General features: G+C 73.9%; 51 protein-coding genes and 1 pseudogene. 24 read left to right on the top strand and 28 right to left on the bottom strand.

The window, feature by feature from the left end; translation table 11 throughout:
• Nucleotides 1-311: 311 nt before the first annotated feature.
• On the bottom strand, nucleotides 312-1,031 hold the full coding sequence (locus AB0J08_RS30925; RefSeq protein WP_360641155.1) for an SDR family oxidoreductase: 720 nt from the start codon (nucleotides 1,029-1,031) through the stop codon (nucleotides 312-314).
• A gap of 48 nt (nucleotides 1,032-1,079) precedes the next feature.
• Here AB0J08_RS30925 and AB0J08_RS30920 point away from each other — a divergent pair, with 48 nt between their 5' ends.
• Nucleotides 1,080-1,718, top strand: coding sequence for a TetR/AcrR family transcriptional regulator (locus AB0J08_RS30920; RefSeq protein WP_360641154.1), 639 nt, complete (start codon nucleotides 1,080-1,082; stop codon nucleotides 1,716-1,718).
• A complete protein-coding gene (locus tag AB0J08_RS30915) occupies nucleotides 1,715-2,548 on the top strand; it encodes an SDR family NAD(P)-dependent oxidoreductase (protein ID WP_360641153.1) in 834 nt (277 codons plus the stop codon). The genes AB0J08_RS30920 and AB0J08_RS30915 overlap by 4 nt, the downstream gene beginning before the upstream one ends.
• Nucleotides 2,549-2,730: 182 nt before the next feature.
• Here AB0J08_RS30915 and AB0J08_RS30910 read toward each other — a convergent pair whose 3' ends face one another.
• The 5 genes from AB0J08_RS30910 to AB0J08_RS30890 all read right to left on the bottom strand — a co-directional run bounded on the left by AB0J08_RS30910 (nucleotide 2,731) and on the right by AB0J08_RS30890 (nucleotide 8,640).
• Nucleotides 2,731-2,895, bottom strand: a complete 165-nt coding sequence (locus AB0J08_RS30910; RefSeq protein ID WP_360641152.1) for a hypothetical protein — start codon at nucleotides 2,893-2,895, stop codon at nucleotides 2,731-2,733.
• A gap of 17 nt (nucleotides 2,896-2,912) precedes the next feature.
• Nucleotides 2,913-3,257: a hypothetical protein gene (locus AB0J08_RS30905; protein ID WP_360641151.1), complete on the bottom strand. Its 345-nt coding sequence runs from the start codon at nucleotides 3,255-3,257 to the stop codon at nucleotides 2,913-2,915.
• A gap of 217 nt (nucleotides 3,258-3,474) precedes the next feature.
• Nucleotides 3,475-3,681, bottom strand: coding sequence for a hypothetical protein (locus AB0J08_RS30900; RefSeq protein ID WP_360641150.1), 207 nt, complete (start codon nucleotides 3,679-3,681; stop codon nucleotides 3,475-3,477).
• A gap of 82 nt (nucleotides 3,682-3,763) precedes the next feature.
• Nucleotides 3,764-8,260: a trypsin-like peptidase domain-containing protein gene (locus AB0J08_RS30895; RefSeq protein ID WP_360641149.1), complete on the bottom strand. Its 4,497-nt coding sequence runs from the start codon at nucleotides 8,258-8,260 to the stop codon at nucleotides 3,764-3,766.
• Nucleotides 8,257-8,640 (bottom strand): CU044_2847 family protein, encoded by a 384-nt coding sequence (locus AB0J08_RS30890; RefSeq protein ID WP_360641148.1) that lies wholly within the window; start codon nucleotides 8,638-8,640, stop codon nucleotides 8,257-8,259. The genes AB0J08_RS30895 and AB0J08_RS30890 overlap by 4 nt, the downstream gene beginning before the upstream one ends.
• Nucleotides 8,641-8,892: 252 nt before the next feature.
• Between AB0J08_RS30890 and AB0J08_RS30885 the strand changes: the two genes are divergently transcribed.
• Complete coding sequence (locus AB0J08_RS30885; RefSeq protein ID WP_360641147.1) at nucleotides 8,893-9,426, top strand: GNAT family N-acetyltransferase; 534 nt, start codon at nucleotides 8,893-8,895, stop codon at nucleotides 9,424-9,426.
• A 146-nt stretch (nucleotides 9,427-9,572) separates the two neighbouring features.
• On the opposite strand, the gene AB0J08_RS30880 is transcribed toward AB0J08_RS30885, so the two are convergent.
• A complete protein-coding gene (locus AB0J08_RS30880) occupies nucleotides 9,573-10,922 on the bottom strand; it encodes a tetratricopeptide repeat protein (protein WP_360641146.1) in 1,350 nt (449 codons plus the stop codon).
• A 207-nt stretch (nucleotides 10,923-11,129) separates the two neighbouring features.
• Between AB0J08_RS30880 and AB0J08_RS30875 the strand changes: the two genes are divergently transcribed.
• Nucleotides 11,130-12,503, top strand: coding sequence for a M64 family metallopeptidase (locus tag AB0J08_RS30875; protein WP_360641145.1), 1,374 nt, complete (start codon nucleotides 11,130-11,132; stop codon nucleotides 12,501-12,503).
• A gap of 155 nt (nucleotides 12,504-12,658) precedes the next feature.
• Here the strand turns inward: AB0J08_RS30875 and AB0J08_RS30870 are convergent, their stop codons facing one another.
• Entirely contained in the window at nucleotides 12,659-13,180 is a 522-nt protein-coding gene (locus tag AB0J08_RS30870; protein WP_360641162.1) for an HAD domain-containing protein, read from the bottom strand.
• 174 nt (nucleotides 13,181-13,354) lie between these two features.
• Here AB0J08_RS30870 and AB0J08_RS30865 point away from each other — a divergent pair, with 174 nt between their 5' ends.
• Nucleotides 13,355-14,125, top strand: a complete 771-nt coding sequence (locus AB0J08_RS30865) for a hypothetical protein (RefSeq protein ID WP_360641161.1) — start codon at nucleotides 13,355-13,357, stop codon at nucleotides 14,123-14,125.
• 121 nt (nucleotides 14,126-14,246) lie between these two features.
• Here AB0J08_RS30865 and AB0J08_RS30860 read toward each other — a convergent pair whose 3' ends face one another.
• From AB0J08_RS30860 to AB0J08_RS30850, 3 genes are all read right to left on the bottom strand, one after another.
• Entirely contained in the window at nucleotides 14,247-14,567 is a 321-nt protein-coding gene (locus AB0J08_RS30860) for a hypothetical protein (RefSeq protein WP_360641144.1), read from the bottom strand.
• A gap of 290 nt (nucleotides 14,568-14,857) precedes the next feature.
• The gene (locus AB0J08_RS30855) at nucleotides 14,858-15,208 is read right to left on the bottom strand and encodes a nuclear transport factor 2 family protein (protein WP_360641143.1); all 351 of its coding nucleotides are present in this window, start codon (nucleotides 15,206-15,208) and stop codon (nucleotides 14,858-14,860) included.
• A complete protein-coding gene (locus tag AB0J08_RS30850; protein WP_360641142.1) occupies nucleotides 15,201-15,812 on the bottom strand; it encodes a TetR/AcrR family transcriptional regulator in 612 nt (203 codons plus the stop codon). Before AB0J08_RS30850 ends, AB0J08_RS30855 begins: the two co-directional genes overlap by 8 nt.
• A 543-nt stretch (nucleotides 15,813-16,355) precedes the next feature.
• On the opposite strand from AB0J08_RS30850, the gene AB0J08_RS30845 reads away from it, so the two are divergent.
• A complete protein-coding gene (locus AB0J08_RS30845; RefSeq protein ID WP_360641141.1) occupies nucleotides 16,356-17,000 on the top strand; it encodes a dihydrofolate reductase family protein in 645 nt (214 codons plus the stop codon).
• Nucleotides 17,001-17,287: 287 nt separating this feature from the next.
• Nucleotides 17,288-17,449, top strand: a complete 162-nt coding sequence (locus tag AB0J08_RS30840; RefSeq protein ID WP_360641140.1) for a hypothetical protein — start codon at nucleotides 17,288-17,290, stop codon at nucleotides 17,447-17,449.
• A 166-nt stretch (nucleotides 17,450-17,615) separates the two neighbouring features.
• On the opposite strand, the gene AB0J08_RS30835 is transcribed toward AB0J08_RS30840, so the two are convergent.
• The gene (locus AB0J08_RS30835; protein ID WP_360641139.1) at nucleotides 17,616-18,368 is read right to left on the bottom strand and encodes a hypothetical protein; all 753 of its coding nucleotides are present in this window, start codon (nucleotides 18,366-18,368) and stop codon (nucleotides 17,616-17,618) included.
• Nucleotides 18,369-19,484: 1,116 nt separating this feature from the next.
• Between AB0J08_RS30835 and AB0J08_RS30830 the strand changes: the two genes are divergently transcribed.
• From AB0J08_RS30830 to AB0J08_RS30820, 3 genes are read left to right on the top strand one after another with little or no spacing between them, the layout of a single operon-like run.
• Entirely contained in the window at nucleotides 19,485-21,554 is a 2,070-nt protein-coding gene (locus AB0J08_RS30830; protein WP_360641138.1) for a hypothetical protein, read from the top strand.
• Complete coding sequence (locus AB0J08_RS30825; protein WP_360641137.1) at nucleotides 21,551-22,639, top strand: hypothetical protein; 1,089 nt, start codon at nucleotides 21,551-21,553, stop codon at nucleotides 22,637-22,639. The genes AB0J08_RS30830 and AB0J08_RS30825 overlap by 4 nt, the downstream gene beginning before the upstream one ends.
• Before the next feature lie 2 nt (nucleotides 22,640-22,641).
• Nucleotides 22,642-23,121 carry a hypothetical protein gene (locus AB0J08_RS30820; protein WP_360641136.1) on the top strand — a complete coding sequence of 160 codons (480 nt, stop codon included), beginning with the start codon at nucleotides 22,642-22,644 and terminating at the stop codon, nucleotides 23,119-23,121.
• Nucleotides 23,122-23,219: 98 nt separating this feature from the next.
• Here the strand turns inward: AB0J08_RS30820 and AB0J08_RS30815 are convergent, their stop codons facing one another.
• Nucleotides 23,220-24,125 (bottom strand): LysR family transcriptional regulator, encoded by a 906-nt coding sequence (locus AB0J08_RS30815; RefSeq protein ID WP_360641135.1) that lies wholly within the window; start codon nucleotides 24,123-24,125, stop codon nucleotides 23,220-23,222.
• A gap of 391 nt (nucleotides 24,126-24,516) precedes the next feature.
• Between AB0J08_RS30815 and AB0J08_RS30810 the strand changes: the two genes are divergently transcribed.
• Both AB0J08_RS30810 and AB0J08_RS30805 read left to right on the top strand, forming a co-directional pair.
• Complete coding sequence (locus AB0J08_RS30810; protein WP_360641134.1) at nucleotides 24,517-25,773, top strand: hemerythrin domain-containing protein; 1,257 nt, start codon at nucleotides 24,517-24,519, stop codon at nucleotides 25,771-25,773.
• A 150-nt stretch (nucleotides 25,774-25,923) separates the two neighbouring features.
• Nucleotides 25,924-26,391, top strand: a complete 468-nt coding sequence (locus AB0J08_RS30805) for a MarR family winged helix-turn-helix transcriptional regulator (protein WP_360641160.1) — start codon at nucleotides 25,924-25,926, stop codon at nucleotides 26,389-26,391.
• A 70-nt stretch (nucleotides 26,392-26,461) separates the two neighbouring features.
• On the opposite strand, the gene AB0J08_RS30800 is transcribed toward AB0J08_RS30805, so the two are convergent.
• The 7 genes from AB0J08_RS30800 to AB0J08_RS30770 form a co-directional block, all read right to left on the bottom strand.
• Nucleotides 26,462-29,158, bottom strand: a complete 2,697-nt coding sequence (locus tag AB0J08_RS30800; RefSeq protein WP_360641133.1) for a M4 family metallopeptidase — start codon at nucleotides 29,156-29,158, stop codon at nucleotides 26,462-26,464.
• Nucleotides 29,159-29,466: 308 nt separating this feature from the next.
• Nucleotides 29,467-29,976 carry a DinB family protein gene (locus tag AB0J08_RS30795; RefSeq protein ID WP_360641132.1) on the bottom strand — a complete coding sequence of 170 codons (510 nt, stop codon included), beginning with the start codon at nucleotides 29,974-29,976 and terminating at the stop codon, nucleotides 29,467-29,469.
• A gap of 171 nt (nucleotides 29,977-30,147) precedes the next feature.
• Nucleotides 30,148-30,858: a 2OG-Fe(II) oxygenase gene (locus AB0J08_RS30790; RefSeq protein ID WP_360641131.1), complete on the bottom strand. Its 711-nt coding sequence runs from the start codon at nucleotides 30,856-30,858 to the stop codon at nucleotides 30,148-30,150.
• Nucleotides 30,855-31,262 carry a tail fiber domain-containing protein gene (locus tag AB0J08_RS30785; RefSeq protein WP_360641130.1) on the bottom strand — a complete coding sequence of 136 codons (408 nt, stop codon included), beginning with the start codon at nucleotides 31,260-31,262 and terminating at the stop codon, nucleotides 30,855-30,857. Before AB0J08_RS30785 ends, AB0J08_RS30790 begins: the two co-directional genes overlap by 4 nt.
• Nucleotides 31,259-31,798, bottom strand: a complete 540-nt coding sequence (locus AB0J08_RS30780; protein WP_360641129.1) for a hypothetical protein — start codon at nucleotides 31,796-31,798, stop codon at nucleotides 31,259-31,261. Before AB0J08_RS30780 ends, AB0J08_RS30785 begins: the two co-directional genes overlap by 4 nt.
• Nucleotides 31,799-32,084: 286 nt before the next feature.
• Nucleotides 32,085-33,062, bottom strand: coding sequence for a hypothetical protein (locus AB0J08_RS30775; protein WP_360641128.1), 978 nt, complete (start codon nucleotides 33,060-33,062; stop codon nucleotides 32,085-32,087).
• A 128-nt stretch (nucleotides 33,063-33,190) separates the two neighbouring features.
• Nucleotides 33,191-34,507 (bottom strand): YncE family protein, encoded by a 1,317-nt coding sequence (locus AB0J08_RS30770; protein WP_360641127.1) that lies wholly within the window; start codon nucleotides 34,505-34,507, stop codon nucleotides 33,191-33,193.
• A 149-nt stretch (nucleotides 34,508-34,656) separates the two neighbouring features.
• Here AB0J08_RS30770 and AB0J08_RS30765 point away from each other — a divergent pair, with 149 nt between their 5' ends.
• From AB0J08_RS30765 to AB0J08_RS30745, 5 genes are all read left to right on the top strand, one after another.
• Complete coding sequence (locus tag AB0J08_RS30765; protein ID WP_360641126.1) at nucleotides 34,657-35,295, top strand: TetR/AcrR family transcriptional regulator; 639 nt, start codon at nucleotides 34,657-34,659, stop codon at nucleotides 35,293-35,295.
• Between the two features lie 346 nt (nucleotides 35,296-35,641).
• A complete protein-coding gene (cseB, locus tag AB0J08_RS30760; RefSeq protein WP_360641125.1) occupies nucleotides 35,642-36,382 on the top strand; it encodes a two-component system response regulator CseB in 741 nt (246 codons plus the stop codon).
• 5 nt (nucleotides 36,383-36,387) lie between these two features.
• The gene (locus AB0J08_RS30755; RefSeq protein ID WP_360641124.1) at nucleotides 36,388-37,713 is read left to right on the top strand and encodes a HAMP domain-containing sensor histidine kinase; all 1,326 of its coding nucleotides are present in this window, start codon (nucleotides 36,388-36,390) and stop codon (nucleotides 37,711-37,713) included.
• A 177-nt stretch (nucleotides 37,714-37,890) separates the two neighbouring features.
• Nucleotides 37,891-38,640, top strand: a complete 750-nt coding sequence (locus tag AB0J08_RS30750; RefSeq protein WP_360641159.1) for an ABC transporter ATP-binding protein — start codon at nucleotides 37,891-37,893, stop codon at nucleotides 38,638-38,640.
• 50 nt (nucleotides 38,641-38,690) lie between these two features.
• Nucleotides 38,691-41,270 carry an FtsX-like permease family protein gene (locus AB0J08_RS30745; protein ID WP_360641123.1) on the top strand — a complete coding sequence of 860 codons (2,580 nt, stop codon included), beginning with the start codon at nucleotides 38,691-38,693 and terminating at the stop codon, nucleotides 41,268-41,270.
• 142 nt (nucleotides 41,271-41,412) lie between these two features.
• On the opposite strand, the gene AB0J08_RS30740 is transcribed toward AB0J08_RS30745, so the two are convergent.
• Entirely contained in the window at nucleotides 41,413-42,435 is a 1,023-nt protein-coding gene (locus AB0J08_RS30740) for a YihY/virulence factor BrkB family protein (RefSeq protein WP_360641122.1), read from the bottom strand.
• 169 nt (nucleotides 42,436-42,604) lie between these two features.
• On the opposite strand from AB0J08_RS30740, the gene AB0J08_RS30735 reads away from it, so the two are divergent.
• Complete coding sequence (locus tag AB0J08_RS30735) at nucleotides 42,605-43,522, top strand: oxygenase MpaB family protein (protein ID WP_360641121.1); 918 nt, start codon at nucleotides 42,605-42,607, stop codon at nucleotides 43,520-43,522.
• 57 nt (nucleotides 43,523-43,579) lie between these two features.
• On the opposite strand, the gene AB0J08_RS30730 is transcribed toward AB0J08_RS30735, so the two are convergent.
• On the bottom strand, nucleotides 43,580-44,527 hold the full coding sequence (locus tag AB0J08_RS30730; protein ID WP_360641120.1) for a hypothetical protein: 948 nt from the start codon (nucleotides 44,525-44,527) through the stop codon (nucleotides 43,580-43,582).
• A 479-nt stretch (nucleotides 44,528-45,006) separates the two neighbouring features.
• Here AB0J08_RS30730 and AB0J08_RS30725 point away from each other — a divergent pair, with 479 nt between their 5' ends.
• The gene (locus AB0J08_RS30725) at nucleotides 45,007-46,062 is read left to right on the top strand and encodes an NAD-dependent epimerase/dehydratase family protein (protein ID WP_360641119.1); all 1,056 of its coding nucleotides are present in this window, start codon (nucleotides 45,007-45,009) and stop codon (nucleotides 46,060-46,062) included.
• Nucleotides 46,063-46,065: 3 nt separating this feature from the next.
• On the opposite strand, the gene AB0J08_RS30720 is transcribed toward AB0J08_RS30725, so the two are convergent.
• Both AB0J08_RS30720 and AB0J08_RS30715 read right to left on the bottom strand, forming a co-directional pair.
• Nucleotides 46,066-47,199, bottom strand: coding sequence for a HAMP domain-containing sensor histidine kinase (locus AB0J08_RS30720; RefSeq protein WP_360641118.1), 1,134 nt, complete (start codon nucleotides 47,197-47,199; stop codon nucleotides 46,066-46,068).
• Nucleotides 47,196-47,906, bottom strand: a complete 711-nt coding sequence (locus AB0J08_RS30715; protein ID WP_360641158.1) for a response regulator transcription factor — start codon at nucleotides 47,904-47,906, stop codon at nucleotides 47,196-47,198. Before AB0J08_RS30715 ends, AB0J08_RS30720 begins: the two co-directional genes overlap by 4 nt.
• Nucleotides 47,907-48,118: 212 nt before the next feature.
• Between AB0J08_RS30715 and AB0J08_RS30710 the strand changes: the two are divergent.
• From AB0J08_RS30710 to AB0J08_RS30700, 3 genes and pseudogenes are all read left to right on the top strand, one after another.
• Nucleotides 48,119-48,796: pseudogene (locus AB0J08_RS30710) on the top strand (glycosyltransferase family 2 protein); the annotation flags it as partial.
• Nucleotides 48,770-49,459, top strand: a complete 690-nt coding sequence (locus AB0J08_RS30705; protein WP_360641157.1) for a DUF2064 domain-containing protein — start codon at nucleotides 48,770-48,772, stop codon at nucleotides 49,457-49,459. The pseudogene AB0J08_RS30710 and the gene AB0J08_RS30705, both read left to right, overlap by 27 nt.
• Nucleotides 49,456-50,124: an SAM-dependent methyltransferase gene (locus tag AB0J08_RS30700; RefSeq protein WP_360641117.1), complete on the top strand. Its 669-nt coding sequence runs from the start codon at nucleotides 49,456-49,458 to the stop codon at nucleotides 50,122-50,124. The genes AB0J08_RS30705 and AB0J08_RS30700 overlap by 4 nt, the downstream gene beginning before the upstream one ends.
• Here the strand turns inward: AB0J08_RS30700 and AB0J08_RS30695 are convergent.
• From AB0J08_RS30695 to AB0J08_RS30685, 3 genes are all read right to left on the bottom strand, one after another.
• On the bottom strand, nucleotides 50,099-50,797 hold the full coding sequence (locus tag AB0J08_RS30695) for a cytochrome b/b6 domain-containing protein (RefSeq protein ID WP_360641116.1): 699 nt from the start codon (nucleotides 50,795-50,797) through the stop codon (nucleotides 50,099-50,101). The two genes, AB0J08_RS30700 and AB0J08_RS30695, sit on opposite strands and share 26 nt — an antisense overlap.
• Nucleotides 50,781-51,494, bottom strand: coding sequence for a molybdopterin-dependent oxidoreductase (locus AB0J08_RS30690; RefSeq protein ID WP_360641115.1), 714 nt, complete (start codon nucleotides 51,492-51,494; stop codon nucleotides 50,781-50,783). Before AB0J08_RS30690 ends, AB0J08_RS30695 begins: the two co-directional genes overlap by 17 nt.
• Nucleotides 51,495-51,621: 127 nt before the next feature.
• Nucleotides 51,622-53,016, bottom strand: coding sequence for a hypothetical protein (locus AB0J08_RS30685; protein ID WP_360641114.1), 1,395 nt, complete (start codon nucleotides 53,014-53,016; stop codon nucleotides 51,622-51,624).
• A 179-nt stretch (nucleotides 53,017-53,195) separates the two neighbouring features.
• On the opposite strand from AB0J08_RS30685, the gene AB0J08_RS30680 reads away from it, so the two are divergent.
• Nucleotides 53,196-54,308 carry a molybdopterin-dependent oxidoreductase gene (locus tag AB0J08_RS30680; RefSeq protein ID WP_360641156.1) on the top strand — a complete coding sequence of 371 codons (1,113 nt, stop codon included), beginning with the start codon at nucleotides 53,196-53,198 and terminating at the stop codon, nucleotides 54,306-54,308.
• Nucleotides 54,305-54,739, top strand: coding sequence for a hypothetical protein (locus tag AB0J08_RS30675; protein ID WP_360641113.1), 435 nt, complete (start codon nucleotides 54,305-54,307; stop codon nucleotides 54,737-54,739). Before AB0J08_RS30680 ends, AB0J08_RS30675 begins: the two co-directional genes overlap by 4 nt.
• Here the strand turns inward: AB0J08_RS30675 and AB0J08_RS30670 are convergent.
• Nucleotides 54,714-55,562 (bottom strand): S-methyl-5'-thioadenosine phosphorylase, encoded by an 849-nt coding sequence (locus tag AB0J08_RS30670; protein ID WP_360641112.1) that lies wholly within the window; start codon nucleotides 55,560-55,562, stop codon nucleotides 54,714-54,716. The two genes, AB0J08_RS30675 and AB0J08_RS30670, sit on opposite strands and share 26 nt — an antisense overlap.
• Between the last annotated feature and the right edge of the window lie 286 nt (nucleotides 55,563-55,848).

The following is a 55,848-nucleotide window of genomic DNA, read 5'->3' as shown; positions in this document are numbered from 1 at the left end:
CGGGAGGTGGAGCGGCTCTGACCGCGGCTCCGGCTGGGGCCGGGGTGGAGAGCGGGGTCGTTGGCGCGCCGCCCCACGTGGTCTCGCCTGGAAGTCCCTCGGGGATGGATCATTCGGCCGTGCCGGTGGCGACGGCTGCTGCGCGATGCCACGGTCCATCAACGCCACGCTCGTCGCCGAGAAGGTCTTCGCCGAGCGTGAACCGCCCCCGGGGCCACCCCGGTGTTGGGCTTCGAGAGCCGGTGTTCCGCTCCGTCGAGGCCAGTGCCGCGGCAGGGGCAGGGGCAGGACACCACGGCGCGGTGAGCGGGTCAGCCGAGCGAGACCAGACGCGCCCCTCCGTCGGTCTCGATGATGGTGCCGGTGAGGTTGGCATTGGTGGCGGCCAGGGCCACCACCTCGGCGATCTCCTGTGCCGAGGCGATGTGGCGGACCGGCAGAGCGGCGGCCGTCTGTGCGAAGTACTCGTGCTTGGCGTCTTCCGGCAGGCCGTTCCACCAGGGCGTGTCGACGAGCCCGGGAGAGACGGCGTTCACCCGTATCGGAGCGAGTTCCGCGGCCAGCGGCTTGACCAGGGCCTCAACGGCACCGTTGAGGGCGGCGATGCCGGCGGTTCCCGGCATGCCGGTCCGCGCGGTGACGGCACTGAGCAGGGTGATGGACCCGTCCGGTGTGAGGTGCGGCAGGACCGCCTGGATCGTGGTGACGTGGGGCCAGAACTTGGCCTCGAACGCGCGTCGCAGCATCGTCAGGTCGAGATCGGCTACCGGCCCCGGCCCTTCGCTTCCGCCGGCCGCCAGGACCAGCCAGTCGATGCTGCCGGTCGCTTCGGCGAGTGCGCTCATCTCGTCGGGGCTACCGGCGTCGGCCCGGTGCCCGACCAGGTCGGCGTCGGTGACGGCAAGGGCGTCGAGGCGCTCCTTGCTGCGGCCGGCGATGTGCACCATGGCGCCACGTGCCTGGAGCAGGCGGGCCGTTGCGAGCCCGATGCCGGAGGTTCCCCCGACCACGAGGGCAGTGCGCCGGGACATGGCGTCCCCTTATTTCGAACCGCTGCGTCTCGCATTAAGCTAGCCTCCATGGTCATGGACAAGCAACCCCCGTCGGAGTCACGCCCGGGACGCAAGCGCAGCGAGGAGAGCCGGATCGCGATCCTGGTCGCGGCGTTCGAACTGGTCGGCGAGGTCGGCTACGCGGGCCTGACGATCGAGGGAATCGCCAACCGCGCCGGATGCGGCAAACAGACGATCTACCGTTGGTGGCCCTCCAAGGCCCACGTGCTCCTCGAAGCACTCGCCGTGAAAGCCGATCTGTACGTCACGAACGCCGACCACTGCTCCTACACCGACGACCTACGGGCTTTCCTCGGGGACACGTTCCGGCTCGGCCGCCAACAGCGTGTCGTCGACATCCTGCGCGTCCTGATGGCGGAGGCCCAGATCAACGAGGAGTTCGGCGAACTCTTCCGCAGTGCCTTTCTGCAGCGTCGGCGCGACGCGCTCCAGGTGGTCCTCGATCGGGCCCGGACCCGGGGCGACCTGCCGCCCCGTCCTGCCGAGTCCGGCGTCCTGGACATCGTGTTCGGCACCTTGTGGTACCGCCTCCTGGCCACGCGCCAGCCCATGGGCGACGACCTCGTCGAGGACCTCACGGCCACCCTCACGGGGGCTGCGCCACCCCCGAGCAACACAGCGATCGACCTGGGAGACCAGCAATGACCCTTCCCCGCACCATCCTCGTCACCGGCGCCACCGACGGCCTCGGCCTGGCCCTGGCCGAACGCCTGGCAGCCGACGGCGCCGACCTGATCCTGCACGGCCGCAGCCAGGCCAAACTCGACCGCATCGCGGACCGGTTCGCGGCCCGCGGCGCATCCAGGCCCCGGACCGTGACCGCGGACCTCGCCGACCTCGGCCAGGTCCGCCGCATGGCCGCTGAGGTTCGCGCTTCGGTGGACCGGCTCGACGTCCTGGTGAACAACGCCGGCATCGGCGGCGGCCAACCGGACGGCCGCACCCGCCGCACCAGCGCCGACGGCTACGAACTGCGCTTCGCGGTCAACTACCTCGCCGGCTTCCTGCTCACCCTCGAACTCCTGCCGCTGCTGCGCGCGTCAGCGCCGGCCCGCATCGTCAACGTCGCCTCCCTCGGCCAGCACCCACTCGACTTCGAGAATCTGATGCTGGAGCGCGACTACGACGGCATCCGAGCCTACGGCCAGAGCAAGCTCGCCCAGATCGCGTCCGGCTTCGAACTTGCCGCACGCCTGCCCGCCGACGAGGTCACGGTCAACAGTCTGCACCCCGCAACCTACATGCCGACCAAGATCGTCCTTGCCGAGACCGGACACAGCATCGACACGCTGGAAGAAGGAGTGACCGCCACCCACCGGCTCGTCACCGATCCGGCACTCGCCGGTATCACCGGACGCTTCTACGACCACACCCGCAACGCACGCGCACATTCCCAGGCATATGACAACGAGGCCCGACTTCTCCTGTGGCAGGCGAGCCTGCGGCTCACCGAAACCGAGGACCCCGTGTGGTGAGTGCCGCTGGGGTGGAGGCCGTCGGGGCCGCCGTCCTGCCCGATGCTCGCAGGACCACAAGGCCACCGGCTACGGCCCGTCGTGATCCACTTCTCGTGACCGGCCTGTCTGTATGACCGTTGCCGCCGCCCGCCCGATCGTCCTGACGCTTCCGAGCGGGCCGGCCGGCCCCAACGGCCTTGTCACACCACGGCGTCCCACAACTGGGTGGCGATGCGGGCGCACGCCCACTGCTGCGCCCGGGCGCCGTCCGCGAGGCTGGAGTCCGCGATCTCCAGGCAGCGCAGCGTCTCCTCGTTGGAGCGCGAGCCCCCTCGCGCTCCGGCCGGGGCGGCCCGGGGCGCCACGCCGCTCCCGGCCCGGGTCAGCTCAGCCAGAAGCCGGCCAGCACGGCGCCCGTCAGGACCAGCGCGGTCAGCACCGGCGCCCCCATCCGGCCCCTCGGCCCGGACGTGACGGCGACCATCGACACGGTCGGCACCGTGAGGGTCAGGCCCACCATCAGCACGGCCACCGTGCCGGACGGCGCACCGGCAACGAGCGCGCCCCACACCACCGTGAACATCAGCACCAGCAAGGCCGACGCGGTCACCAGCAGCCAGGCCGCCCGCGCGGTCCACCGGGCCGCCTGGTCATCGGCATAGAAGTTGGCGCGGGTCGTCGTCCAGAACCGCAGCAGAGGCCGGTCACGCCGGGCAGAGATCAGCATGGCGTCAGTCTGGCGTGCCCCGAGCCGTCGTGGCACCCCCCGAGCGCCCGGATCTCCCGGCGCGGGCGGTGTGCGGGCCGGCGCGGTCCGGAAGGGCTGGAGCACACGTGTCGGGTCGGCTCGGACATGTTCCGGCCTGCCCCGCGCTCCGGCCACGAAGCACTCGACCAGTGCGAGCACCGTGGCATGAGGAGGGCACGGGGATTTCCACCGGCCGTCAGGACACCAGCCCGACGGTCAGGGCGGCCGCGCCGAGTGCGGCGTGAACCGCTCCGATGAGCTTCACCGTCCGCAACGTCACATCGCTGCGGCGGTACTGGTGGTTGATCAGCTGCCACCACTTGGCGGTATGACGGATGTCGAAGGCGGTGGCGAGCCCGTTGAGGGCGAGCCCCGCCCCAGGGACGATCAACTCGGTAGTCACAGCGCGAGCATAGGACTGCGGCCGGCGGTCCACCAGATCGGGTGTTCGCCGGACGTGAGGACGGCCTTGGGCCGTTGCGCACCTACCGCTTCGGGCACGGGTCCCGGTAGGCGATGGCGGGGGCGTAGCGCTGCCACTGCGAGGGGCTGATGGCCCCCGTGCTGTAGGCGCACAGCCGGTCGGCGAGCCTGGCGGGGTCGGCGTCGACCAGCGAGACGGTTCGGCTGGAGGCCACCAGCAGCGTGGGACCGGTCGCCACGAGCGCGACGGCCCGGATCGCGTTGCCGCTCGGGTTGGCGACGGAGGCCACCCGGGCGGGGGCGGTGGGGTTGCGGACCTCCCAGAGTTCCAGCGTGGTGCTGTTCCAGATGGCCATGAGCGTGCCGTTCTGGGCGAATTCGATGCCCTTGACGTCCTGCACCGTCTGGATGGTCGTCTGGGGGCGGGGGTGCTGCGGGTCGGCGATGTCCCAGAGGGAGACCGTGTTCCCGCTGTTGCCACCGGCGGCGAGCAGCCGGTTGTCGCCGCTCAGTCCCAGGGCGTCGTTGAAGGCCCCGGGCACGGTCACCCGCGAGGTCGGCTCGCCGCCGCCGGCGAAGTGGAACAGCTCCAGGGCCGCGCACTTGCACGTGGTGTCCGGTGTACTCGTGACGGCCAGGACCGTGCCGGCCGGGGTGCCCCGGGAGAGCGCGGAGCCCAGGTTCAGCGCGTCACCGGGGTCGGTGACACCGTCCGGGGGCTTGATCGCCGAGGAGCCGGTGCGCCTCGGCTTCGCCGGGTCGCTGACGTCCCACCAGTCGAAGCCGCTCTTGGTCGCCAGGTAGGCCGTGCGGCCGTGGCCGAGCACACCGGCGTCGTGGCCGCCGGCGTCGGGGGCCGGGATCGAGCCCACCTCCGCCGCGTCGAGCGTGTCGCTGACCCGCCACAGGTGGAGTGCCCCGCCACGGATCACCGCCATCAGGTGGCCACCGTCGTCCCAGGTCACCCCGAAGGTGATGATCAGGTCACCGACCCCTGACGGGGCGGCGGGGAAGTCGGCGGTGCCCAGGGAGGCGGCCCTGGCCGGGTGGTTCGGATCGCTCACGTTCCAGAGCTGGACCTCGCCGTCCCAGCCGATGGTCAGCAGCGCGCCCGCACGGATGAACGCGGTGCTCCGCACCGAGACCGGCAGGGTCGCCAGGAGGACGGGGCCCGTGGCCGGGGAGAGGTCCCAGAGCCCGACGGACTGAGTCCGCGGGGTCGGCGACGCTGCCGCCACCTGCTGCGGCGCGGCCATCAGGTGTCCGTCCGGGCTGAACGACCAGGACGGGAGCCCACCCGGCAACCGGGCCTCGTCGACCTGCCGCGCCGGGGAGCGCCACCGGCGCACCACGCCGTCGGCGCCCGCGGTCACCAGCCCGCCGGCCCCGGTCGCGGCCATGGCCTGGATGCCGGCGGCCGTCTTGATGCAGGTCGACTCCGCGGACCCCAGGACGCTCAGGGCATCCGGGGCCACGGAGGCGACGCACAGATCACCCTTCGGGTCCTTCACGTCCGTCCCGCCGTAGGCGAGTCGGCGGCCGTCCTGGCTGAAGGCCACCGCGCTCACGTTCGCGGAGCCCTCCATCGCGACCCTGACGGCGTCGGGGTGGGCCGGATCCCCGACGCGCCAGAGACCCACCTCCCGCTGGCTGCCGGCGGCCAGCATGCTGCCGTCGGGGCTGAACGCGATCGACTTGTACCCGGTCTCCAGGGCGGCCGGGTTGGCCGGATCCGCCGGGTTCGCGACGTCCCACAGCTGGGTCTTGCCGCCCAGAACGGTGGTGGCGAGCAGGCCTCCCCGGGACGAGAAGGCGACGGCGCCGAGGCTCTTCGGCCCGAGGCCGGTCGGGTTGCGCAGCCGGGCGAGCTGCTCGGGGGCGGTGGGCCGGGCGATCGACCACAGGCGGGTGTCGCCGTTTCCCGAGGCGGCCGCGAGCAGCGTGCCGTCCGTGCTGACGGCCACGGAGGTGACGCTCGTCTCCTCCTCCCCCGGGTCGGTCGGAAACGGCAGCCGGGCCGCAACCACGGGCTTCCCGGGGTCGGCGAGGCTCCACAGGCACAGGCCGCCCTCCTGACCGCACGAGGCCGCCAGGTGGGACCCGTCCGGGGTGAGGGCGATGCCCGTCGGAGCGACCTCGACCGTCGAACGGAGGACCGGGGCGGCCGGGTCGGTGAGGTCCCAGACCCGCACCGCCCCGTCCTCGTTCACGGCCGCGGCCAGGGGCGCCCGGGCGGAGGTCGCGACGACGAGGACCCCGCTCCCGGCCTCGCCGACGACGCTGTTCATCAGCGAGCCGCCCAGGTCGTACAGCTGGGCGGCGGCCTCCTGGGTCGGGGACGTCCGGTGGGCGGCGATCGCGAGCCGGGTGGCCAGGCCGGGATCGGTACTGCCGAGGGCCTGCGCCCGCGCGGCCAGATCCTTGGAGTCGACGACCGAGGTCTGCCGGGCGGTGGCGTCCCGCTCCCGCTCGGTGGCGTCCATCTGTCGTACGGTGAGCCCGATTCCGGACATGGCGCCCAGCACCGCCACGCAGAGCGCCGCGGCCACCGCCCGCCGCCTCCGTCGGCGCGAGCGCCGGTGGACGCGGCCGCGTTCCAGGTAGTCCCGTTCGGCCTCGTTCAGATACCCGACCGGGCCGTGCAACCAGGGCTGGGCGCCCGCCAGCGTGGTCTCGTCCGGCAGGAGATCACGGTGGCGCCCACCGCGCTCCCAGCGGTCCCGGTCGTGCCGCAGGACCTCCCTCCAGGCCAGGAACGCACGGTCCTCCTCGACCCAGGCCCGCAGTTTGTCCCAGGCGTTGATCAGCGCCTCGTGCGCGAGCTCCACCGTCTCCACGCCCTCGGCGCTGCGGCCGGTGACCAGCAGCCGCTCGTCGGCGAGCAGCCGGGCGACGCGCCACTCGTCCTCGCCGAGGTCGGTGCGCAGGGCCGTCCGGCGGGTGGCCGACAGCGAGCCCAGCGGCACCCGGGCGAGCTGGGTGAAGAGGCGGCGGGCCACCGTCCCCTCCTCCGGCGAGACCTTCCGTTGCAGCGCGTCGTCGGCGTAGCCGCCCAGTGCGCCCTTCACGCCGCCGAGCGCCTCGTAGGCCTGGTGGGTCAGCAGGCCACCGTCCTGGCGCTTCCAGAGCAGGTCGAGGGTGAAGCCCAGCAGCGGCAGCGCGCCCGGCTCGGCGCCGGTGTCGTCCAGCAGACGCTCGGCCAGGTTGGGCGCGTAGCGCACCCCCGCGATGGCGTCGACCGGCGCGGTGACGACCTGGTGCAGCTGCTCGCGGCTCATCGGGCCGAGCGCGTAGACCTGCCGGCCGATGACCGGGCCGAGGCGCGGGTGGGAGAGCGCCGCCTCCAAGAAGTCGGCCCGCAGGGTGGTCAGGACGCGGACGGTGTTCGGCAGGGCGTCGGTGAACAGCGCCGCGGCAAGCTCGTCGACGGCGGACCGGCCGCGCGCCAGGAACTCCTCGAACTGGTCCAGCACCAGCAGCAGTTGGCTCGCGCCGTGGCGTTCCAGGAGCCGGGGTGCGAGGTCCGCCATGCCCTGGGGCCCGGCCAGCACGGCGGCCAGGACGGGGGCCCGCTCAAGGCGCTGCGTCGCCGACAGCTCCGGCTCCAGCAGCGGCAGCAACGCGGCGGCCAGCGCCGACAGCGGCCTGCTGCCGGAGTCCGGCCGCAGGGTCACCGTCAGCGCCCCGGCCGCCCGGCGCCGGGGCACCACCCCGGCCATGGCCAGCGAGGACTTCCCCGAGCCGGAGGGGCCGACCACGGTGACCCAGCGCTCGCGGGCCGTCAGGACGGCGACCTCCTCGCTCTCGGCGTCCCGGCCGTGGAAGACCGGTGCGTCCGACTCCTGGAACGAGGTCAGACTGCGGAACGGCGACGGCGGCAGCGCGACGGCCCGCAGCTCGGGCCAGGCCGCCATCAGACCGTCGGTGGGGATCAGGTAGCTCACCGGGGGATCGGTCGCCTCGGCGATCGTCACCATGCCGACCACCCCGCCGAGGTCGGCGTCCCACACCGGGCTCCCGCTGAACCCCCCGGAGACCCGGTAGCCCCCGGCGGCGAGGTCGACCTGCAGCAACCCACCGCCCTGGCGATCCCGCAGCACACCAGCGTGCCAGACCCCGTCCGACCGTCCGACCGGGAACCCGAACACCCGCACGGGATGGTCCCAGACGTTCTCGGTCCGGGTCTCGACGGGCCGGACCGGGCGGGCGCCGGCCAGCGGGGCGGCCAGCCGCAGCACCGCGACGTCCCCACCGCGCTCCGACGTCCGCGGCGCCCAGTGCTCGACGACCGCCATCACACCCGTCACGGCCGGCTCGCCCGCCCCCGACGACGCCGGCAGCAACGGCAGGTCCACGAACACCCAGGACCCGACCCCCGGCTCGACGCCCTGGCCGGCGAGCGCCGCCGAGACCACGTGCGCGCAGGTGAGGGCCAGGTCGGGCGCGACCAGGAAGCCCGCACCGACCGGCCTGCTCAGCGCATCGCGGACCCGCAGCACCGCCGCGTCCAGCGACCTCGCCCCGGCGCCCTCGACGGGCCCGGTGCCCGGCGGTGTCACGGCGCGGGCTCCGCCGGTACCGGCCGAACGCCCCCGCCCGCGTCGTCGTCCGGGGCCCGGTGCCAGGTCAGCGAGACCTTGAAGTTGGCCTGCGCCGAGGTACTGGAGATCACCACGTCCGCTTCCGCGGACAGCGACAGCCCGAACTCGACACCGATCTCGTCCGGCGCGTCGACCATGTCGCGGAAGCCGTCCACGAAGTCCTGGGCCACCGGCCTCACCCCGGCCAGCATCTCGCCCAGCGACCGGGTGGCACGCGCCACCACCTGGCCCGGCCGGGCGACCTGCACCAGACCCTCCGCCGTCTGCTCGATCTCGACCTTCACGACATCCGGCCGGCCGTCCGCCGCGCCGACCGGCAGCTCGACGAGATACGCCATGTCTCCCCCTCGGGACCTCACCGACACCTGCGTGGGGCCCCCTGACCCGTGCGTGGGTGCCCCCTGACCCGTGCGTGGCTGTCCCATGCCCCGTACCGCCCGCGCCAACCCCGGCCGACGCCGGACCCGCGCGGCCGACGCAGGATCTGCACGGGCCGCGAACTGCTCGCGCACAGGGCCGCGGGCTCCTCGCGCACACACCGGCGGGCAGGGGGATGATGTGCATCAGGAAGCGCGAGGAGGTTCCGGCCCATGGACATCTCGCTGGCCACCGATCGGCTGATCGTCCGGGACTGGTCCCCCGACGACGCCGAGGCCGCTCTGGCGATCTACGGCTCGCCGGATGTCGCACGCTGGCTGACCCCGGCGATGGATCGCGTCGTCGACGTGGCGGCGATGCGCTCGGTACTCCAGGCCTGGCAGGAGGCCCAGCCGAACCTGCCGCCCCCTCGGGGCCGGTGGGCCGTGCAGCGCAAGGAGGACGGGGCGGTCGTCGGCGGCCTCGGCATCCGGCTGCTGCCGCCGTACGAGGACGACCTGGAGATGAGCTGGCAGCTGGCCCCCGACGCCTGGGGGAAGGGCTACGCCACCGAGGCCGGCCGGGCCCTGATCGCCTGGGCGTTCACCCAGGAGGCCGAGGAGCTGTTCGCGGTCGCCCGGCCGAACAACACCCGCGCCATCGCGATGGCGAAGCGGCTCGGGATGGAGTGGGTGGGCGAGACCACCAAGTACTACGGCCTCAACCTGCAGGTCTACCGCGTCCGGCCGAGCGACTTCCACGACTGACCGGGCAGCCCCCGCGCCCGCGGCGACCGCCCTTCGTGGCGGCGGCCGCGGCGCGGGTGCCTGTCGGCCGCCCTACGCCCCCGCCACCTGCCTACCGGCCGCCGGGATCAGCGGGGTGGCCGGGACCAGGGGGATCAGCTCCGGGATCAGCGGGGGATCGGCGGCGCCGCGGGCGCCGGGCCGAGGGTCGTCGTCCCCGGGGCGGCGCGGTGGCCGAGACCGGTCCGGTAGACGTCCAGGGCGCGCTCGACCCGGCCGGTGCGGCGCAGCAGATCGCCCAGGAGCCGGCAGAGGTCCGCGAGGTCGCCCGCCGCTCCGGCCCGTTCGAGCAGGGCGAGGGCGCTGCCGTAGTGCTCCTCGGCGGCGTCCGGTTCGCCCCGCTCCTCGGCGATGAGTCCGAGCAGCCGGTGCGCCCCGGCGGCGTGGACGGCGCCGCGGTCCGGACCGATCCGGTCGAGGAGGCTCCGGAGCAGGTCGTCGGCCTGCGCGTGGTGGCCACGGCGGCGCAGTACGTCGGCGAGTTCGACGTCCACCTGGTGCGTGAACAGCTCCGCCTGCCGGGAGGCCAGCATGGCGCGGGCGGTGCGCAGTTCGTCCTCCGCCCGGGCGAGGTCGCCGGCCTGGGCGTGGACGTAGCCGCGCATCCAGTGGCACTTGGCGAGGTCGGAGGTGAGGCGTAGGCGCTGGTAGAGCGCCTGCGCCTTGGCCAGCGAGGCGTCCGCCTCGGCCGCCCGGCCGTCGGCGATCAACGTACGGGCGACGCTCCGGTGCAGCCCGGCGACCAGCGCGGGGTCGGTGGCACCGGGCGCCAGAGCGAGGGCGAGCTCGGCGGCCTGGGCGGCCCGGGCGTGGGCGCCCATGTCCATGTAGGGGCCGATGGCGGCCGAGTACAGCAGAAGCAGCGCGTCGGGGTCGTGTAGTCCGCCGCCGTTGAGGCGGTCGATGGCCGTCTCCAACAGGTAACAGGCGTACCGAAGTTCGCCCGCCAGCAGGTGCGCCACGGCCCGCCCCCGGATCGCGGCGGCGCGGCGCGGCAGGGGCTCGTCGGCCAGCAGGCGTTCCGCCTCCTCGAAGTGCTCCCTGGCCTCGTCGAGGCGGCCGGCCTCCAGCGCGCAGTCGCCGAGGCCGAGCAGGGCGGTGGGCCGGACGGACTCGACCCCGTAGTGCTCGGCGCGGTCCCGGACGGCGGCGAAGCGGCGGGCCGCCTCGGTGATGTCGCCGTCGGCGAGTGCGCTCTGCGCCTCGGTCAGCGCGAGCCCCAGCTCGGTGGCCAGGTGGGCCGGTCGGCCGGTGGCGAGCTCGTCGAAGGTGACGCCGAGACGTTCGGCGAGGTGGCGCAGCGCGGCCTCGGAAGGGTGTACCCGGCCGGCCTCGACGGTCGAGACGTAGGCGGCGGTGTAGGCCGGTTCGGCGAGCATGCGCTGGGTCAAGTGGCGTTCCCTGCGCAGCCGTCGGACGCGCTGCCCGATGCCGGCCGGATCCTGCTCCGAGGTCATGACCGCCCCTTCCGTCGGGTTTCTGCCGTTCCTGCCGCACCCATTGTCGTGGACTCGACAGTGTTCTACATTAACTCCTCACTTGAGTCTGATTATCCATCGACTTAACACCCAGCGCCATGCCTCGCTCCGCCCTTGCCTGTCGGGCCGTCACCGGCCCTGCCGGTTCACCCCCGCCCCTGTCGGTCCACCCCCGGAGGTCCCCTCGTGCGTCACGGCAGATTCCTCACCACCACCCTGGCCGGCGTCACGGCCCTGGCAGCCCTCTGCTCCTGCCCCGTGCCCGCCGCCGCCGCGGCCGCCGGCGGCGAACCGCCACGTCCGGCCACGTCCGCCAGCGCCACCCCCAGCGCCAGCGCCAGCGCCGATGCTGCGCGCCGGGGCGCCGGCCACCAGGTCGAGGCGTTCGCCGAGGACGGCAGCATCAGCCGCGCCCGGGTGCCCGCGGCCTCCCCGTTCGCCTCCCCGCAGCCCCTCGCCGGGCCCGCGGCGGGCGACGGCACCGTCACCCCGGTCATCCGCAACGGCAGCACCGACAGCAAGCTCGACGTGGTGGTGATCGGCGACGGCTACACGGCCGCCGAACAGGAGAAGTTCCTCACCGACGCCGCCACGAAGTGGCAGGAGATCACCGCCGTCGAGCCCTACACGACCTACCGCTCACTCTTCAACGTCTGGGCCGTCCAGGCCGTCTCCACCGAGTCCGGCGTCTCCGGCGACCCGGACCGCGCCACCGTCCGGCAGACCGCCCTCGGCTCCTACTTCTGGTGCGAGGACGTCGAGCGCCTGCTCTGCGTGGACACCGCCGCCGTCGACCGCTACGCCGCCAAGGCCCCGCAGGCGGACCTCGTCCTCGTGGTCGCCAACAGCGCCAAGTACGGCGGCGCCGGCTACAACGACGTCGTCTCACCGCTCGGGTACTCCGGCATCGCCACCGTGTCGGGCGGCAACGACCGCTCCGGACAGGTGGCCGTCCACGAGACCGGCCACTCCCTCGGCCTCCTCGCCGACGAGTACTCCTACGACGGCCAGGGCACCTACAACGGCGACGAACCCGCCGAGGCGAACATCACCACGCTGACCGCCGACCAGCTGCGCCGCACCCGCAGCAAGTGGTACCGCTGGCTCGGCCGGACCTCCCCCGACGGCGGGACGGTCGGGGTGTACGAGGGCGGCGGCTACTACCCGACCGGCCTCTACCGGCCCACCGACAACTCGATCATGCGATCGCTCGGCCGCGAGTTCAACCTCCCCGGCCGCGAAGCCATGATCGCCGGCTTCTACCGCTACGCCGCCGCCCTCGCCAGCCCGACCCCCACCACCACCCTCCTCACCCCGGCCGACCGGCTCACCATCGAGCTGCCCGCCCCCGGCACCCGGCTGCGCTGGTACCTCGACGACCACGAGGTGACGGCCTGGCGCGACCGGGCGGCGGTCGCCGTCTCCGAGCTGCACCTCATCGGCCCGAAGAGCCTTCGCCACCGGCTCACCGCCGTCGCCACCGACCCGACGTCCGCGGTGATCGACCCCGAACTGCGCACCTCCCTGACGGACACCCTGTCGTGGAGCGTGCGGCGCTGACCCGACCGCCACCGACCGAGGCGGTGCGCGTGGTGAGGGACTCCCGACCACCGGTACGCCACCACCACCGGCCCGCCGCCCCGAGGGCGGCGGGCCGTCCCCACACACTGCCGCCGGGGCCTTCCCACAGGCCCTTCACGTTGCTCCGGCGGGCATCAGAGCAGTTGCCGCAGCCACGACTCGATCGCCGCGAAGTCGCCATCGGTCAGACCGAGGCGGGGATCGACACGATGGAGCAGGGCGGGCCCCTGGTGGTTCGCGGCGACCCAGGCCCGATCGACGGCGGTGACCTCGTCGTCGACCCAGACGAACGGGCGTCCCGCCGCCCATGCGACCAGGGCACGGGTCTTCCAGTGCAGTCCGCGCCGTTCGTCCTGGTCATCGCTGTCGGACGGCTCCGGCCAGGCGACCACGGCCAGCTGCGGCAGGCCGATCCGGGGAGCGATGCACTCGTTCGCGTCGGCCATCCAGGTCGTGGCCCAGACCAACTCGCACGGGAGCGCGGCCAGTCGGCGCCCGTGCTCCGGATTGATCCTGGCCAGCAGCGGATTCGCCGCCGCATCGAGCGGTTCAGGGTCCGTCGCACCCGTCGGATACTCCTGGGCCGCCCCGCCGAACGGGATGAGTGGTCCATCGACATCGAGAAACAGCAGCGGACGCCGCACAGAGCCGGTCACGGGAGCACGGTAGCCGCAGATCCCGACGGGCACCGCCTCATTGACACGAACCCGGTGTCACCGGCGGTCCCTGCCGCCGAGGAAGGCGCTTTCAAACAGTGTTTGAAAATGCCTCCGGTCGCGCTATTGTCATGATCAGCAAGATCGCACACGGCTCGGAGGGGGGTGGTGACGATGGACATCGTGCTGTTCAACGTGACCACGGCGGCACTGATGGTACTGATGTTCAACGGCGGCCTGGCCCTGGTCGGCCAGAGCACGCTGGGCGGGCGACGGATCCCCTGGACGGCCGTCGGCCTGACCGGGATCGCGCTCGGCGCGGTGGCCCTCCAGCTCTGCTGGTCGGGGGCGATGGGGGCACTCGACGCGGATCCGGCCAAGTCCGGCTGGTGGCGCGTGGTCACCTCGGTCTTCATGCAGAACGGCGGCTTCGGCGGGTCGGCCTGGAACATCGCCACCCTCGCCGCCGTCGCGGCCTTCGCCGACTGGTTCTGGGGCGCGCCGCTGACCCTCGGTCTGTTCGCCGCGGGAATCCTGCTGCCGGAGCAGATCGACAAACTGTGGGGCCAGACCTCCCACAGCACCGACCCCCGCAACTTCGCCGGCAGCTCCGGCGCCACGTACTTCCTGGGCGCGACGCTGGCCGCCGCGCTGCTGCTGCACGGCAGTGCCGCCCAGCGCTTCGACGACGAGGGTGCGCGCAGCAAGGCCGTCCGCAAGAACCGGCTGCTCGCGCTCGGTGTGCCGGTGCTCGGGCTGGCGATGTGGTTCGCCCAGGAGAACGGGCACGGGCTGGTCTCCGCCTACGGCTTCGTCCTCGGCGCACTCACCTGGGCCGCGTTCCGCACCGTCCTGCGTCCGGACCGCGACCTGCGCCGGCCACCGCGCACGACCGTAGCCGCACTGACCGGGCTCGTCGGCCGGCAGGCCCGGAACACCGGCTGACCGCGCGGGCCGCCGACCTCCCCACGAGAGCGGCGGCCGACCCCCGATCCAGGGGCAGCCGACCGACGCTCGAAGACCTCACCCCGTCAGGTTCTGGCAGGTCAGCGGGGCCATCTCCGGCTCACGCATCCTCGAAGGGCTCATCGCTCCACCGGAACCAGGCCCGGTCGTCCTGGATGTGGAGCAGGAACTCGGGAACCGGCCCCGATGGCCCGGCGAGCGAAAGAGACCGGGCGATCCGGTCGTACGCCTCCTCGAACCGCTCGTAGTCCTCCGCTTCCAACAGAGCGAGCGATGTGTCGAACCACGGCTTCACATCCATGAACGCCGGCCCCGGAAGGAACTGCCCGTGCAGCCACGGGAAGTCGGCCTCGTCGATCACGATCTCGCCGACCGACCCCTCCTGGCGCACCAACCGCCAGACCTCACCTTCGAACCCCACGTCACCGACTCCCCTCGTCACCCACCGTCCCGTGCCGAACGGCAGCTTCTCAGACCCTCACGACGGCGGGCCGGGAAACGACAGCGAGGACGAGACGACCGCCGCGGGGACAAGGCCGACAGGTATCCACCGAGGCAGTCCGGACCGGTTTCCGATCAGCGGTGATTCGGTCCTCGGGAGACGATCACTCGCCGCGCGGGAGCGATCTTCGGCTGCCCTCTCCGCACCCCGGTCAGCCCCACTCGTGAACACCCCGTGATCCGAACCCCAGGAGTTCCCGGGCGGGTTCGTCAGGCCGGGAGGAAGAAGCCGGTGATGTCGGCGAGGCGTCCGTCCTCGTGGTGGCGGGCGGTGCTGATGCCGGTCGACGCGCTCCCGCCCTCACCGTCCAGCTGGGTCCAGCGGGCGAGGGAGCGGTCGTGGTGCTCCAGCACCTCGTCGATGCGGAACCGGTGACCGGGGAAGGCTCCGGCGAAACCGGTCATGTAGGCGGCGAGTTCGGCCAGGCTGCCGACCTCGGTCCCGGGGTCGCGGTAGGCGACCCCGTCGACCGCGACCGCACCGAGGGCGGCGAGCCGGTCGGCGGGGGCGGCCGACCAGCAGGCGGCGTAGTCGTTCCAGAGCCGCTGGGTGTCACTCATGGTCGTCCTGCTTTCGTGAGGTCCTCAAGGAGCCGATCGACGCCATCGCGCCGTCGGTGACGCCGTGCAGTGTGGTGCGGGGCAGGCCGGCCCGGACGAGCACCAGCAGGCCCTGGTAGAGCGCGAGCAGGTGGGCGGCCGTGGTTGCGACGTCGAGGTCCGGCGGTGTGCCGCCGCAGCGCCGCGCGCGGGTCAGCGCGTCGGCGAAGCCGCCTTCGATCGCCGCCAGTCCGTGGTGCACGCCGGTGGCGGTCTGCGGGAGGGTGAAGGACTCGACGGCGGTGTTGGTGAGCAGGCAGCCCGGGTCGGGCTCGGCGCCGGTCTCGATCGCCGAGGTGAAGAACGACCGGATCCCGGCCAGGGGGTCGGCCGGCTCCAGCAGGTGGGCCCGGACCCGGCCCCGCACCACCCGCTCGTTGTAGGCGTCGAGAGCGGCGCGGAACAGGCCGTCCTTGCTCTGGAAGGTCCGGTACAGGCTCCCCGGGTGCACCCCGGTGGCCTCCTCGATGTCCCGCAGCGAGGCTCCGAGGTAACCCCGGTGACGGAAGAGCCGCATGGCCGAGGCCAGCACCTCGTCCTGGTCCCAGAGCTGCTTGCGTCCCATCCCCACCCCTCCGTAGTTGAACGATTGCTCACAAAAAACTTAGCACAGCATGGCACTCCAGTGCGATTCCGTGGGCCGGTGGGCCTCGGAGCGGGCGGCGATGGGCCGCCGTCTCGTCGACGGACAGCACGACGGACTCCTCACGGCGGGTGACAGTTCGACGCGGTGAAGCACTGCACACGGGCCTCCGCCGAACCGAAAGGCGCGTCACTCCGGTGTCCAACGCCGTCACGGCCGGCCGGGGTCAACTTTCGGAGAGCGGCAAAAGGGCGATCTCCAGGAGTCGTTGACACGCCTGAGCCCATCGCGTCGGCCCCGATGCGCCGTCCGCGACTGCTCATTCAAGCCTCCTCAAATGACCGAACAGGTTGTGAAAGGCTCTGCAGGGGCGGACGCCCCACCCACAGGTGCCTGCCCCGGACGCGCGAATCCCGCTACCCGGTGGACCAGTTGGCAGACTTCCGACCGGTCACCGGGGCGGCGATGAGTTTGCCCGGTCCGGGCGGTCCCATCACTGCTGTCGCCCCATCACAGGAGGAAAACGTGGCTCAGCTCTTGAGAGTCCAGAACTTCAACGTCTCGAGTGACGGCATCGGCGCCGGGGAGGACCAGACCTTCGAGAGGCCGTTCGGCCATGTCGATCCCGAGAGGCTGTTCGCCTGGGCCGGCGCCACGGCGAGCTGGCCCATGCGCACCGCCCCCGGGGGGAGCCGGGGTCTGGACGACCACCTCACGCGGGACTACGCGCGCAACATCGGCGCCGAGATCATGGGCCGCAACAAGTTCGGCCCCCAGCGCGGACCCTGGCAGGACCACGAGTGGCAGGGCTGGTGGGGCGACGAGCCCCCGTTCCGCACCCCGGTGTTCGTCCTGACCCACCACAAGCGTCCTTCGCTCACGTTGTCCGACACCACGTTCCACTTCGTCGACGGCGACCCTGCCACGGTCCTCGAACAGGCCCGGGAGGCGGCACAGGGCAAGGACGTCCGACTCGGCGGCGGGGCCACGACCATCCGGGAGTTCCTCGACGCCGACCTCGTCGACACCCTGCACGTGGCGGTCTCGCCGGTGAAGCTCGGGTCCGGAGTACGGCTCTGGGAGTCCCCCGACGAACTGCTCGACCGGTTCCACCTGGACGTCGTTCCGAGCCCGAGCGGGGTGACGCACCACCTGTTCTGGCGGAAGTGACCGACCCTCAGGGCAGCCTCGGGCAGGCGTTCGGCCTCCCGGGGCTGCGTTGAGGCACCGAGGCGACCGGGCCGCGGGCCCGATCACCAGACGACGCTCGGCACGACGCCGTGCCGAGCTGGGAGCCAACTGGCCTCTTCCCCTTCAATCAGTAGGCGATTGTCTGAACAGACCACAAAATGCAAGGCTCCAGACTGTATTTGGGTATAGAGTCTGAAGCACAGAGGGTGGTCCGAGGGGTTGGCATCACGGCGATGTCAACGGATCACCCCAGACAGGGGGCCACCATGACCTACCACCTCGAACTGGCACGGGCGACGATCGACAACCGCCTGCGTGAGGCCGAGAAGCACCGCCTCATGCGCGCGCTCCGACTCAAGAGCCGCGCCGAACGCACCACCCGCCGCGCACACCAGGCCCTCACGAGCCTGGCCGACCCTCCTGCGTGAGCACGCCACCCGCAACGGGCCGTCACCGAAACGCCGGTGACGGCCCGTCTGCTTGCTGATCAACAGTGTCCAGCCGGTGCCGGCAGGGCGAGCCGGGTGGCCCGCCCTGCCGGCACCGTCCCCGATGGGGTCAGGTCAGTGCTGGCCCGACCCCGAAGGGGTCAGGTCAGTGCTGGCCCGCCTTGCGGCGGCGCATGACCAGGACGGTGCCCGCCCCGACCAGCCCGAGGGCGGCGAGCAGAGTCATGCCGACGTTCGCGCCGGTCGAGGCCAGGCTGCCCGAATCGCTCCCCACCGCAGCCGCGGAGGGTGACGGCGAACCGCCCGCAGCCGCGTCGACCGCCGAACCGGTCGAGGGGGTGGACGTCGCCGTGGCGCTGGAGGACGCCCCGGCGGTGACCGACGCCGAGATGGACGCCGTCGCGGTGACGCTCGGCGTGGTGGAAGCGCTCGGAGAGACGGAGGCGCTCGGCGTCGCGGAGGCGCTCGGAGAGACGGAGGCACTCGGCGTGGTGGGGGTCGACGGCGCCGACGTGGACGGCGTCGGACGCGGGGAGGTGCTCACCGCCGGGCAGGTGTGCGAGAGGTTGAACCACTTCACCTCGCCGCCCGTGACCTCGGCGCTGGCCGAGGTCAGCTTGGCGCCCGGCGCCGACGCGACGTAGGCGTGCTTGGTGGTGGGCGGCCCGAACACGGTGACCACCTGCGGTGCGCCGTTGTCGAAGGCGACCGTGAGCTTGACGAAGTCCGTCGAGTTGCCGGGGAGGACGAAGTGCCAGCCGTCCTGGTCGGTACCGATCGACCCGCACTTCGCCTCGTGCTCACCGAAGCCGGCAGCCGTGAGGGGAAGGTCCTGGTGGACCGGGACGGTGTAGGTGCCGGCGGTGGCGAAGGCCGAGGGCGCCGCAGGCAGGAGCATGAGGCCGGCAGCCGCTGCCGTGAAAACGGCGCGGGTGGTGAGAGAAGCGTGCATGGTCACCGTTCGCTATCAGGGGTGGGAGCTGTAAGAGGTCGGCCGGTCCGATCGAACCGGCCGTGGCCGTCTCATGTCCCTCAGCGCCAACACCGCCCGAGGTGTCACACCCCCGGAGGTAACCTTTCGGCATCGATCCGCGGAACTCCCCCCGCATCGCCTCCCGGCCGGCCCGGTGGTCCGGTGATCCGGCGAAACCCAGCCGCCTCCGCCGGGCGCGCCGCACGGGCGAGCAGGACGCGCAACCGCGAACGGGCCCTCGCCGCCGCGCGACCACGCACAAGGGCCGGGCAGCCTCAACTGCTCGACGGTTCAACGTTTGACGGCTCAGTCCTTGCCCCCGGCCGGCACCCCGCGCCGACCTCCCGACCTGTGGCAGGGTGGAAGGGTGGGGAGACCGGCCTGAGTCGCGGGTGGTCTCCCTTCGGAGCCGGTGACGAGGTCTCGCCATGACTGAGCTGCACCACATCCTCTCCATCGCCCCGGAAGCCCTGGCTGCTGCGGGCCTGGTGGACCAGGAGGACACGGCCCCGGTGAGCGCCCTCGAAGCACTGCCGCAGGAGCAGCCGTGGACGTGGCGGCTCCCCCGCGAGGCCGGCACCCGGGTCGTCGGGGACGTCAAACTGCAGCAGGACCTAGCCCTCGCCTGGCACGATGCCGTCGACGACGCCACCCCCGTCCGGCTCGCCCTGCACGACGTGCCGCCCACCCACCGGCTCGCGCTCGTCGCGCGGTTAGGGACCTTACGCCCCGCCGTCGAGTCGGTGTTCGTCGCGGACCAGACCCTGGAGCCGGCGCCCCACTGGCACCGGCCGCTGCGGGTCGGCGCCGTGACGGCCGGCGCCCGGTGGCTCCTCGACGGGCTGCGGTCCGACCGGAGCATCGCACCGCTCGTCGACACGGACAGCCCCGGTGAACGGGGCGGTGGCTGGGACCTCCTGGTGGTCTCCGACCCGGACGAACTGGCCCCGCCCGCGTTCGCCGGGTCTCCGCGCGACCTGCCTGCTGTGGTGCGTCCCGCGGCCTCCCGGGAGTGGCGAACTGGCCCGGCTCGATGCCGCGGTGCGCACGCTGGGCGCCTCCGGCTGGATCGTCGCCGACTTCTCCGGGACCGACGCCGCCGGCTGGCTCGACCGGCTCGTCCGCGCGCTGTCCGACGGCCTCCCCCTGGACGAGGCGGCGGCACGTGCGGGCTCCCGGCTGACCGTGGCCCACACCGAACTGGTCGAGCGCCCCGAGCTGTCCGACCCCCTCCAGCTTCTGGACGAGCCGGAACGTGCTCCCGGCCCGCCCACGGGACCGTTGGCACCGGAACCGGAGCCCGCCTTCCCACCCGCACCGGCGATGCCGTACGGCGCCGATGCCGGGCGGGAGGCCGTTCCGGCCGGCGCGGCGACCGCCCGGCCCGGCGCCCGTTTCCTCCAGGCGCTCGTCACCGTGCAGGCGACGGGCGAGCAGCGTCGCCAGGCGTTCCGTCCCGGCGCCGTCCACGACGTCCACCTCCGGGTCGGCCCGGGCAGCGCCGAGTGGCACGCGCTGGCCGCGGAGTTCCCCGAGGAGAACCTCACCTACCGGGGAGCGGGGGCGCGTCTCCTGGTCGAGTTCTACGAGGACCGGGCCACCGCGAGCCGGCATGCGCCCAGGAAGATCGTCCTGCCGGACCGCGGTGCCTCCAGCGAGGCCGTCTTCCCGGTCTCCGTGGGGCCGGGCGAGCAGGAGATCCGCTGCGGCGCAAGGGTCTACCACGAGAACCGGCTGTTGCAGCGGCTGGAGCTCGTCGGCCCGGTCGGGCCGGCGGACCGGCCCGTCGCCGGACAGGAGATCACCGTCCACGGCGAGCTGTTCAGCTCCCTCGTCACCGCCCCCGGTACTGCGCCCCGCCACGACGGCGACCGCCGGGCGGTCATCCGCGTCGAGAGCGGCGAGAGCGCCGACATCCGTCTGGGAGGGAAGAGCACGCCGGTGCGTCTCGACGGGCTCGACGACTTCAGGGCCCGGATCCGGGAGCACCTCGGCGATGTCCTCGCCCGGGACGTCGATGCGCAGGAGCCCGGCGACCACGCGCCGGACGACCTGTTGCGCGGCCTCGCCCAGCAGGGCAGCACCCTGTTCGACCAGTTGGTGAGGCTGGGTCTGGGCACGCTGAAGGACGTCACGTTCCTCCAGGTCGTCTCGGCGGAGGCGGCGGAGCTGTGGCCGGTGGAGTTCGTCTACGACTACGGGTACCCGCGGGACGGTGCCAGGCTCTGTGCCCACTGGCGGGAGGCCCTCGCGACCGGTACGTGCTCCTGCGGCCGCGCCGCCACCGCGGCCGGCCCCGGCCGCCGGACGGTCTGCCCGCTCGGGTTCTGGGGGATCCGCATGGAGATCGAGCGACGGGTGGAGCGGGACAGGCTCGCGGGGACGGTCGTCGAACCGGACGCGACGGACGAGGGCAGGCCCTTGCGTCCGGTCGACAGCGTGCTCTTCGCGGCGAGCAACAAGGTCCGCGCGGCGGACCGCACGGCCACGACCCGGGCTCTCCAGGCCTCGTTCGGGGTGAACGGACTTCACACGGCGGCCAGTTGGCGGGCGTGGCGGAAGGTGGTCCGCACCCAGGGCCCGCCGCTGCTGTTGGCCCTTCCGCACCACGGGCGCGACGAGGGAAACACCATCGTGCTGGAGATCGGCAACAGGATGAGGCCGAGCAGGCTGCCGTCCGTCCTGATCGGCCGCCAGGACATCCTGTCCGACCTGCGAGAGGGCGACACGGGCCCGATCGTCATGCTCCTCGGCTGCACCATGGCGGAGGCCGACGTCAGCTGGCAGAACGTGGCGGCGAAGTTCCTCCAGGAGAGTGCCCCCGTCGTGGTGGGGACACTCGTGCCGACGCTGGGCCGGCAGGCCGCCGTCATGGCGACCATCGCCGCGACGATGCTCGCCGACCGGGCGAACGACGGAAAGAGCATCGGCGCACTGGTGCGGGACATCCGCCGCCGGCTGCTCGCCCTGGGGTTCACGCTCGCCATGTCGATCGTGGCCTTCGGCGACGCCCGCTGGCTCGTCGAGAGCCCCGCGGGAGCGGGCCCTGCGGGAGCGGGCCCCGCACACAGCGGCCCCACCGACGAACGCCCCGCCGGAGGTGGACCGTGATCACCGTGGAGATGCTGCCCGCCGCGCACGGCGACGCGCTGTGGATCGAGTGGCCCGGGCCCGGCGGCGAGGTCCACCGCATGCTCGTCGACGGCGGGCCGAGCACCACCTACCGGGCCGTCCTCGGCCGGGTGGAGTCACTGCCGAAGCGGGACCGGCGCCTGGACGTCCTGGTCGTGACGCATGTGGACGCCGACCACATCGAGGGCGTCGTACGCCTCCTCCAGGACCGCGCCCGGCTCGGGCTGTCGATCGGCGACGTCTGGTTCAACGGCTGGCCACAGCTCACCCAGGACGCCGACCTGCTCGGCGCGGACCAGGGCGAGATGCTCCAGGCCCTGATCGGCAGCCAGCGCCTCGCCTGGAACACCGCCTTCCGCACCGGCCGGCAGGACGCGCCCGCCGTCCGGGTCGCGGACCGGCGGGCGGTGCCCTCGACCGAGCTGCCGGGCGGTGCCCGCGCCACCGTGGTGTCCCCCGGCGGACCGGAACTGGCCGCCCTGCGACGGGAATGGGCCAAGGTCCTCAAGGGCCTCGGGGTGACCCCCGGCCACCCCGAGGAGGCCCTGGAACGGCTGGCCCGGCGCAAGGACCTGCGCGGCCTCGCCGACGACCTCCTCGGCGGCGAGCGGGTGGACGGCTCGGTGCCCAACGGATCGAGCATCGCGTTCCTGCTGGAGCTCGGCGAGCACCGCGTCCTGCTCACCGGTGACGGCCACGGCGACGTCCTCGCGCGCGGCCTGGACCGGCTCCTGACCGAGCGCGGTGCGGACCGGCTGGCCGTGGACGCCCTCAAGGTGCCCCACCACGGCAGCGCCGCCAACACGACGGACGACCTGCTGGCACGGCTCACCACCCGCCGCTTCCTGATCTCCACGAACGGTGACAAGTTCAAGCACCCGGACGAGGCGGCCGTGCTGCGCATGATCGGCGCGGCGGACCGCACGGCCGGGCCACCCGAGCTGGTGTTCAACTACCTCAGCGACACGACGGAGCCGTGGGCCGGCCCCGAGCAGCAGCGGACGCTCGGCTACACCGCCGTCTACCCGGCCCACTCCGAAGCGGGCACGACCGTGGAGGTCTGACCATGACGAAGATCGGTGTGGCACTCTCCGGCGGTGGCTACCGCGCCACCATGTGGGGCATCGGAGCCCTGATCTACCTGGCCGACACCGGCCGGAACCGCGAGGTGGTGGCGATCTCCTCGGTGTCCGGCGGCTCGGTCGCCAACGGTGTGGTCGCCCACGAGGGCGACTACCGCGACAGTCCCGGACCGGAGTTCGCCGATCGCGTCCGCCCGCTGATCCGCCACTGCGCCCACACCGGCCTGTTCTTCTGGGGGCCGTCCACCAACGCGTACGTGCGCTCGCTCTTCGCGCTCACCGGCCTGGCCGTCACGGTCACGCTCGCCGGGGTGGCCGCCACCGCGGTCGACGGGATCCGCCTCCTCTCCGGCGCCCTGCTGGCGGCGGGTCTGCTGCACGTCCTGCTCGGCCACCCGCTGCCCCCGACCTTGCGGGACCGCCAGTACTTCGCCGACCTCGTCGGGCGCCGCGGCGGGACCTGAAGCGGGGCGGCGCCGCCGCCCGGCCCCGGCTCGCCGTGGCGCCGTGCCGCCGGGTTCGCCCTCGCCGGGGAGAGTCGACCGATCGTCAGGTACGCGTCTCAGCCGACGCGGTCGCTGACCGGACGGGGGCCGACGTCGGTGGCGGTCTGGACGAAGGCGCGGAGCCGGGCGTTCTCGGCCGCGGTGGGCCAGACCAGCGCCCACTGGGTGGCGGGCGCGTCGTGGATCGGCAGGAACGTGATGCCGGGCGGTGTGTAGTAGCGGCGGACATGGGCGTTGAGCGGGCAGATCAGCTGCCCGGCGGCCAGCTGGGCGAGGAGTTCGTGGAAGGTCCGCACCACCTGCCCGCGCGGGACGGGGCGTCCGCTCTCGGTGACCTTGGGGACCATGGCCTCGAACCAGTAGTCCGGGGTCAGCGGGCCCGGGTCGAGGACTGTCCGGCCGGCGAGGTCCTCCATCGAGACCGACTCCCGGCCGGCCAGCTCGGAGCCCGTCGCGACCGCGAGGACGCGGCCCTCGGTCAGCACGGTGGGACCGACGGTGAGGTCCGGTTCGTGCACGGGCCGCCAGAGCAACTGCACGTCCGCCCCGCCGGTGCGCAGCAGGGCGAAGGGGTCACTGAAGTGGATCTCCACGATGTCGACGTCACAGTCGGGGTAGCGGGCCCGGAACCTGTCGATCAACGGCCGCAGCTCGCTGCCCAGCACGCCCATGACGCCCAGCCGCAGCGTGCCCCGCACGCCCAGCGCTGCCTCGGTCGCCCGGGCCAGACCGCCGTGGATCAGGTCGTAGGCCTGCTGGAGCTCCACCCGCAGGACCTCGCCCACAGGGGTGAGGGTCACGCTGCGGCTGGTGCGGTCGAACAGGGCGGCGCCGATCCGCCGTTCCTGCTTCTTGATCGCCTGGCTGACGCGTGCCTGGGAGATGTGCAGCCGTTCGGCGGTGCGGCCGAAGTGCAGTTCCTCGGCGAGGGCCAGGAAGATCTCGATGTCCCGCAGTTCCATGGCACCCCTCCCCCGCAATAACCCCCGGGTTATCGATCAGCTCGCAAAGTCTACGTTGATCGCGAAGCGGCCCGGGTGGAAGGTGGAGGTACCCGGAGGACACCCCGACGGACCCCTCGACCACCCGCCCAACCCACGTGCACACAGGCTCGGTTGAGCTCAAAGGCGGCCGGGCGGGCGACGGGGTCGGCCGGGCCGCGGACCGGGCTGCCGGACCGCGGGCCGGCCGGAGCCGGGAGTCCGAGCCGGTCGGCACCCGCCAACTCTTCGAAGGGAACCGATCATGCGGACACCGATGAACCACCCGGCCCCGGGCGCGACCGCACCGCCGCGCGGTCGCCCGACCCCGTCCGGCACCTGACCGGCGCCCGGCACCAGGAGATCGACGGCCTTGAGCGACCGACTCCCGATGGAAACGACGTACCTCGTGCACGACGCGCTGCGCCGGGAGCTGCGGCACCTCGCCGCGGTCACCACCCTCGGCGACGGCACCCTCCGGGCCGTCCTGCGCGGCGCGGCCGGCTGGGAGCTCCTCCGGCGGGCCCTGCGCGTGCACCACGGCGCCGAGGACACGGCGCTCTGGCCCGTGCTGCGCCACGCCCTGACCGGCCGGCCCTACGACCTGGCGCTGCTGGAGGCGATGGAGGCCGAACATGCCGCGATCGGCTCGCTGATCGGTGCCGTCGACGAGGCGCTCGCCGAGCCGAGCACCGATCCGGTCCTGCTCGGTGACCTCGTCGACGCGCTGGTCACGGGTGTCGGCGGACACCTCCGCCATGCGGAGGAGAGCACGTTCCCGCTGGTCCAGGCCGTGGTGACGGCGCAGCAGTGGGAGCGGTTCCAGCAGGTGCACGCCCGGCGGATCGCGGCGGACGCCGACCGGCTGCTGCCCTGGCTCCTGGACGGCGCCGACGAGCGAACGGTCACGGCGGTGCTCGCGCCGCTGCCCGAACCGGTCCGGCGGGCGTACCGGGAGCAGTGGCGGCCCGCGTACGCCGCGCTCGACCGGTGGGGCCCCGGGACCCCGACCGGGCTTCGGCTCAGGCTCCAACCCCAACCCCGGCCCCGGCTTCGGCTCCGGCTTCGGCTTCGGCTCCGGCTTCGGCTCCGACCTGAAGCGAACGCCGACGCGTCACGACTCGAACCACCCGACTACAGAACAGGACCCACTCCGTTGAACGACCTCCAGCGGGAGAACGACCTCGCAGCCATCCGGCGACTCGTCGAACTGGCCGAGGAACACCAGAGCGACCCCGCGCGCTTCATCCCGCTCCACACCCCCGACGCGAGCGTCGTCAACTTCGGCGGCCGGTACGTCGGCGACCGGGCGACGCTGGCCCAGGTGATGGCACAGGCCCTGGCCTCACCCCTGGCGAGCGTGGCCACCAGGACCGAGATCCACGGCATCCGCTTCCTCGGCGCCGACGTCGCGATCGTGGCGTGCGTGAAGCACGTCTTCGACAACCGGGACTCGGAACTGCGCGACGGTTCCGACAGCCGGCTGCCCGCCCGGACCGGGCGACTGACCTACGTCGTCGTCCGGCGGTCGGACACCGAGGAGGACGGCACCCCTGCCGGGACGGGCGACGCGACGCCCGGGCCGATCTGGCTGATCAGCAGCGCACAGACCACCCCGGTGCTGGCCTGAGCCCACCGGGCCCGCACCTCCGTCCCCCCTTCCACCGGCGGCAGGCGGCCGACGGCCGACCGGCACGCCCGGCGGTGGCGGACCGCAGTACCGGAACAGTTCCGGCCTACCGACCGGACACCCTCGAACCTCGTGAAGGAGCCCACCACCGTGGAGATCAAGGAGTACTCGCAGGAGGAGCTGGCCGCCCAGCCCGTCGCGTACTGGACCGGCGTCGCCTACCAGGAGATCATCGGGTTCATCCGGCGCCGGCAGGCCGAACTCGGCTTCACCCAGCCCCAGTACTGGATGCTCCGGCACCTGTCGAAGCAAGACATCTCGCCGGACGGGCACGGCATGACCGTGCCCGAGCTGGCCGAGGCCATGAAGTCCTACCTGCGCCCGGAGGACGATCCGGCCGACGAGGCCGAGGCGTTGCTGGAACTCGGCTGGGTCACTCAGGACGGGGCCGGGCGGCTGTGGATCACCGAGAGCGGCGACGCGGCCCGCGCCGCCCTCAAGACCCACGCACCCGCCTGGCGCGACCTGATCCACGAGGGCGTCGACGACGCCGACTACGCGACCACCCTGCGGGTCCTGCGGCGGATGATGCGCAACGTCGGCAGCGACCTGGTGTGAGGACGGGCGGGCGGCGGGCCCGCACGAGGAGTCGTGCGGGCCCGCCACCGGGCGTGGAGTGCGCGCGGGATCAGCAGGTGCCGGCCGGACGGTCGCGGACCACCAGGTCGCTGCGGCCGGCGGTGGCGTCCACCCAGACCACCCGGGTGCCGTGCTCGGCGGCGGGCAGGTACTGGCCGCCACGGTTGCAGGAGAGCCGCTCGGGCGTGCCGCCGGTGAGCGGGACCTGCCAGAGCTTGGGCAGCGCGGCGTTGTTCCAGCCGCCGACCGGGTCGTCGCTGCCGACCTGGTAGGTGACGGCGCGGTCGGAGGCGGTGAGGGTGGCGTTCGACGGGGCGTTCGGCGAGTCGCCGGACACGATCTCGCTCACGCCGGAGCCGTCCGGCGCGCCGGACCGGATCGACCGCCGCTTGGTGGCGTCGCCGGAGGTCTCCACCCAGAGCAGCCGCCCGCCCGCGAGCACGGTGGTGCCGGTCCACGCCTTCGGTCCGTTCGCCACGTACTGGGCGGTGACCTTGCCGAGCGCGGTCGAGTAGACCGTCGGAGCGTAGACGTCGCCCTGGTCACCCGCCCAGTGCTCGGACCAGCCGAGGACGCCGTCCTTGAGCGACAGGCCCGACACGTCGTGACCGTCGGGCGCCGGGATCGCCACCGCCGGGCCGCCGTCGCGGGAGAGGTACGCCCGGCTCCTCCCGGCGGCCGGGTCGAAGGCCGTGAAGGCGACGTCGCCGCCGGACACCCGGACGTCGCCGGGCAGGCTCGACGGGGAGGAGAACAGGGTGCGGACCGGGCCCCCGGCCAGCGAGCGGGTCAGCACGTCCATCGACCACTTGCCCTGGGCGTCGGAACCGAGCGCCACCCACACGGCGGAGGTGCCGTCGGTGGCGGGCCAGCTGTGCGAGCGCTTGTCCGCCGGGCTGAGCCGGGTCGGGGTACCGCCTCCGGTGAGGGAGCCCGTGTACAGGGGGGTGCCGGCGCCCCGCTCCGCGTTGGCCATCACCCAGCGGCCGTCGGCGACCGCGGGGACGGCCGGGCCGGAGACCTCGCGCAGCAGCACGCGGCTGTCCACGCCGACCCGGCTCTGCCAGCCGGCCCGGATCCCGTGGGCGTCGAACGCGGCTGCCACCGACCGGAGTTGGGCGCGGTCCAGCTTGAGGTCCCGGCCGGCGGCGAGGACGGCGCCCCGCCCGGCGACGAAGTCGTCCAGCGGGGTGAGGTAGTCGGCGAGCGCGCGGTAGATCACCCGGTCGGCGAGGAGCGGATCCAGGGTGCGCCGGATGTCCCAGAGCGCGCCGCCGAAGATGGTCGAGTTGAGGTGCACCCCGCCGCTGTCGACCCCGCTGCCGACGCCGAGGTAGTCGTTGACGGTGGTGCGGCGGTCGTCCAGCCGGCGGCTCGCGCAGGCCTCCGGGGTGCCGGTGCGGCAGAGGCTCTCGCCGAGCAGGGCGGCCTTCGGGTCGTTCATCGACATGCCGCGGGCGGTGACCTCGATGGCGTTGCCGAAGTAGTCGGCCAGCGCCTCGTCCATCGCGCCGGCCTGCCCGGCCAGGACCAGCCCGGCGGTGTGCTCGACGACGCCGTGGGTCATCTCGTGCCCGGCCACGTCCAGCGCGACGGAGAACGGGAGGTACTTGGCGTTGCCGTTGCCGTAGACCATCTTGGTCCCGTCCCAGGAGGCGTTCGCCAGCGGCTCGCCCCACTCGGTCACGTTGACCACCGAGACGATCGGTCCGGCCTTGCCGTCCAGGCCCTCCCGGCCGAGCCGGTCGCGGTAGAAGTCGTACACGATACCGGCGTTGACGTGGGCGTCGGTGGCGCCCGAGGTGCCGGTGGCGGCCGGGAAGTCCGGGCTCGCCGAGTGCGCGGGGGCGAGGTCGGCCGGTATCCCGCGCCCGACCTCGCCGGAGGCCCGGCCGGCCGCGTCGTAGGTGGTGACCGTGGCCGGCCGGGTGAGGTCGCTCAGCTGGTAACTCCCGTCCGGCAGACGGCCGATGTTCACCTTGACCGGGCGGCCGAGGAGGTCCGGCGCGGTGCCCGTGGCGGGCTCGATCCCGGCCGCCGCGGCGGCGGCGCCGGGCTCGGCGGCGGCACGGCTCTCGTAGGCGAGGGCGACCGTCCCGAGCGTGGCGTCCACGTAGACCTCGCGGGCCCGGTGTGCGCCGCCGCCCGGCTCGGCCGCCCGTACGGTGAAGTGCTGCGCCAACCGCCCGGTGCCGCCGGGCAGGACCACCGGACCGTGGTCCTCCACCGTGGCCCCGGTTCGGGCGAGCGGGTCCCTGATGTCGCCGAGCGCCAGCTCGCGCAGCACCGCGGCCGGCACGGCGGCGGCGGTCGGCGCGGTGAGGCCGGTGAAGTACTTGCCGCCGACCGACTCGACCCGCTGCCCGGCGCCCTCGCCGGTGAGGTGGACGAGGTACTGCGCGCCCAGCACCGGCACACCACCGTGGTACTGCTGGAACCTGACGGTGCTCCGACCTTCGGCGTCGCGCACGGCGGCGACCTCGGTCAGCTGCCCGGGGTCGACTCGGTACCGGTCCGGGTGCGCCGCGAGATGGGCCCTGGCGGCATCGGCCGGGCTGCCGGGCGCCGGCTCGTCCAGGCCCGTGACCAGCTGCGGCGCGGTGGTCTCCTGACCGGCCACCAGACCGGGTACGGGGTCGGCTTCGGCGGCCGGCGCGGCCAGGGCGACCGGCGCGGCCAGGCCCAGGCTCAGAACGGCGGCCAGGCCGGCGCCGAAGGCCGTGGGCGTGCGAAAGCGGTGGTGCACTGCGGTCCTCCCAGGGAACACGGAACGGATGCCCGCGGCACGGGTCCGTGCGCACGGGGCATGTGACGTGTCGTCAGCTGGCTGCGGACCGGGCGGCGCGCGGGAATCGGGCACGCCGACGTACGCAGGAGTCACAGCGGCTCGCGCCGCCGACGATCACTGCGAGAACCATAAGTCGCCGGACGAGATATGTCGATAGACTGCACATGGGGTCCGGCTCCCCCCGGCAGGAGCGGAGCCCGCCGACGGCCCCGTCCGGGCCGCGCCGACAAGCCGGCAGGCCGCGTCGAAGGAGCCGTCGACCTCGGCTAACGCCGCCGGAGCAGACCCCGGACGAAGGCCGCCTGGCCGACGTGCTGGAGATCGTCGGAGATGACGCTGATCAGGCGCACGCCCAGGGTCACCGGCGGACTCCAGGCCTCGTCCACGACCCGGTCCAACGCGGGGCCGGTCAGGGTGCGGACGAAGGACAGCGTGCGCTCGTGCACCGCGTCGTGGTAGCCGGTGAGCAGCTCCGGGGAGTCGACGCGGACGGCGGCGACGTCGCGGGGGCGGTGACCGTAGCCGGTGGAGCCGGCGGGGAAGCCGAGCGCGAAGCGGTCGAACCAGCCGTCGGCGGTCCACACCTGCTCGGTACCGGCGGCATCGGCGATGTGGTCGTCCTGGATGCGGGTCAGGTGCCAGACCAGCCAGACGATCGAGTTCGTCTTCGGATCGACGCGTTCGGCCAACTCCTCGGCGGTGAGGCCGTCCACCACGTCGTGGACGGCCTCGTGGATCCGGCCGAAGGCGTCGGCGAGCAGATCGGCACTCTTCATGGGAACTCCCCGTCCGGGCGCGCCACCCGTCGGCATCGGGTGACTCCAGCATTGTGGCCCCGCGATGTCCCCGCGGCCCGGAGCGACAGGCCCGTGCCAGCCGTGCCAGCCGTGGCGACCGGCCACCCCGGGGGGCGCCGTGGCCACCGCGCCACGTCGGGGCGACGCCGCCTACGGGCGCGCGTCTTCCCGGCACTGCGCCGGGTCCGGGCCGCACAGCCAGCCATTGACGGCGAACCGGCTGTCCTCGTGCCGCCCGCTCGGGCAGCCGACCGGGCGCACCTCGTGCCAGGCGGTGGGCCGGAAGAAGACGACGCTGTCGTGCTCGGGCTCCCAGTCGCGCCAGGTGCGCCGCTCCCAGTCCCCGGTGGTCGCCGCGTGCAGCGGCAATGCGGTGTCGAACACACGCAGCTCGCCCCCGTCGAAGGGCCGGGGTGTGCGGTGCAGGTAGTAGACGAACGTGAGCAGCCGCCGGGGGGAGAACTCGGCGCTGCTGTCCTGGTGCGGCCGGTAGAAGTCACCGTCGTTGTGCACGTTGAGGCCGTAGCTGGGCCGGGTGTACCGGCAGTCGACCCCCAGCGTGTGCTCGACCGCCCCCCGTACCTCCTCGATGGCCGCGATCAGCTCGGGCGCGGCGAAGTCCTGGTACGACCGGGACCGGCGGACGTCGGGGGCCAGCTCGCGGTCGCCGATCGTGGAGGGCCGCAACCGGTCGCCGGTGGAGGCGATCGCGCGCTCCAACAGGCTGCCGGCCGTCCGCTCGCCCAGGAACCGGGTGATGCGACAGACCGTCACCGGAAGCCGCCAGATCGCCTCCGTGGAAACCGGAGAGGGCCGGTCCGCGCCGGCCTCCCGTGCTGCCGCGATGTCCTGCGTGGTCATGCCGTCCTGCCTTCCGGGCCGCGTCGTACGGCCCCGGGCGCGTTCGCGGCCTCCCGCAGGCGGCCCACTTCGGTGGTCAGCTCGTCGACCCGGCGGTTCAGGGCCTGGATGCACACCAGGGCGACACCCAGGCCGTCGACGACGGGGATGGTGGTGTCCTCCCGGTTGAAGCCGAAGGCGGCGTGCCAGTCCTGGGCCATCGGGCCGAGGTGGCGCACCTCCTCGGGTTCCCAGAGGTAGCGCCAGGTGCTGACGGGCAGGGCGGCCACCGTCGCCAGGACGTCGTGCCCGTTGACCGCGCCGGCCGCGGCCACGCCGCCGGCCGCCGGGGCCCCGAACGGACGGCGGTCCGTGACACCGTGGTCGGCCGCCCGGGACCGACGGCGGAACACCCGCACCGTCACCGGCTCCAGTCGACCGGGACCACGTCCTGCTTGAGCCCGCGGTCGCTGCAGACCGAGCACGGGCCGTTCGGGACGCCGGGGCCCTGGTCGATACCGATGGTGATCGCCCCGTGGGCGCCGGCCGGGGCGTGGACGCCGTCGCCGATCATCGCGGCCTCGTAGCCGCCGAGCAGTTCCTGGAGGGTGCCGGGGCCCAGGTTCTCCGGGGCGGTGATCGCGGCGATGCCGTCGTAGTCGGTGTAGGCCGCCCCCAGTGTCCGCCCGCCGATGGTGGCGAACACGATGCGGGCGCCGCGGATCGGCTGCCCGGTCACCGCGTCGGCCGCCATCGCGTGGATGTTCTCCAGTTGCATCTGGGTGACGTTCAGGCTCGCCTGGCTGACCGTGAGCCTCGTCGGCTTCAGGTCGGGACACTCCGCCCCGCTGCACGACGGGGCAGCCGGGGTGGTCGCGGACGCGGTGGCACCGCTGCCCACGCCCAGCGACGCCAGTGCCGCGGCCATCACCGCGACGGTCTTACGGCCTACCGAACTCATGTCCACTCCCCTGGGAACCGCGCGAGCGCGATCCGTACCGGCGCGGGACGGCCGGGACGGCCCCGGTGCCTGCGGTACGCACCGGGTGCCGCCCCGTCAGGACGGCGCCACCGAGCGTAACCACACCCGTACGGCCCAACCAGCGGACAACCATGAGTTCGCGCGATCTGATGAACGTCCGGCACGACGGTGACGAACGCGATCGACGGGCACCGGTCGCGGCATGGACGCGGGCCGCCGCGTCCGACCACCGGTGGCCGGCGTCGCCCCGGTCCCGCCGTCCGCCTCACTCCCCTGGCCCGCCGTCCTCCTGCGCCCGGGCCAGCGCGTCCCGCGCGTGGCCCAGGTTGAGCAGCGCCTCGTCGACGAGGCCGCGCAGGAAGGCCGGGCAGAGCCACCGTTCCAGCGGCTCGTCCTCGTCCCAGGACCTCAACTCGGCCCGGCCGCCGGGGCTGCGCAGGTGGTAGCCGGTGGTGGCGTTGCCGCTCGGGTCGCCGTCGAGCTCCGGGTGCTCGTCAGCGGTGTGCGCGCAGGGGTCCTCGCCCAGGTGGGGCCGCACCCGGGCGAGACCCGCGATCATGTCGTCGAGGACCGACCGCTCGGTGATCCGCTCCGACGTCGCGTACCACTGGCTCGCGTGCTGGGCGACGACGTAGCCGGCGAGGTAGCCCTTCGTCGGACGGACCGGCAGGTTACCGGCCTGGAAGGAGAGTTCGTCGCCGGGGTCGCCGTACGGGTAGTCGTCGAGAACGGACGACAGGTCGCTCAGAGCGCGCTCGTGGGCCTCGGGGATCAGCTCGGGTATGCCGCCCACCGTGAACGGGGCGATGACGTCGGCGGTGATCCGCGCGAAGCCGGCGACGTTGACCGGGCACAGCCACGGGTCGTCCTCCCGGCCGCCGGCGGTCGGCGCCTTCAGATCGGGCCCGGCCAGCCAGACCTCGTCCTCCTCCAACCCCGCCATCGCCTCCTCGAAGGGGTGCGACTCGTGGGCACAGGAGGATTCCCCCACCACCCGGTCGACGGCGAGCAGTGCGTCCAGTGCGCTCCGTTCCGCCTCCTCGCCCGGTCGCCAGGCCAGATAGCCGGCCATCTCCACCAGGCCGAACAGCCACAGGTGCGCCTGCTCACCGGCGGGGTCGGCGAGCAGGCGGCGGGCGCAGTCCAGGACGAGCGGGTCCGCCTCGGCCCGCTCCGAGGACGCCGAGACGCTCCCCCACGCCTCGATGAGCTGCTCGGTGCGGGTGTCAGGTATGTCGATCATGTCCCTCAGGACGACGCGCCGCCCCGCTGGGTTCCCCGCCGTCCGGGATCGGCGCCGGCGGATCCCGGAGGGGCGGGGAGTCGCCCACCGCGCGTGCTCGACGCGACGTGCGGCGGACGGTGCGGCCGTCAGCTGCCGGCGGGGCCGGTCCAGTCGGCCGGTACGTGGCCGAGCCGGACCCGCTGGGGGTGGTCGCCGACCGGGACGGAGACGGTCTTGCGGCCGGTCGCGAAGTCGATCGCGGTGACCTGGTCGGCGCCGCTCTCGGAGATCACGCAGGACTTGCCGTCGCCGCTCACCGTCGCCCAGTAGGGCTTCGAGGCGGGCACCAGCGGCCCCTCCTGGAGCGTGGACCGGTCCAGGACCGTCGCGTAGTCGTCCATGGTGCCCGCGACGCACAGCCGGTCGCCGGCGGGGCTCATCGCCAGGCCGTGATGGCGCGAGTCGTTGACCCAGGTGGTGCGGTCCTCGCTGGTCGCCGGGTTCTTCGGCAGGGTCTTGACGCGGGTGATCCGGTCGCCGGCGACGTCGTACTCGACCAGACCGTTGAAGTAGGAGACCTGGAAGTACAGCGTCGACTCGTCGGGGCTGAAGGCGGCCGGCCGGACCGCGTCGGACAGGTCGGACCGGCCGAAGGCGTCCAGCCGCTCCCGCATGTCGATGACCTTCACCGGCGCGAAGGTGTCCGCGTCGACCACGGTGATCCGCCGGTCGCCCTTCGTCCAGTCCAGCCACGGCTCGTCCAGGGCGGTGTTGACCTCGCCGATCGACATGTTCCAGATCCGGCCGCCACCGTCGGTGAAGACGTTCTCGTGGGGCTTGTCGCCGGTCTTGAAGGAGCCGAGCTGCCTGCCCGTGCGCACGTCCAGCACGTGGACCGTGTTGGACGTCGAGGCGGAGACCGCCACCCGGGTGCCGTCCGGCGAGAGCGCCATGTGGTCGGAGCGGTAACCCGATACCGGGAAGCGCCAGTTGATCCGGCCGGTGGCGAGGTCCAGGGAGACCACGTCGGCGAAGCTCGGGCGGGAGACGACCACCGCGGAGCCGTCCGGGGTGGAGTACATGTCGTCGACGAACTGGTCGTGCCCCTCGCCCGGGCCGAGACGGATGCCCAGGAAGTAGCCGAGTTTGACGGGGTTGAGGTAGATCTCGGTGAGCCGCTGCTCCTTGTCCGGGATGACGTTGATCCGCCCGATCCGGGCGAGGTCGCCGGTGGAGCGGATGACGTCCGCGGTGCCGTCCCAGTTGTTCCCCACGAACATCACCTCCCGCAGGGCCTGTTGGGGTGCGTCGGCCACGTTCGCATCGGCCACGTTCGCGGAGACCGGGGCGGCCGGGGCGGCCGCGGCGACGGCCAGGCCGAGCGCGGCGGCGAGGGCGGCGAGGGCCGTCGTGCCGCGGGCACGTCGAGGGCGGTGGGGGCACGGGGAACCGGGACGAGACATCGCCGCTCCTTCACGAGGGCGCAGATTCTGAAAAGGACGATTGTCAGATTGCGTTACTCGACGGTAAGGACAGCCCCGCCGCCCTGACAAGACGTCGGTCGGCAACAATCGACCGGACATCGGTCGCGGCAGAGGAGGGGGTGGCAGCAGTGGCCGGGCCCACGGGCACCTACGGCGGCAGGTCCGCACAGGAACGGCGGGCCGAACGGCGCGAGCGCTTCCTGCGCGCCGCACTGGACCAGTTCGGCGACCGGCCCGGCTACCGGTCCGCCTCGGTGGCGGCCCTGTGCGAGGCGGCCGGGCTCTCCACCCGCCAGTTCTACGAGGAGTTCCGCAACCTGGAGGAGGTCCTCGCCCACCTGCACCTACTGGTCAACGACTGGACGGAGCAGGCCGTCCTGCGGGCGCTGACCGGCGCCGCCGGCCTCGCCTTCGACCAGCGGATGGCCACCGTGCTGCGTGCCTATGTCACCGCCGCCACCGACGACCCGCGCCGGCTGCGCATCGCCTTCGTCGAAATCATCGGCGTGAGCGAGGAGTTGGAGCGCCAGCGACTGGTCCGCCGGTCCCGTTGGGTGGAGCTCATCGTCACCGAGGCCGAGGCCGCCGCCGCCCGCGGGGAGATCGCGCCGCGCGACTACCGGATCGCCGCCACCGCCTTCATCGGCGCGGTCAACGGCCTGCTGCACGACTGGACGGCCGGCCAGTTCCAGGCCTCGCTCGACCAGGTCGTCGACGAGCTGGCGGCCCTCCTCCGCGGGGCCGTCCGCCCACCGGACCGGGACTGAGCCGATCGACCGGGCGCCGCCCCGGCGGACGGTGACGTGTCCGGCCCCGGCCGGGTTCTGTATCCGACAGGTATCGGTGAGCGCTTGGTCGTGCATCGAATCCGTGCGCCGAAGGGCGCTCGCGGGCGGCCGGGACTCCGGGGACCCGCGGGCCGGCGACCCGGTGGCGACCGCTCCCACCTGGAGGTTCACCACAGGAGGGCCTGCCCCGGGGCTGTGCGTGTCCCCGGCTGCGCCGCGGTCGCCGTGTCCGGTGTCTGCCGTATCGTTCCCTTCTGGTCACCGGCCACCTGTGCGGCCGGGACCGGTGCACCACCCGAACCGTCCGACCAGGAGTTGCCCGCCCGTGTCCTCGTCCGCCCCGACCGGGGCCTCCCCGCGCCCCGTTCGCGTGCTGCTGGTGGAGGACGACGACCTGATGCGCCGGTCCTTCACCGTCGCGCTGGAGCGGTACGGCTACGCGATGACGGCCGCGGCCGACGGACTCACCGGACTCGAACTCTTCCGGGACGAGGACTTCGACCTGCTGATCCTGGACGTGATGCTGCCCGGTCTGGACGGCATCGGCCTGTGCCGCAGGGTCCGGGAGAGCAGCCTGGTGCCGGTTCTGATGATGTCCGCGCGCGGCGACGGGCTCGATGTCGTCGCCGGTCTGGAGGCGGGGGCGGACGACTACGTCGTCAAGCCCGTGGACACCTACGTGCTCGTGGCGCGCATCCGCTCGCTGCTGCGGCGGGCGACCTACGCGTCCGCCTCGCCGGGACCGCGGCGTGCCGAGGGCGAGGAGCCGCCGTCCGAGGGGGAGGTCCTGACCTTCGGGGACCTGACCATCGACACCGCCGGCATGGAGGTCTTCGTCGCCGCCGGCCCGGTGGCGCTGACTCCGACCGAACTCAAGCTGCTCCTCGAATTCGCCGCCCACCCGGGCGTCGTGCTGGAGCGGCACACCCTGCTGCGCAACGTCTGGGACTACGGCTGGGACGGCGACAGCCGGGTCGTGGACCTGTGTGTGCAGCGGCTGCGCAGGAAACTGGGCCGGGAGCGGATCGAGACGGTCCGCGGCTTCGGCTACAAGCTCAGGCGCTGAGGCCGGTGCGTCCGATCCACCGGCCGCGGCCGGTCCGCGCGTCCCTGCGTTGGAAGATCGCCGCACTGGCCGCGGTCACCGCCTGCCTGGTCGCGGCGGCGGTGGGCGTACTGGTGCACGTGCTGACCGCGCAGGACATCCGCGACCGGGCCGGAGCCCGGGCCTTCAACGCCGTGTACTCGGCCATGGACGTGTACCGGCGTACCGGAGTACTGGCGTACGGTGCCGAGCTGGATCCGATCGAGCTGCCCGCCGCACTGCGCCACCCGGCCGACGGCGACCGGCACACGGCCTACGACGGGCACGTCGAGGGGAACCTGGGGCCGAGCGTCTGGGCCGCCCAGCGGACCGGCGGTCCGGGCAGCCCGGTGCTGGCCGTCCGGGTCAACATGAGCCCGGAGCTCTACGGACTGCACCGGCTCGACGTGACCATGACCGTCGCCTCACTGCTCGCGCTCGCGGCATCCGCCCCGGTGGCGGTCTACGGGGCTGGGCTGCTCGCCCGCAGGCTGCGCCGGGTCTCCCAGACCGCGGGCCGGATCTGCGCCGGTGACCTCGACGCGCGGACCGGGCCCACCAAGGGCCGCGACGAGGTCGCCGACATCGCCGCGGCCGTCGACCTGATGGCCGACGATCTCGGCCGACGGCTGCGCACCGAACGCCAGTTCACCGCGGACGTGGCCCACGAGCTGCGCACCCCCGTCGGCGGTCTGCTGGCCGCCGCCGACCTGCTGCCCCCCGGTGAGACGGAGGATCTGCTCCGGGCCCGGGTCCGCGACCTGCGCGCCCTGGTCGAGGACCTCCTGGAGATCTCCCGCCTCGACGCCGGCGCAGAACAGCCGGTCCGCGCCCGGGTGCCGCTCGGCGCCGTGGTCGCCGAGGCCGTGGCGCGCACCGGCACGGACACCGAGGTCACCGTCCTCGGGTCCCACCGCGCGGAGCCTCCGGGCGCCGAGCCTCCGCACCCCGGGTCCCGGAGCGCGGAGACGGCGGAGACCGCAGCGACCGCACCGACCGCGGAGACCGACCCGCGTCGCCTGGAGCGGATCGTCGGCAACCTCGTCGTCAACGCCCACCGGCACGGCGGCCCCCCGGTGCGGGTCACCGTCGACGGCCGTACGGTCGTCGTGCGCGACCACGGCCCCGGCTTCCCGGCGGACCTGCTGCTGCACGGTCCGCGCCGCTTCCACACGGGTGCCGCGGAGCGCGGCCCCGGTCACGGACTCGGTCTGACCATCGCCCTGGGACAGGCCCGGGTCCTCGGCGCCGAACTGCACCTGGAGAACGCCCCGGACGGCGGCGCCGTCGCCACGCTGCGCCTGCCGGACTGACCCCGGTCGCCCTCCCGGACCCTCGCTACCGAACTGCTACACAGCGGAGCGGACGCCGATACACGGTGGCCCAGGCCCCGATACGTTCCCCGGACACCCTTCGGAGTGCAGCCTTCCGCACCCGAAGAGGAGTCCTCCGTGACCGCCGCCCCCCTTGCCCCGCACGCCCCGCAGACGATGCCCGGTGTCGCGGCCGCCGCCACCGCCACCGCCCTGACGAAGGTCCACGGCAGCGGCGACACCCGGGTGGTGGCGCTGGACCGGGTCGACATCGATTTCCGGGAGGGCGAGTTCACCGCGATCATGGGCCCCTCCGGCTGCGGCAAGTCCACCCTGCTGCACTGCGTCGCCGGGCTGGACTCCCCCACCTCCGGCTCCGTGCGGATCGGCACCACCGAACTGACCGGGCTCGACGACCGGCAGCTGACCCGGCTGCGCCGCGACCGGATCGGCTTCGTCTTCCAGGCGTTCAACCTGCTGCCGACACTGACCGCGCTGGAGAACATCACCCTTCCGCTGTCCATCGCCGGACGCCGGCCCGACCCGCGGTGGCTGGACCGCGTGGTGTCCATGGTCGGCCTCTCCCAGCGCCTCGACCACCGGCCCGGGCAGCTGTCCGGCGGGCAGCAGCAGCGGGTCGCGGTCGCGCGCGCCCTGGCCTCGCAGCCCGCGATCGTCTTCGCCGACGAGCCCACCGGCAACCTCGACTCCCGCGCCGGGGCGGAGGTGCTCGGCTTCCTGCGCGACTCGGTACGTGAGCTGGGCCGGACGGTGGTCATGGTCACCCACGACCCCGTCGCCGCCGGGTACGCCGACCGCGTGGTCTTCCTCTCCGACGGCCGCCCGGTCGACGAGATGACACGGCCGTCGCCGGACCGGGTCCTCGACGTGATGAAGGCCTTCGACGCCCGCTCGCGCACCAGCTGACCCGCGCCGGTCCCGCGCACCCCGTCCACTCCCACGTCCGGAAAGCCCTCATGCTGAAAACAGCCCTGCGCAACGCCGTGGCGCACAAGGCCCGTCTGGCCATGACCGTCCTCGCGGTCTCCCTGGGCGTCGCGTTCGTCTGCGGCACCCTCGTCTTCGCGGACTCGACCGCCGCGGCCCACCGCGCCGCCGCGTCCAAGGACTTCGCCGGCATCGCGGTCACCGTCACCGCGAAGGAGCCCCCGCCGGGAACCGCCGCGGACGAGCGGAGCGGCGTGCTCGACGACACGCTCGCGCGAACCCTCGCCGGCGTGCCCGGCGTCGCCGCCGTACGGCCGTCGATCGACGGAACGGCCGCACTGAACGCGGCGGACGGCACGCCCCTGCGGGTCAGGGCCGGAGCCAACCCGGCGGCCGCCTACGTACCCGGCAAGGACGGCACGGACGCCCGCTACCCCCTGGTCGAGGGCCGCGCGCCGGCGAACGGCGACGAACTGGCCGTGGACGTCGGCACCGCCGCCGCCGGCGGCTTCGGCATCGGCGACCGGATCACGCTGGCCACCGACGGCCCGGCCGTGACAAAGCGGCTCGTCGGCGTCGTCACCACCACGGACACCCGGGTGACCGCCGGCGGCACCCTCGCCCTGTTCGACACGGCGACCGCCCAGGACCTGTTCGCGGCCCCGGGCCGGTACACCGGAATCGATCTGACCGCCGCAGCCGGCACCGACCAGTTCGAGCTCTCCCGCAGGGTCACCGCCGTGCTCCCGGCCGACCGCGCCGAGGCCACCACCGGCGCCTCCCAGGCCGAGCGGCAGGCCGTTCTGGTCTCCACCCTGACCAGGGGCTACCAGAAGCTGCCGACCGTGTTCGCCGGCGTCTCGCTGTTCATCGGCTCGTTCCTCGTCGTCAACACCTTCGGCATGCTCGTGGCGCGACGCACCCGCGAGATCGCGCTGCTGCGGGCGATCGGTGCCTCGCGCCGCCAGGTGGCCCGCTCCGTCCTCGCGGAGGCCCTCCTGGTCGGCCTCGTCGCGTCGGCGGCCGGTTTCCTGCTCGGCCTCGGCCTCGCCTCGCTCCTGCCCGACCTCCTGGGCACCGACGGCAGGACCCTGCCCCGCGGCCCCCTGGTGATCGGCCCGCGTCCCGTCATCGCGGCCCTGGTCGTGAGCGTGGGCGTCACCCTGCTCGCCGCGTGGCTGCCGTCCCGCAAGGCGGCGAGGGTGGCGCCGATCGAGGCGCTGCGCACGGCCGACCGGCCGCCCTCCGCCGGCCGGTCCCGGATCCGCGGCGCCGTGGGGCTCGCCCTTCTCGTCCTCGGAGCCGTGCTGCTGGTGACACTCTCGGGAGCGAAGGACGCCTCGGAGGAGAACCTGCGGAGCGCGATGCTCGGCTGCGCCGTCCTCGTCGTCGCGCTGATCGTGCTGGCGCCGCTGCTCGCCGTCCCGATGATCCGGCTGGCCGGACGGCTGACCGGCCGCTTCGGGAGCACCGGCCGGTTCGGGATCACCGGCCGTCTCGCCCGGGACAACGCGCTGCGCGACCCACGGCGCACCGCGGCCACCGCCGCCACCCTGCTGATCAGCAGCGCGCTGGTCACCGGGCTCGCCGTCGTCGGCGACTCCACCGGGCAGGCGCTCGACCGCCAGGCCGCGGCCGGACTCGGCGCCGACTACGTGATCAACTCCCGCACCACCACGACCGGGATCGACCCGGACGCCGTGCCGCGCGTGGCCGCCGTCCCCGGGGTGCGGACCGCGAGCGCCGTCACGGACTCCGTCCTGTTCATCGGCGGCAGCGTCCGGGAGGTCTCCGGTGTCGACCCCGACACCGTCGGCGACGTCATGAGGCTCGACTTCGTCAGCGGCTCCGACCGGGACCTCGGGCCCGGCCGGATCGCCCTCTCCAGCACCACCGCCCGGGAGAGCGGCCTGAGCACCGGCAGCCGGGTCGAAGCCCACATCGGCCGCGGCCGGGACGTCACCGGGTACACCGTCGTCGGCGTCTACCGGGACAACCCCACCGCCCGCGACGCCCTGGCCGCCCGCGGCGAAGTGCAGCAGTTCGCCTTCCTGCCCCGCTCCGTCCAGCGGATCCTCGTCCGCACCCACCCCGACGCGATCTCCCGGGCCACCGAGGCCAGGCTGCGCGCCGCCGTCGGCAACAGCCCGCTGCTGAAGGTGCAGGACCGACCCGCACTCGTCCGCGAGGCCGCCGGCACCATGGGCGACCTGCTGACGGTGATGTACGGAATGCTCGCCCTCGGCGCCGTGATCGGCGCCCTCGGCATCGTGAACACCATGGCCGTGTCCGTCACCGAACGCACCCGCGAGATCGGCGCGCTGCGCGCGCTCGGCATGGACCGCGCCGGCATCCGGTGGATGATCCGGCAGGAGGCGGTGACCGTCGCCGCGTTCGGCACCCTGCTGGGCATGGCGGGCGGCCTGTTCGGCGCCTGGGCGGTCGGCTCGCTGGCCAACGGGGCGGTGGAGCAGTACTCCCTGGCACCGCCCTGGGGGACGCTGCTGCTCGTCCTCCTGGTCTCGCTCGCGATCGGCGCGGTCGCGGCTGCCGTCCCGGCCCGCCGGGCGGCTGCGCTGAGCCCGTTGGAAGCCGTCGCGGCGGCCTGACGCACGGCCTCCGGCCCGGCAGGACACGACGAGGGCCCCGCGGCCCCCGGGATCCCCGCGGGGCGCGGGGCCCTCGGAGCACTGCCGCGACGCGGGCCCGGTGATCTCCGCGCACCGGCCCGGCGATCCGCTCCCTCCGCCGTCAGGGCTGGTCCTCGTCCGGCCAGGCCCGGGTGTCGCGCGGGCGGACGTACGGTTCCTCGCCCTTCGGCAGGCCCCCCTCGATGGCGCGCTCGCGGGAGAGCTCCGCGTCGAACTCCAGCCCGAGGAGGATGGCGAGGTTGGAGATCCACAGCCAGACCAGGAAGACGATGACGCCGGCCAGCGTGCCGTAGATCCTGTTGAAGGAGGAGAAGTTCGCCACGTACACGGCGAACCCGGCCGAAGCCGCCATCCAGAGCACGACCGCGAGCACGCTGCCGGGGGAGATCCAGCGGAAGCCACGGTCCCGCACGTTGGGCGCGGCCCAGTACAGCAGCGCGATCATCAGGACGGCGAGGAACACGAGAACCGGCCACTTGGCGAACGACCACACCGTCAGCGCGGTGCCGCCCACCCCCAGGACCCGGCCGACGCGGTCCGCGAGCGGGCCGGTGAACACGACGATCACCGCGCTCGCCGCCAGCAGCACCATCAGCAGGAGCGTCAGCCCCAGGCGCAGCGGGGTGGTCTTCCACAGGGGACGGCCCTCAGGGATGTCGTAGACGACGTTGGAGGAGCGGATGAACGCCGCCACGTAGCCCGAGGCCGACCACAGAGCGGCGGCCAGTCCCACGATCATCAGGATCACGCTGGTGCCACCGCTGTCCTGCAGCTGGCCGACGGCGCTTCGCAGGATCTCCCGGGCGGGGCCGGGGGTGAGGTTCTGCAGGTTGTCCAGGACGGCGTCGGTGGCGGATCTGCCGATGACCCCGAGGACCGAGACCAGGACGAGCAGGGCGGGGAAGATCGCCAGGACGCCGTAGTAGGTGAGGGCCGCGGCCCGGTCGGGCAGCTCGTCCGCCAGGAACTCCTTGCCGGTGCGGCGCAGCACCGCCAGCCAGGAGCGCCGGGACAGGTCGCTGGGCTCGTCCGGGGCGGCGTTCTCGATCCGCCGGCTCGGGCCGGCGTTCGCGCCGCCGCGCCGGTCTCCGGTCGGATGCCTACGGCTGAACAGTGGTGCCATGTCTCGCGTCTGTCCACAATGCCCGCCGCGAATCGCCCACCGGACGACCTGGATCGGGCCGGCGCCCGGGCAGCCACCGTCCGGGCCGGCCGGATCCCACGCAGCCGGGCCATCCGTGGCCGCCACCGCCGCCGACGTGGCGCAACGAAGCGGATCTACAGTGGCAGATGTGACCGATGACAGCTCTGGCATCCCCGGTCTCGCCACGATCCGGCGGCGCCTGGGGGCAGAGCTGTTCGCCCGGGTGGCCGGCCCGCAGGGCCCGGCGGCCCGTAGCCGTATCCATGACACGCCCGGCCCCCGGTGGTTCGGCCCGGAGCGGCCCATTCGGGTCGTCCACGGCGACGCCTCGATGTTCATCGGCGGTCTTCGGGCGCTCCTGCTGCAGTCACTGCATCCGTTGGCGATGGCCGCGGTCGAGGCGCACTCCGGCTACCGGGGCGACCCGTGGGGCCGGCTCCAGCGCACCAGCACCTTCCTGGCCGTGACGACGTTCGGGACCGCCGCGGACGCCCAGGAGGCGGTCGACCGGGTGCGGGCGGTGCACGAGCGCGTACGCGGCACCGGTCCGTCCGGGGAGGCGTACCGGGCCGCCGATCCGCACCTGCTCGGCTGGGTCCACGCCGCCGAGGTCGACAGCTTTCTTCGTGCCCACCGGTATTACGGTGAAAGGCCGTTGGACGAGGAGTCCTACGACGGCTACGTGGCCGACGCCGCCACCGTGGCCGCCGCGCTGGGTGTCGTCGAACCGCCGCGCGACCAGAGGCAGCTCGCGGCGGTCATCGAGCGGTACCGTCCTGAGCTGCGTGGCACCGCGCCCGCGCTCGACGCGGCACGGTTCATCCTGCTCCGGCCGCCCCTGCCGTGGGTCGTTCGCCCGCCGTACGGCGTGCTGGCTGCCGGAGCCGTCGCCCTGCTGCCCGACTGGGCCCGTCGGGAGCTCCGTCTGCCGCCCCTTCCGATCGCCGGGGAGAGCGTGCTGCGGCTGGGCGGGGCCGGCGTCACCAGGGTGATCCGCTGGGCGATGGCCCGCCCGGCCGAGGTGAGCGGGGCGGACCGTGGTCCGGGCGGAGCCGCCCCGGACTGACGACGGCCGCCGCACCGGAGCGCAGTGAATCGCCGGGGACATCCCGGCTGACCGTCGTCAGGTGACGTTCAGCGTGAGCTCCGCGGTGTGCAGTTGCCCGGCGGTCTGGAACTGCAGGAAGAGCCGCCAGTTCCCGGGCTCGCCGAGCAGGGCCTGGAAGGTCACCGTCGGGCCGCCGTGGTCGCCGGCGACCCTGTCCGTCGGGTGGAGATGGGCCAGCGCCTGGTCGCCCTCGTGGAAGGCGGTGAGGTGGACGAAGCTGTCCAGGTACGGCTGGAGGTCGGTGACCGGCCTGCCGTCCTTGCTCACGGTGACGGTGAGTCGGTGGACGCCGGCCATCGGCTCGCTCCGGAGGGTGACGGTGTAGCCGTCGACCGTGGTGCTGCCCGCCGGGGCGGGCAGCGGGAGCGCGGCGGCCGCGCCGGGCACGGTCACCGTGCGGCTGAGTACCAGCTCGCTGCCCTTGCGGGGGCCGGCGTCCGGTACGAACGACGTGTACAGCCGCCAGGTGCCCGGGGTGAGGGCGGCCAGGTCGGCCGTCCAGGTGCCGTCGGCGGCCATCGCCGGGTGCAGGTGCCGGAAGCCGGTGAGATCGGAGCGGATCGCGTAGAAGTGCAGCTTCTTCGTCTGGTGCTCGGCGAAGTCGGTGACGGGGCCGCCGTCCGGGCCGGTGACGGTGAACGGGTAGCCCACCGCCCGGCCGGCGGGCAGGTCGGCGGCCTCGGGGTCCAGGCGGTAGCCGTCCCGTTCGGCGGCGAGGCCCCGGGCGGTCGCGGGTACGTCCGGTATCCCCGGCATTCCCTGGATTCCCTGCATCCCTCGCATTCCCGGCACGGTCGAGGCCGCCGTGCCGGGCGTCGCCGCCATCGCGCCGTGGTGCGTCCCCGGCCTGCCCGCAGGCTCGGGGTCCGACGAACCACACGCGACGAGGCCGAGGAACAGCAGGGCGGGCACGCAGGACGCCAGCGCCCAGCCCCGGGAGAACGAACGGTGAGAGGCGGACATCAACTGGCCTTTCCGCTGTGAGGCGCGCCGGGAAGGGCGCGTGGACGAGCAGGTGGGGAGACGACCGGGTCGGCCCCGGCCGCCGGGTCCGGTCCGTTCGGCGCGCAGGCGCGGCAGGCCTCCTCCGTGACGATGACGATCGCCGCGGCGGGCCTGAGACCGACGGCATGACGTCCCACGGTCGGCCTCCCTCCTCTCCTTCGTCGATGGCGCGTCGAACGCCCGGCGCCGTGCGGACCGGTGCCGTGCGGACCGGTGCCGTGCGGGCCGGTGCCGTGCGGGCCGAGGAGAACACGGCCTCACAGGAAAGGAGACCGGTGGCGGTCGCCGTGATAACCGAAAGTTCGGGTCCGGCGCCGTGCCCGGCGCGCCGGCCTCCGGCTGGTGGCACGGTCCGTTCGGACCGGGTGCTTACCGAAGCATGACGCGATGCCCGTCGTCGGCTCCGGTGCCGTCCTCGGCCGGTAGCGTCGCCGGTCATGAGGATTCTGGTTACCGGCGGTGCCGGGTTCATCGGCTCGGCGGTCGTGCGCGCCGCGGTCACGGCCGGCCACGAGGTCCGTGTGCTCGACGCCTTGCTGCCCGCGGTCCACCCTTCGGGTGTCGCGCCCGACCTGCCGGCCGGTGTCGAGTTCCGGCACGGCGACGTCCGGGACGCGGTGGCGGTGGAGCGGGCCCTGACCGGGGTGGACGCGGTCTGCCACCAGGCCGCGATGGTCGGGCTCGGACTCGACCTCGACGACGCGCCCGACTACGTCGGCTGCAACGACCTCGGAACAGCGGTCCTGCTGTCCGCGATGGCACGCGGTGGGGTGCGGAACCTGGTGCTGGCCGGGTCGATGGTGGTCTACGGCGAGGGCCGCTACGTGTGCCCGGAACACGGGGGCGTGGCACCCGGTCCACGGCGCCGGGACGATCTCGACGCCGGCCGGTTCGAACCGCCGTGCCCGCTGTGCGGCGCCGCGCTGCGGCCCGGGATGGTCACGGAGGACGCGCCGGGCGACCCCCGCAACGTGTACGCCGCGACCAAGCTCGCCCAGGAACACCTGGCCGCGGCCTGGGCCCGCGCCTGCGGCGGGTCCCTCCTGGCACTGCGCTACCACAACGTCTACGGCCCGGGCATGCCACGTGACACCCCGTACGCCGGGGTCGCCTCGCTGTTCCGGTCCGCGCTGGCCCGCGGCGAAGCGCCGCAGGTGTTCGAGGACGGCGGCCAGCGCCGGGACTTCGTCCACGTCGACGACGTCGCGGCGGCCAACCTCGCCGCGTTGGAGGACGTCGGCGACCGTCTGCCGGGCAGTGCCCGGGCGTACAACGTCGGCAGCGGGGAGGTGAACACGGTCGGCGCGATGGCCCGGGCGCTGGCCGACGCCTACGGCGGGCCGGCGCCGGTGGTGACGGGTCGGTACCGGCTCGGGGACGTCCGGCACATCACGGCCGACTCCTCCCGCTTGCGAGCCGAGCTGGGCTGGCGCGCCCGGGTGCCGTTCGGTGCGGGGATGGCCGAGTTCGCCGCCGCGCCGCTGCGGGTCTGACTATCACGGCGCCGCCGGGAGGGCGATCTCGAAGCAGCAGCCCCCGGTGACGTTGTGCACCCGGGCGCGCCCGGCATGCGCCTCGACGATGCCGCGGACGATGGCCAGTCCGAGCCCGGCGCCGCTGTCCCCGCCCTCGTCGGGATCACGCCGCGGCGTGCGGGCGGGGCTGCCGCGCCAGCCGGTCTCGAACACCCGGGAGAGGTCCTGCTCCGGGATGCCCCCGCAGCCGTCGGTGACCGAGAGCACCACCTCGTCCACCTCGCGGCGGGCGGAGACGGCGACCACGCCGTCCTCGGGCGTCGAGCGGATCGCGTTGACCAGCAGGTTGCCGAGTACCCGGGTGATCTCGCGGCTGTCCACCTCGACCGGCTCGGCGGCGACCTGACGGCCCTCCAGGCGGACGCCGCGCTGCCGGGCCAGGGGGTGCGCACCGGCCAGGGCGTCGTCGACCAGGTCGTAGACGGACACCCGGGACAGCGAGAGGGACAGCGCGCCGGCCTGGATCCGGGAGAGTTCGAAGAGGTCGTCGACCATCCCGGTGAGCCGCTCCACCTCGGCACGGATCCGCTGGAGGTAGTGCTCCGGCTGCTCGGCCACCCCGTCCTCCAGCGCCTCGGCCATGGCGCGCAGGCCGGCCAGCGGGGTGCGCAGGTCGTGGGAGATCCAGGCGATCAGCTCGCGCCGCGAGGCGTCCAGCGCCTGCGCCCGGGCCCGGGCCTCGGCGAGCCGCGCGCTGGTGGCGGCGAGTTCCTCGCTGAGCTGGGCGAGTTCGAGCCCGAGCGGGTGCTCCGGTGCGGCGAAGCCGGCGTCGCTCCCGACGGTGCGGGCGGCCGCGGCCAAGGCCCGGCTGCCGGCCACGACCTGGCGGCCGAGCAGCGCGGCCGTGAGCAGCGACACCACGGACGCCATGCCGAGGACCGTGATCACCACACCGAGGTCGTGTCCGGACAGGAACATCGCCTGGGCCACGGCGAACGTCCCGGAGGTGACCGCGAGGACGGTGACCACGGCGACGCAGAAGAGCGAGAGCGCCACCGAGCGGCGGCGCAGCAGTCGCACGGCCACCCAGCCGAGCAGACCGGCGCCGGCGGCGCCGAGCCCGGCGAACAGGGCGATCAGCAGCAGGTCCTTCACGCCGGGCCGTCCTTCTCGTCCGTCACCGGGTCGTAGCGGTAACCGACGCCCCAGACCGTGGTGATCAGCGCCGGCGCGGCGGGGTCGTCCTCGATCTTCTCGCGCAGGCGGCGGACGTGGACGGTGACGGTGGACAGGTCACCGAAGTCCCAGCCCCAGACCCGCTGCATCAGTTCCTGCCGGGCGAACACCGTGCGCGGGTGCTGCAGGAGGAAGGCGAGCAGGTCGAACTCCCTGAGCGTGAGGAGCAGTTCGCTTCCTCGGCGGTGGGCCCGGCGGGCCTGCGGGTCGAGCGTGATGTCCCCGGACACCAGTGGCACGGGGGCCGACGCGGTGGGAGCGGCGGCGCGGGAGCGGCGCAGGACCGACTGGACGCGCAGGACGAGTTCCCGCGGGCTGAACGGCTTGGTGACGTAGTCGTCCGCACCCAGTTCCAGGCCGAGGATGCGGTCGGCCTCGTCGCCCTTGGCGGTGAGCATCACCACCGGCAGGCCGGCGCCGTTCTCGGTGGCGCGCAGCCTGCGCAGGATCTCCAGGCCGTCGATCCCGGGGAGCATGAGGTCCAGGACCAGCAGGTCGGGGCGTCGGTTGCGGGCCAGGTCGAGGCCCTGGAGGCCGTCGCAGGCCCGGTCGACCTGGTGGCCGGCCCGGGTGAGGTAACCGGCGACGACCTCGCCCACGGTCAGGTCGTCGTCGATGACCAGGATGCGGGCGGGGTCCGGTGGTCCGGCGGAAGCGGGGCTCTCGTTCACCTCGCCGAGGATACGAGGTGCGGCCGGGGCCGGGGGCCGGTCCGGGGGCACGTTCGGGTTCCGTAAGATCACGGCCCCGCGCGCTCTCGGGCCCGCGGTCCGCCGTTGGACTTTCGTAAGGGCGCGGTTCGGCCACCACCGGGCCGCCCGCCCTTAGCGTGGCCGGCGTGATCTCTCCGATTCCCGCTCTGCCACCCGCCGATGTGATCCTGCCCTGCCTCGACGAGGCCGAGGCCCTGCCCTGGGTCCTGGGGCGCGTGCCCCCGGGCTGGCGGGCGATCGTCGTCGACAACGGGTCCCGCGACGGCTCCGCCGAGCTGGCGCGCTCGATGGGCGCGATCGTCGTCGAGGAGCCGCGGCGCGGCTTCGGCGCCGCGTGCCATGCCGGCCTGCTCGCCGCCACCGCCGAGCTGGTCTGCTTCATGGACTGCGACGGCTCGCTGGATCCCGCGCAGCTGTCGCGCGTCACCGCACCGGTCCTGGCGGGCTCGGCGGACCTCGTGCTCGGCCGCCGGCGCCCCGCGACCGCCGGAGCGTGGCCGCTGCACGCCCGCCTGGCCAACGCCGCCCTGGCCCGACGGCTGCGGGCGAGGACCGGGGCGCCGCTGCACGACCTCGGGCCGATGCGGGCCGCCCGCCGTGAGCGGCTGCTGGCGCTGGGCCTGGGCGACCGCCGTTCCGGCTACCCGCTGGAGATGGTGCTGGCGGCCTCGGCCGCCGGGATGCGGATCGCCGAGACGCCCGTCGACTACCTGCCGCGGACCGGCCGCTCCAAGGTCACGGGTACGGTGCGCGGCACCCGGCAGGCCGTCCAGGACATGCGGGCCGTGCTGGCCGCACCGCCGCCGACCCTGCTGGTGATCGCCAAGTCGCCGGTCCCGGGACGGGTGAAGACCCGCCTCAGCCCGCCCTGCACACCCGAGCAGGCGGCGGCGCTGGCCGAGGCCGCGCTGGCCGACACCCTGGCGACCCTCGACCGGGTACCGGCCGGGCGGCGGCTGCTCGTCCTGGACGGCGCCGCCGGCCGCTGGCTCCCGCCCGGCTGGCAGGTCGTGCCGCAGTCGGGCGGCGGACTGGACGAACGGCTCGCGGCCGCCTACGCGCACGCCGCCCGTACCGCGCCGGACGCGCCCGCGCTGCTGGTCGGGATGGACACCCCGCAGGTGGACGCCGCCCTCCTGGCGGAGCCCCTGTCACCGGCCCGGCGCCCGGGCGTCGACGCCTGGTACGGCCCGGCCGGCGACGGTGGTTTCTGGGCGCTCGGCCTGGCCCGGCCCGGCGGGCAGCTGGCCCGGCGGCTGCTGCTGGGCCTGCCGATGTCCACTCCGCGGACCGGGCAGGCCCTGCTCGACCGGCTGCTGGCGGAGAACCTGACGGTCCACCACCTCCCCGTGCTCACCGACGTGGACACCATCCTGGACGCGCGCCAGGTCGCCGCCGAGGCCCCGGGCAGCCGGTTCGCGGCCCGTCTGCGCGCGATCGGGACCGCCCCGGAGGTGGCGGGGTGAGCGTCGCCGCCGAGGCCTGGGTGGACGATCCGTTCGCCGAGGCCGTGCGTACCGGGCGGGGCCCGCTGTGGCTGCGCCGCGAGGACGGCCGCCGGATCCCGCTCGACGTCGAACGCTGGTGCGCGCCCGCCGCCGGCGCGGACCACGGTCTGCTGCTGCGCTGCACCCGGCTGACCGCGCCGGTGGTGGATCTGGGCTGCGGCCCCGGGCGCCTCGTCGCGGCCCTGCTGGGCCTGGGGGTGCCGACGCTCGGCGTCGACGTCACCGGGGCCGCGGTGGCGCGGACCAGAAGCCTCGGCGGGCCGGCCCTGCGCCGGTCGGTCTTCGAGCGGCTGCCCGCCGAGGGGCGCTGGGGTGGCGCGCTCCTGGCCGACGGCAATCTCGGGATCGGCGGCGACCCGGGGCTGCTGCTCGGCCGAGGCGCCGAACTCCTCGCGCCGGGAGGCGTGTTGCTGGTCGAGGTGGAGCAGCAGGACATCGACGAGCGGATCACCGTCCGGGTCGAGGGTCCCGACGGACGGTGCGGGCCGCCGTTCGCCTGGGCCCGCTGCGGCGTGACGGCCACCGTCCGCCGGGCCGGCCGGGCCGGGCTCGTGGAGACGGAGCGGTGGTCCTCCCACGGCCGCCGCTTCCTCTCCTTCAGGAGGACCGGCCGTCCTCGGTGACGGGCACCGACTCCTCGGGCCCCGACTCCTCGGGCCCCGACTCCTCGGGCGCGGGGCTCGCTTCGGGCGCGGGGTTCGCTTCGGGCCACAGCGGGTGCTCGCGCTCGGCCCAGCGCCGGTCGACCAGCCCGGTCCGCATCCCGCGCCGGGCCTCCGGGTCCCGGACGGCCATCCGGACGTGCCCGGCGGTCACCACGGCGATCGCCGCCGCGAGCCAGTCGTGGACGAAGGTCGCGCCGGTCCGCCAGGCCGGCGGTGTCAGATGGGTGAGCCACATCAGCAGGCCCGTCCCGAGGATCACCAGCATCGCGCCCAGCGTCCACTGGGCGTAGAGCTTCTGACCGGCGTTGAACTTCCCCGCCGGGCGGTACGAGGCGCGGGCCCGGACCGCCCGCAGCCACACCCAGTCCGCGGGACCGAAGCGGCTCAGCCCCGACAGGTCCGCGCGCACCGCCCGGAAGGCGAGTCCGAGCAGCAGCGGCGCCGGCAGCGCCAGGCCGCACCAGACGTGCACGGTGACCACCAGCCTCCGGCGCCCGACCAGTTCGGCCAGCGGCGTCAGGTAGAGGCAGGCGGCGGTGGCCAGGCAGGTCAGCATCAGGGCGGCGGTGGCGCGGTGCACCCAGCGCTCGGCACGGGTGAAACGGAGCAGGAGGTCAGGCGGTCGGCGCATCGTCACGTCCGTTCGAGCGGCCGACCCAGGCGTCGACGTCATAACCGAGCCGCTCCCAGTACCCCGGCTCCACCTTGTCGGTCACCGTGATCCCCGACAGCCACTTGGCCGACTTGTAGAAGTACATCGGCGCCACGTACAGGCGCACCGGCCCGCCGTGGGAGTGGGAGATCGGGGCGTCCTGCAGCTTGAGCGCGACCACCACGTCGTCACGTCGGGCCTGCTCCAGGGTGAGGCTCTCGGTGTACTCGCCGTCGAAGCAGCTGAACCGCACCGCGGCGGCGCCCGCCGCGACGCCCGCGGCGTCGAGCAGGTGGGCCAGCGGCACGCCCTCGAACGGGGTGGCCGGTACCCGCCACCCCGTCACGCACTGCACGTCCCGCACGATCCGGCGCTGGGGCATCGCCCGGAGGTCGGCCAGTCGGTAGCTGCCGGGGCGTTCCACCAGCCCGTCCACCGTCAGGGTGTAGGTGTCCGGGCCCCGGCTCGGCACCGAGGAGACCACGGAGTAGTACCGGAAGCCGCCGCCGCCCGGCAGCAGTCCGGTGAGCCCCGTCGGGTCCTTGCCGGCCACGGTGTCCTGGGCGCGCTGGAGGTAGGGTCCCGCCGCCACGCCCGCGGCGCCGAGGCCGAGGAGGCCGAGCACCACCCGCCGGCCCACCGGGGTGTCCCCGGTTCGCTTCGCTGTTCTGTCCACGGCGCCGATTCGACCAGCCGGACCCGTGCCGCGACCAGACCCGGCGCCGAGCCGTCAGGCTTTCGTCATCTCCGTCGTTCCGACACCTCCGTCCTTCCGTCGCCGTCGTGCGGTCTCCGTCGTGCGGTCATCGCCGTCCCCGCAGGACGGGCCGGCCCGTACCGGCGGTGCCGCTCCCGGACGTCGGCGCCGCCGGGCCGCGCCGGGACCGCACCGGCCCGTGCAGCAGCGGCACCAGGAGGACGCAGGCCAGGGCGGCTCCGTAGGCGGCCTGCTGCGCCACCTCGCCGCCGACCAGGTAGAGCACCTGCCCGGCGGCCGGCACGGCCAGCCACTCCCAGGCGCCGTCGAGTGCGACCATGGCCACCACCAGCAGGCCGTACCAGGGGTAGGCCGGCGCGACGAGCAGCAGGGCCGTCCCGGTCACCAGCAGCGCGCCCCGCCACGGGCGGCGGGGATCGCCGCGCCGCATCACCCACAGCACCACCGCCGCCAGGACCAGGCCCGCCGCCCACGGCGCCCAGCCGTCCGGCACGGCCAGTCGCAGCAGCCCGAACCGGTCGAGGTGCCCCTGCTCGTAGCCCTCCTCCCGCAGGTAGCCCGGCAGGTATCCCAGCACCGCCGGGCCCGAGACGGCGACGTAGGGCAGGTACGCCACCGCGAACGCCCCGAGTGCCGCGCCGAGAACGACGAGGTCGTTCCTGGTCGGACGGCGGGAGAGCACCCCGGACAGCGCCCCGGGCAGCGCGAGGGCCGGCAACAGCTTGGTGGCGACCGACGCGCCGAGCAGGACGCCCCCGGCGCCGGCCCGACGGCCCGCCGCACAGCCCAGCCCGGCGGTCATCAGCAGCGCCCCGAGGGTGTCGACGTGCGCGTCGTTGACCGCCCACACGGTGATGCCCGGACACCACCCCCACAGCGCCGCCCGCCGGCTCCCCCGCCCGGTCACCAGCAGGACACCCGTGGTCGCGACCGCCAGCAGCGCACCCGCCGTCTGCGCCCCCCGCACCCCGCCCCCGAACGGGTGCACGGCGAGGAACCACGCCTGCGCGACCGGGGGGTAGATGGTGCGCACGGCAGGCCGGTTGATCCGGGTGCAGTCGCCGGCCGCCGTCCGCCGCTCGTCCCATCCCGAGCAACCGTCCGTCGCCGGGAACAGGCCCGCGTCGCGCAACCGGACGAGTGCCGGGTCGTCCGGGGCGTGCGCGTACGGGGAGATGCCGGCCGCCTGCACCCGGCCGTCCCACACGTACCGGTAGGCGTCGTCGCTGGTGCGTGGCGGGGCCAGCAAGCCGGCGGCGGCGACGGCCACGCTCCCGGCCAGCACCAGTGGGACCACCTGGCGGCCCGGCACCCGCCGCAGGAGCGCCAGCGCGAGCGCGAACAGTCCCGCGTCGACCGCGTACCAGCCGTACAGCGGGCCGCGGTCGGCGAGCGTGCCGCCGCCGGTCACGGTCATCGCCAGGGCCGCCACCAGGGCGGCGAGGGTGAGCGTGCAGGGCAGGAGGGTTCGAGTGGCCACGCGCTCACCCTGCCACCGCCGCCATCGCGCTCCGGCCCGGGCGGGGCCGCCGTTCGGATTCCGTAAGCACGTCGCACCACCCGCCGGGGGTGCGGGAACGCTTCGATGGTGGCGTGGAATCCAAGCACCCCGGTGCCCGCCGCCGGCTCCTCCCCGCAGTCCCGCCGCCGCCCGCGTTCCTGCGCCGCGGCCCGTTCCGTGACGGCGCGTTCAGCTCGGCGCTGCACGAGCCCCGCACCGCCGTCGTCCTCGGCCGGTGGCTGGGCGCCGCCCTGCTGGTCTGCTTCCTGACCGGTCTCATCAGCCATGTGCTCCAGGACCCGCCGGGCCCGCTGTCCGGCCTGCTGCCCGCACGGCCGGTGAACGGCTACCGGGTCACCCAGGGGCTGCACGTCATCAGCGGCCTCGCCGCCGTCCCGCTCGCCGGGGCCAAACTCTGGACGGTCTACCCGCGGTTGTTCGAGTGGCCGCCGGCGCGGAGCGCGACGCACGCGCTGGAGCGGCTGGGCATCGCCGTGCTGGTGGCCGCCGTGCTGCTGGAACTGTTCACCGGCCTGCTGAACACCCTCCAGTGGTACCCGTGGCCGTTCCCGTTCCGCCAGACCCACTACTGGGTCGGCTGGCTGGCCACCGGCGGGCTGTTGGTCCACATCGCCGCCAAGGCGCCGCTCATCGCCGGGAACTGGCGGCGGCCGCAGGTGCGCGTCCCGGGGCGGCGCGCGTTCCTGACCTCGGTCGCGGCGGCGGTCGGCGCGGTGACGCTCACGACCGCCGGACAGACCGTGCCCTGGCTGCGCACCCTGAACCTGCTGGCGCCGCGCCGCCCCGACCTCGGCCCGCAGGGTCTCCCGGTCAACCGCACGGCCGCCCAGGCCGGAACCGTCGCCGTTCCCGCCACCTGGCGGCTGCGGGTGGACGGCCCGCGGCCGTACGAGCTCACCCTGGACGAGCTGGCCCAGCTCCCCCAGCACGAAGCCGTCCTGCCGATCGCCTGTGTGGAGGGCTGGAGCGCGAGCGCCCGTTGGGGCGGTGTCCGGGTCGCCGATCTGCTGGCCCGGGCCGGCGCGCCCGCCGGCTCCGCCCTACGGGTGACCTCGTTGGAGACGGACGGCCCGTACCGGGTCATGGAGATGCCCGCGCAGTACGCCGAGGACCCGCTCACCCTGCTGGCCCTCCGGGTCAACGGCGAGACCCTGGACGCCGATCACGGCTTCCCCGCGCGCATCATCGCGCCGAACCGCCCGGGCGTGCTGCAGACCAAGTGGGTCGCGCGGCTGGAGGTGGTCCGATGACCGCCTGGCTCCGTGGTGCGGCCCTCGCCGCCGGTCTCGCACTGATCGGCTTCGGCCTGTACGGCCTGCTGACCGACCCGTACCTCACCGACCCGGCGCAGGTCCTCACCTGGGCGGTCGGGGCGCTGGTCCTGCACGACGCCGTGTGGCTCCCCCTGCTGTGCCTCGTCGGCGCCCGCCTGGCCCGTGGGCCGGTCCTGCGCGGCTGGCTGGTCGTGGCCGCCGCCGTGACCGCCGCCGGTCTGCCGGCCGTCCTGCGCGCCGACGACGATCACGGCAACCCCTCCTTGCTGCCGTTGCCCTACCTGCGCAACTGGCCGGCCGTCCTGGCGGCCACCGCCGCACTCGCCCTCGTGACCTGGCTCGTCATCTGGCTCGTCCGGCGGTGGCGCCGGCCCCGACCGGTCAGTCGCCGGGGAGACCGGTCGTGAGGCCGTCCAGCGCGTGACCGCACCCACAGGCCCGCTCGGTGGGCAGCAGGCCGACCGCCTTGAAGAGCACGGTGCGCAGCCGCTCCACATTGCGCGCGAAGACCGCGAGCACCTCGGCGTGGGTGACCCCCTCGCCGCTCTCCACGCCCGCGTCGAGGTCGGTGACCAGGGCGATCGAGGTGTAGCACAAGCCCAGTTCACGTGCCAGGACGGCCTCCGGGTGGCCGGTCATGCCGACCACCGACCAGCCGTTGGAGGTGAACCACCGGGACTCGGCGCGGGTGGAGAACCGGGGGCCCTCGATGACCACCAGCGTCCCGCCGTCCACCGGCTCCCAGGCCGCGCCGGAGGCCGCCGCGAGCGCCGCCCGCCGCCCCTGCGGGCAGTACGGGTCCGCCATGGACACGTGGACCACCTCGGGGACCGAACCGTCCGGCAGCGGCAGTCCGTCGTAGAAGGTCTGCACCCGGCCGGAGGTCCGGTCGACGAACTGGTCGGGCACCAGCAGCGTTCCGGGACCGTAGTCGGGCCGCAGCCCGCCCACCGCGCAGGGCCCGAGCACCTGGCGCACACCGAGCGAGCGCAGCGCCCAGAGGTTGGCGCGGTAGTTGATCCGGTGCGGCGGGAGCCGGTGGCCGCGCCCGTGCCGGGGCAGGAACGCGACCCGGCGCCCGGCCACCTCGCCCACGAACAGCGCGTCGCTCGGCGCACCGTACGGGGTCTCCACCCGCACCTCGACCACGTCGTCCAGCAGCTCGTAGAGCCCGGATCCGCCGATCACGCCCACCTCGGCCCGCGGAAGAAGGATCTGATCGTCCGTCATTCGACACACACCTCTCTCACCTGACTGTGCCCGCCACTGTAGGAGCCGGCGCCGCAGGATCCGACGTGGTACGGGCTTACGAATCGGGAACGGTGCCCAGGCGCCCAGACACCCGGGCGGTCGAGCGGTCGCCGGCACCGCCCGCCCGGAGTCCGCAGCGGCTCCGATCGGCGCGGTGCCGGCAACAGGCCGGATGCTCTTATGGATGTCAAGCAGCGGTGGTGAGCTGCTCAGCGGTGATGCGTGTGGTGCTGGACGTGGTCAGGACCTGGTAGATCTCGCGGGC

The sequence above is a fragment of the Kitasatospora sp. NPDC050463 genome (assembly GCF_040655255.1).
GTDB lineage: Bacteria > Actinomycetota > Actinomycetes > Streptomycetales > Streptomycetaceae > Kitasatospora.
This window is presented reverse-complemented; position numbering and strand designations above follow the sequence as displayed.

Excerpts from the sequence above, each read along its gene's own strand:
- AB0J08_RS30925 (WP_360641155.1), bottom strand. The coding sequence starts at position 1,031 with ATGTCCCGGCGCACTGCCCTCGTGGTCGGGGGAACCTCCGGCATCGGG.
- AB0J08_RS30920 (WP_360641154.1), top strand. The coding sequence starts at position 1,080 with ATGGTCATGGACAAGCAACCCCCGTCGGAGTCACGCCCGGGACGCAAG.
- AB0J08_RS30915 (WP_360641153.1), top strand. The coding sequence starts at position 1,715 with ATGACCCTTCCCCGCACCATCCTCGTCACCGGCGCCACCGACGGCCTC.
- AB0J08_RS30905 (WP_360641151.1), bottom strand. The coding sequence starts at position 3,257 with ATGCTGATCTCTGCCCGGCGTGACCGGCCTCTGCTGCGGTTCTGGACG.
- AB0J08_RS30890 (WP_360641148.1), bottom strand. The coding sequence starts at position 8,640 with ATGGCGTATCTCGTCGAGCTGCCGGTCGGCGCGGCGGACGGCCGGCCG.
- AB0J08_RS30885 (WP_360641147.1), top strand. The coding sequence starts at position 8,893 with ATGGACATCTCGCTGGCCACCGATCGGCTGATCGTCCGGGACTGGTCC.
- AB0J08_RS30880 (WP_360641146.1), bottom strand. The coding sequence starts at position 10,922 with ATGACCTCGGAGCAGGATCCGGCCGGCATCGGGCAGCGCGTCCGACGG.
- AB0J08_RS30865 (WP_360641161.1), top strand. The coding sequence starts at position 13,355 with ATGGACATCGTGCTGTTCAACGTGACCACGGCGGCACTGATGGTACTG.
- AB0J08_RS30855 (WP_360641143.1), bottom strand. The coding sequence starts at position 15,208 with ATGAGTGACACCCAGCGGCTCTGGAACGACTACGCCGCCTGCTGGTCG.
- AB0J08_RS30850 (WP_360641142.1), bottom strand. The coding sequence starts at position 15,812 with ATGGGACGCAAGCAGCTCTGGGACCAGGACGAGGTGCTGGCCTCGGCC.
- AB0J08_RS30840 (WP_360641140.1), top strand. The coding sequence starts at position 17,288 with ATGACCTACCACCTCGAACTGGCACGGGCGACGATCGACAACCGCCTG.
- AB0J08_RS30835 (WP_360641139.1), bottom strand. The coding sequence starts at position 18,368 with ATGCTCCTGCCTGCGGCGCCCTCGGCCTTCGCCACCGCCGGCACCTAC.
- AB0J08_RS30820 (WP_360641136.1), top strand. The coding sequence starts at position 22,642 with ATGACGAAGATCGGTGTGGCACTCTCCGGCGGTGGCTACCGCGCCACC.
- AB0J08_RS30815 (WP_360641135.1), bottom strand. The coding sequence starts at position 24,125 with ATGGAACTGCGGGACATCGAGATCTTCCTGGCCCTCGCCGAGGAACTG.
- AB0J08_RS30795 (WP_360641132.1), bottom strand. The coding sequence starts at position 29,976 with ATGAAGAGTGCCGATCTGCTCGCCGACGCCTTCGGCCGGATCCACGAG.
- AB0J08_RS30790 (WP_360641131.1), bottom strand. The coding sequence starts at position 30,858 with ATGACCACGCAGGACATCGCGGCAGCACGGGAGGCCGGCGCGGACCGG.
- AB0J08_RS30780 (WP_360641129.1), bottom strand. The coding sequence starts at position 31,798 with ATGAGTTCGGTAGGCCGTAAGACCGTCGCGGTGATGGCCGCGGCACTG.
- AB0J08_RS30775 (WP_360641128.1), bottom strand. The coding sequence starts at position 33,062 with ATGATCGACATACCTGACACCCGCACCGAGCAGCTCATCGAGGCGTGG.
- AB0J08_RS30770 (WP_360641127.1), bottom strand. The coding sequence starts at position 34,507 with ATGTCTCGTCCCGGTTCCCCGTGCCCCCACCGCCCTCGACGTGCCCGC.
- AB0J08_RS30750 (WP_360641159.1), top strand. The coding sequence starts at position 37,891 with ATGCCCGGTGTCGCGGCCGCCGCCACCGCCACCGCCCTGACGAAGGTC.
- AB0J08_RS30745 (WP_360641123.1), top strand. The coding sequence starts at position 38,691 with ATGCTGAAAACAGCCCTGCGCAACGCCGTGGCGCACAAGGCCCGTCTG.
- AB0J08_RS30740 (WP_360641122.1), bottom strand. The coding sequence starts at position 42,435 with ATGGCACCACTGTTCAGCCGTAGGCATCCGACCGGAGACCGGCGCGGC.
- AB0J08_RS30730 (WP_360641120.1), bottom strand. The coding sequence starts at position 44,527 with ATGTCCGCCTCTCACCGTTCGTTCTCCCGGGGCTGGGCGCTGGCGTCC.
- AB0J08_RS30725 (WP_360641119.1), top strand. The coding sequence starts at position 45,007 with ATGAGGATTCTGGTTACCGGCGGTGCCGGGTTCATCGGCTCGGCGGTC.
- AB0J08_RS30705 (WP_360641157.1), top strand. The coding sequence starts at position 48,770 with ATGCGGGCCGTGCTGGCCGCACCGCCGCCGACCCTGCTGGTGATCGCC.
- AB0J08_RS30695 (WP_360641116.1), bottom strand. The coding sequence starts at position 50,797 with ATGCGCCGACCGCCTGACCTCCTGCTCCGTTTCACCCGTGCCGAGCGC.
- AB0J08_RS30675 (WP_360641113.1), top strand. The coding sequence starts at position 54,305 with ATGACCGCCTGGCTCCGTGGTGCGGCCCTCGCCGCCGGTCTCGCACTG.
- AB0J08_RS30670 (WP_360641112.1), bottom strand. The coding sequence starts at position 55,562 with ATGACGGACGATCAGATCCTTCTTCCGCGGGCCGAGGTGGGCGTGATC.